At 45.2% G+C, this 57,671-nt stretch carries 48 protein-coding genes and 1 tRNA gene (2 of these 49 cut by a window edge); 37 read left to right on the top strand and 12 right to left on the bottom strand.

Going from position 1 to position 57,671, the window contains the following annotated elements; all coding sequences use genetic code 11:
* The 13 genes from ispG to ICN38_RS05320 form a co-directional block, all read left to right on the top strand.
* A protein-coding gene (gene ispG / locus ICN38_RS05380; RefSeq protein ID WP_216255927.1) for a flavodoxin-dependent (E)-4-hydroxy-3-methylbut-2-enyl-diphosphate synthase crosses the window boundary here: on the top strand, positions 1–607 show its 3' portion. The gene continues 653 nt to the left of window position 1, outside the view; the window shows 607 of its 1,260 coding nt (coding positions 654–1,260); the start codon falls outside the window, past its left edge; it ends in the stop codon at positions 605–607.
* Positions 608–636: 29 nt separating this feature from the next.
* Positions 637–1,965: a histidine--tRNA ligase gene (gene hisS / locus ICN38_RS05375; protein ID WP_216255925.1), complete on the top strand. Its 1,329-nt coding sequence runs from the start codon at positions 637–639 to the stop codon at positions 1,963–1,965.
* Between the two features lie 49 nt (positions 1,966–2,014).
* Entirely contained in the window at positions 2,015–2,674 is a 660-nt protein-coding gene (locus ICN38_RS05370) for a tetratricopeptide repeat protein (RefSeq protein WP_216255923.1), read from the top strand.
* A complete protein-coding gene (gene bamB / locus ICN38_RS05365) occupies positions 2,674–3,828 on the top strand; it encodes an outer membrane protein assembly factor BamB (RefSeq protein WP_216862726.1) in 1,155 nt (384 codons plus the stop codon). Before ICN38_RS05370 ends, bamB begins: the two co-directional genes overlap by 1 nt.
* Complete coding sequence (der, locus tag ICN38_RS05360) at positions 3,825–5,189, top strand: ribosome biogenesis GTPase Der (protein ID WP_216255919.1); 1,365 nt, start codon at positions 3,825–3,827, stop codon at positions 5,187–5,189. The genes bamB and der overlap by 4 nt, the downstream gene beginning before the upstream one ends.
* A 165-nt stretch (positions 5,190–5,354) precedes the next feature.
* Positions 5,355–5,597, top strand: a complete 243-nt coding sequence (gene hfq, locus ICN38_RS05355; RefSeq protein WP_216255918.1) for an RNA chaperone Hfq — start codon at positions 5,355–5,357, stop codon at positions 5,595–5,597.
* Positions 5,590–6,831 carry a GTPase HflX gene (gene hflX / locus ICN38_RS05350; RefSeq protein ID WP_255562743.1) on the top strand — a complete coding sequence of 414 codons (1,242 nt, stop codon included), beginning with the start codon at positions 5,590–5,592 and terminating at the stop codon, positions 6,829–6,831. The genes hfq and hflX overlap by 8 nt, the downstream gene beginning before the upstream one ends.
* Positions 6,821–8,320 (top strand): FtsH protease activity modulator HflK, encoded by a 1,500-nt coding sequence (gene hflK, locus ICN38_RS05345; RefSeq protein WP_216255914.1) that lies wholly within the window; start codon positions 6,821–6,823, stop codon positions 8,318–8,320. Before hflX ends, hflK begins: the two co-directional genes overlap by 11 nt.
* Positions 8,320–9,189, top strand: a complete 870-nt coding sequence (gene hflC, locus ICN38_RS05340) for a protease modulator HflC (protein ID WP_216255912.1) — start codon at positions 8,320–8,322, stop codon at positions 9,187–9,189. Before hflK ends, hflC begins: the two co-directional genes overlap by 1 nt.
* Before the next feature lie 20 nt (positions 9,190–9,209).
* Positions 9,210–10,376 carry an ATP phosphoribosyltransferase regulatory subunit gene (locus ICN38_RS05335; protein ID WP_216255910.1) on the top strand — a complete coding sequence of 389 codons (1,167 nt, stop codon included), beginning with the start codon at positions 9,210–9,212 and terminating at the stop codon, positions 10,374–10,376.
* Between the two features lie 57 nt (positions 10,377–10,433).
* Positions 10,434–11,774 (top strand): adenylosuccinate synthase, encoded by a 1,341-nt coding sequence (locus ICN38_RS05330; protein WP_216255908.1) that lies wholly within the window; start codon positions 10,434–10,436, stop codon positions 11,772–11,774.
* 58 nt (positions 11,775–11,832) lie between these two features.
* Positions 11,833–14,049: a malate synthase G gene (locus tag ICN38_RS05325; RefSeq protein ID WP_216255905.1), complete on the top strand. Its 2,217-nt coding sequence runs from the start codon at positions 11,833–11,835 to the stop codon at positions 14,047–14,049.
* An 88-nt stretch (positions 14,050–14,137) separates the two neighbouring features.
* The gene (locus ICN38_RS05320) at positions 14,138–14,626 is read left to right on the top strand and encodes a hypothetical protein (protein ID WP_216255904.1); all 489 of its coding nucleotides are present in this window, start codon (positions 14,138–14,140) and stop codon (positions 14,624–14,626) included.
* 112 nt (positions 14,627–14,738) lie between these two features.
* Here the strand turns inward: ICN38_RS05320 and ICN38_RS05315 are convergent, their stop codons facing one another.
* Together ICN38_RS05315 and ICN38_RS05310 are read right to left on the bottom strand one after the other, a co-directional pair.
* Positions 14,739–14,894: a hypothetical protein gene (locus ICN38_RS05315; RefSeq protein WP_216255902.1), complete on the bottom strand. Its 156-nt coding sequence runs from the start codon at positions 14,892–14,894 to the stop codon at positions 14,739–14,741.
* Between the two features lie 68 nt (positions 14,895–14,962).
* Positions 14,963–15,448, bottom strand: coding sequence for a hypothetical protein (locus ICN38_RS05310; protein WP_216255901.1), 486 nt, complete (start codon positions 15,446–15,448; stop codon positions 14,963–14,965).
* A gap of 114 nt (positions 15,449–15,562) precedes the next feature.
* Here ICN38_RS05310 and ICN38_RS05305 point away from each other — a divergent pair, with 114 nt between their 5' ends.
* Genes ICN38_RS05305 through ICN38_RS05295 form a run of 3 tightly spaced genes read left to right on the top strand, consistent with a single transcriptional unit; the run spans position 15,563 to position 17,999 of the window.
* Positions 15,563–16,804, top strand: coding sequence for an MFS transporter (locus tag ICN38_RS05305; RefSeq protein ID WP_216255899.1), 1,242 nt, complete (start codon positions 15,563–15,565; stop codon positions 16,802–16,804).
* Complete coding sequence (locus ICN38_RS05300; RefSeq protein WP_216255898.1) at positions 16,801–17,484, top strand: dienelactone hydrolase family protein; 684 nt, start codon at positions 16,801–16,803, stop codon at positions 17,482–17,484. Before ICN38_RS05305 ends, ICN38_RS05300 begins: the two co-directional genes overlap by 4 nt.
* Before the next feature lie 17 nt (positions 17,485–17,501).
* The gene (locus tag ICN38_RS05295; protein ID WP_216255897.1) at positions 17,502–17,999 is read left to right on the top strand and encodes a hypothetical protein; all 498 of its coding nucleotides are present in this window, start codon (positions 17,502–17,504) and stop codon (positions 17,997–17,999) included.
* 30 nt (positions 18,000–18,029) lie between these two features.
* On the opposite strand, the gene ICN38_RS05290 is transcribed toward ICN38_RS05295, so the two are convergent.
* Positions 18,030–18,953, bottom strand: a complete 924-nt coding sequence (locus tag ICN38_RS05290) for a LysR family transcriptional regulator (protein WP_216255896.1) — start codon at positions 18,951–18,953, stop codon at positions 18,030–18,032.
* A 136-nt stretch (positions 18,954–19,089) separates the two neighbouring features.
* On the opposite strand from ICN38_RS05290, the gene gcl reads away from it, so the two are divergent.
* The 3 genes from gcl (at position 19,090) to glxR (ending at position 22,679) form a co-directional block, all read left to right on the top strand.
* Positions 19,090–20,880 (top strand): glyoxylate carboligase, encoded by a 1,791-nt coding sequence (gene gcl, locus ICN38_RS05285; RefSeq protein WP_216255895.1) that lies wholly within the window; start codon positions 19,090–19,092, stop codon positions 20,878–20,880.
* A gap of 62 nt (positions 20,881–20,942) precedes the next feature.
* Complete coding sequence (gene hyi / locus ICN38_RS05280; protein WP_216255894.1) at positions 20,943–21,746, top strand: hydroxypyruvate isomerase; 804 nt, start codon at positions 20,943–20,945, stop codon at positions 21,744–21,746.
* 33 nt (positions 21,747–21,779) lie between these two features.
* Positions 21,780–22,679, top strand: a complete 900-nt coding sequence (gene glxR, locus ICN38_RS05275) for a 2-hydroxy-3-oxopropionate reductase (protein WP_216255893.1) — start codon at positions 21,780–21,782, stop codon at positions 22,677–22,679.
* Positions 22,680–22,719: 40 nt separating this feature from the next.
* On the opposite strand, the gene ICN38_RS05270 is transcribed toward glxR, so the two are convergent.
* A tRNA-Leu gene (locus ICN38_RS05270) sits at positions 22,720–22,806 on the bottom strand.
* 154 nt (positions 22,807–22,960) lie between these two features.
* Here ICN38_RS05270 and rnr point away from each other — a divergent pair.
* From rnr to ICN38_RS05255, 3 genes are read left to right on the top strand one after another with little or no spacing between them, the layout of a single operon-like run.
* On the top strand, positions 22,961–25,345 hold the full coding sequence (gene rnr / locus ICN38_RS05265) for a ribonuclease R (RefSeq protein WP_216255891.1): 2,385 nt from the start codon (positions 22,961–22,963) through the stop codon (positions 25,343–25,345).
* Between the two features lie 22 nt (positions 25,346–25,367).
* Positions 25,368–26,123 carry a 23S rRNA (guanosine(2251)-2'-O)-methyltransferase RlmB gene (gene rlmB / locus ICN38_RS05260; protein ID WP_216255889.1) on the top strand — a complete coding sequence of 252 codons (756 nt, stop codon included), beginning with the start codon at positions 25,368–25,370 and terminating at the stop codon, positions 26,121–26,123.
* Between the two features lie 40 nt (positions 26,124–26,163).
* The gene (locus ICN38_RS05255; RefSeq protein ID WP_216255887.1) at positions 26,164–26,349 is read left to right on the top strand and encodes a DUF2892 domain-containing protein; all 186 of its coding nucleotides are present in this window, start codon (positions 26,164–26,166) and stop codon (positions 26,347–26,349) included.
* Positions 26,350–26,375: 26 nt separating this feature from the next.
* On the opposite strand, the gene tal is transcribed toward ICN38_RS05255, so the two are convergent.
* Positions 26,376–27,326 (bottom strand): transaldolase, encoded by a 951-nt coding sequence (gene tal / locus ICN38_RS05250; protein WP_216255886.1) that lies wholly within the window; start codon positions 27,324–27,326, stop codon positions 26,376–26,378.
* A gap of 91 nt (positions 27,327–27,417) precedes the next feature.
* On the opposite strand from tal, the gene rpiA reads away from it, so the two are divergent.
* Positions 27,418–28,128, top strand: a complete 711-nt coding sequence (rpiA, locus tag ICN38_RS05245; RefSeq protein WP_216255884.1) for a ribose-5-phosphate isomerase RpiA — start codon at positions 27,418–27,420, stop codon at positions 28,126–28,128.
* Between the two features lie 259 nt (positions 28,129–28,387).
* Here rpiA and ICN38_RS05240 read toward each other — a convergent pair whose 3' ends face one another.
* Positions 28,388–28,660, bottom strand: a complete 273-nt coding sequence (locus tag ICN38_RS05240; protein ID WP_216255882.1) for an oxidative damage protection protein — start codon at positions 28,658–28,660, stop codon at positions 28,388–28,390.
* A gap of 15 nt (positions 28,661–28,675) precedes the next feature.
* A complete protein-coding gene (argA, locus tag ICN38_RS05235; RefSeq protein ID WP_216255880.1) occupies positions 28,676–30,040 on the bottom strand; it encodes an amino-acid N-acetyltransferase in 1,365 nt (454 codons plus the stop codon).
* Positions 30,041–30,105: 65 nt separating this feature from the next.
* Here argA and hrpA point away from each other — a divergent pair, with 65 nt between their 5' ends.
* The 12 genes from hrpA to ICN38_RS05175 all read left to right on the top strand — a co-directional run bounded on the left by hrpA (position 30,106) and on the right by ICN38_RS05175 (position 45,581).
* A complete protein-coding gene (gene hrpA / locus ICN38_RS05230; RefSeq protein WP_216255878.1) occupies positions 30,106–34,107 on the top strand; it encodes an ATP-dependent RNA helicase HrpA in 4,002 nt (1,333 codons plus the stop codon).
* A 59-nt stretch (positions 34,108–34,166) separates the two neighbouring features.
* The gene (locus tag ICN38_RS05225) at positions 34,167–35,183 is read left to right on the top strand and encodes a cytochrome D1 domain-containing protein (RefSeq protein WP_216255876.1); all 1,017 of its coding nucleotides are present in this window, start codon (positions 34,167–34,169) and stop codon (positions 35,181–35,183) included.
* A gap of 7 nt (positions 35,184–35,190) precedes the next feature.
* Entirely contained in the window at positions 35,191–35,985 is a 795-nt protein-coding gene (locus tag ICN38_RS05220) for a polysaccharide deacetylase family protein (protein ID WP_216255873.1), read from the top strand.
* Between the two features lie 3 nt (positions 35,986–35,988).
* Positions 35,989–36,960, top strand: a complete 972-nt coding sequence (locus ICN38_RS05215) for a sterol desaturase family protein (RefSeq protein WP_216255871.1) — start codon at positions 35,989–35,991, stop codon at positions 36,958–36,960.
* 34 nt (positions 36,961–36,994) lie between these two features.
* Complete coding sequence (locus tag ICN38_RS05210; protein ID WP_216255869.1) at positions 36,995–37,864, top strand: EI24 domain-containing protein; 870 nt, start codon at positions 36,995–36,997, stop codon at positions 37,862–37,864.
* Positions 37,857–38,717, top strand: coding sequence for a molybdopterin-binding protein (locus tag ICN38_RS05205; RefSeq protein WP_216255867.1), 861 nt, complete (start codon positions 37,857–37,859; stop codon positions 38,715–38,717). Before ICN38_RS05210 ends, ICN38_RS05205 begins: the two co-directional genes overlap by 8 nt.
* A 200-nt stretch (positions 38,718–38,917) precedes the next feature.
* The gene (gene glnA, locus ICN38_RS05200; RefSeq protein WP_216255866.1) at positions 38,918–40,333 is read left to right on the top strand and encodes a type I glutamate--ammonia ligase; all 1,416 of its coding nucleotides are present in this window, start codon (positions 38,918–38,920) and stop codon (positions 40,331–40,333) included.
* Between the two features lie 26 nt (positions 40,334–40,359).
* Entirely contained in the window at positions 40,360–41,481 is a 1,122-nt protein-coding gene (gene glnL, locus ICN38_RS05195; protein WP_370624371.1) for a nitrogen regulation protein NR(II), read from the top strand.
* A complete protein-coding gene (gene ntrC, locus ICN38_RS05190; RefSeq protein ID WP_216255861.1) occupies positions 41,478–42,929 on the top strand; it encodes a nitrogen regulation protein NR(I) in 1,452 nt (483 codons plus the stop codon). The genes glnL and ntrC overlap by 4 nt, the downstream gene beginning before the upstream one ends.
* Complete coding sequence (xth, locus tag ICN38_RS05185) at positions 42,922–43,767, top strand: exodeoxyribonuclease III (protein ID WP_216255860.1); 846 nt, start codon at positions 42,922–42,924, stop codon at positions 43,765–43,767. Before ntrC ends, xth begins: the two co-directional genes overlap by 8 nt.
* A 26-nt stretch (positions 43,768–43,793) precedes the next feature.
* The gene (locus ICN38_RS05180; RefSeq protein ID WP_216255859.1) at positions 43,794–44,258 is read left to right on the top strand and encodes a cupin domain-containing protein; all 465 of its coding nucleotides are present in this window, start codon (positions 43,794–43,796) and stop codon (positions 44,256–44,258) included.
* A 72-nt stretch (positions 44,259–44,330) separates the two neighbouring features.
* Positions 44,331–45,581: a ferritin-like domain-containing protein gene (locus tag ICN38_RS05175; RefSeq protein WP_216255858.1), complete on the top strand. Its 1,251-nt coding sequence runs from the start codon at positions 44,331–44,333 to the stop codon at positions 45,579–45,581.
* An 8-nt stretch (positions 45,582–45,589) separates the two neighbouring features.
* On the opposite strand, the gene ICN38_RS05170 is transcribed toward ICN38_RS05175, so the two are convergent.
* The 5 genes from ICN38_RS05170 to ICN38_RS05150 all read right to left on the bottom strand — a co-directional run bounded on the left by ICN38_RS05170 (position 45,590) and on the right by ICN38_RS05150 (position 53,214).
* Positions 45,590–46,891, bottom strand: a complete 1,302-nt coding sequence (locus ICN38_RS05170) for an APC family permease (protein WP_216255857.1) — start codon at positions 46,889–46,891, stop codon at positions 45,590–45,592.
* 75 nt (positions 46,892–46,966) lie between these two features.
* Positions 46,967–49,093 (bottom strand): M3 family metallopeptidase, encoded by a 2,127-nt coding sequence (locus tag ICN38_RS05165; RefSeq protein ID WP_216255856.1) that lies wholly within the window; start codon positions 49,091–49,093, stop codon positions 46,967–46,969.
* Between the two features lie 53 nt (positions 49,094–49,146).
* Entirely contained in the window at positions 49,147–50,001 is an 855-nt protein-coding gene (gene folD / locus ICN38_RS05160) for a bifunctional methylenetetrahydrofolate dehydrogenase/methenyltetrahydrofolate cyclohydrolase FolD (RefSeq protein WP_216255855.1), read from the bottom strand.
* Between the two features lie 15 nt (positions 50,002–50,016).
* Entirely contained in the window at positions 50,017–50,664 is a 648-nt protein-coding gene (locus tag ICN38_RS05155; protein ID WP_216255854.1) for a response regulator transcription factor, read from the bottom strand.
* 24 nt (positions 50,665–50,688) lie between these two features.
* Positions 50,689–53,214: a PAS domain S-box protein gene (locus tag ICN38_RS05150; protein ID WP_216255851.1), complete on the bottom strand. Its 2,526-nt coding sequence runs from the start codon at positions 53,212–53,214 to the stop codon at positions 50,689–50,691.
* Between the two features lie 203 nt (positions 53,215–53,417).
* Here ICN38_RS05150 and aceE point away from each other — a divergent pair, with 203 nt between their 5' ends.
* Both aceE and aceF read left to right on the top strand, forming a co-directional pair.
* Positions 53,418–56,114, top strand: a complete 2,697-nt coding sequence (gene aceE, locus ICN38_RS05145; protein WP_216255849.1) for a pyruvate dehydrogenase (acetyl-transferring), homodimeric type — start codon at positions 53,418–53,420, stop codon at positions 56,112–56,114.
* A 12-nt stretch (positions 56,115–56,126) separates the two neighbouring features.
* Positions 56,127–57,671, top strand: partial view of a dihydrolipoyllysine-residue acetyltransferase gene (gene aceF, locus ICN38_RS05140; RefSeq protein WP_216255848.1) — the 5' portion only. It continues 48 nt past the right edge of the window; 1,545 of the gene's 1,593 nt are visible here — the first part of the coding sequence; it begins with the start codon at positions 56,127–56,129; the stop codon falls past the right edge of the window.

Raw genomic sequence — 57,671 nt, 5'->3', positions numbered from 1 at the left:
TAGCAATGTGCAAGATCTTGTAGCGGTCTATCGTGATCTCGCGCGCCGTTCTGACTATCCTTTGCATTTGGGTTTAACTGAAGCTGGTATGGGTAGCAAAGGGATTGTGTCCTCTACTGCAGCGATGGGTATTTTGTTGCAAGAAGGTATTGGCGATACGATTCGCGTTTCTTTAACACCAGATCCTGGCGCACCTCGCGAGAATGAAGTCATCGTAGCCCAAGAGATTTTGCAAACAATGGGCTTGCGCAATTTCACGCCCATGGTAATTGCTTGTCCTGGTTGTGGCAGAACCACTAGTACTACCTTCCAAGAGTTGGCTGCCAATATCCAATCGTATCTGCGCCAGCAAATGCCAATTTGGAAGAAAACCCATCCTGGTGTTGAAGAGATGAATGTGGCTGTGATGGGTTGCATCGTCAATGGGCCCGGGGAGAGTAAGCATGCCAATATTGGTATTTCTTTGCCGGGAACTGGCGAGACTCCTGCTGCTCCAGTATTTGTGGATGGCGTTAAAGTAAAAACATTGCGCGGCGATAATATTGCCCAAGAGTTTCAGGTGATTGTGGATGACTACGTCAAACAGAATTACGCTGCCAAGGCTTAATCAAGCTGAACTAGAACAATAATAAAAAAATGACAGACCAAAAGAACCCCGTCAAAGTGCAGAAGACGCAAAAAATCAATGGCGTGCGTGGCATGAATGATTTGCTGCCAGCCGATGCTGCACAGTGGGCGCATCTTGAACATGTATTGCGAGATCTCACGAGGGCGTATGGCTACGAGTTTTTGAGAACGCCGATTGTAGAAGCAACGGCCGTATTTCAGCGTGGTATTGGTGAAGTGACCGATATCGTTGAAAAAGAAATGTATTCCTTTGAGGATCGTTTAAATGGTGAGCAACTCACCTTACGCCCCGAGGGAACTGCGGCACTGGTCCGGTCCGTCATTGAAAATAATTTGTTGTACGAAGGGCCTAGGCGTCTCTGGTACACCGGTCCGATGTTTCGTCATGAGCGTCCACAGCGAGGTCGCTACCGCCAGTTTCATCAGTTTGGGATTGAAGCTTTAGGATTTGCTGGGCCGGATATCGATGCAGAAATTATTCTGATGGGTCAACGTCTTTGGGATGAGTTGGGTTTGAAAGGCGTTCGTTTAGAAATCAACTCATTAGGTCAAGCCAATGAGCGTGCCGAACACCGTGCTGCCTTAGTGACTTATTTTGAAAAGCATCAGAGTCAATTGGACGAAGATTCACAACGTCGCTTACTTTCCAATCCTTTACGCATTTTGGATTCTAAAAATCCAGAGATGCAGACCTTGATTGAGGGCGCCCCTAAGTTATTGGATTTCTTGGGTGAAGAGTCTCTTGCGCATTTCAATGCAGTACAAGCTTTACTGAAAGCAAACAATATTCCTTGCAAGATCAATCCGCGCTTGGTGCGTGGATTGGATTATTACAACCTCACCGTTTTTGAGTGGATTACTGAAGAGTTGGGTGCGCAGGGAACTATTGCTGGCGGTGGTCGTTATGACCCTTTGATTGAGCGCATGGGTGGCAAAGCAGCTCCTGCCTGCGGTTGGGCAATGGGCATGGAGCGCGTACTCGATCTCATGAAGGTTTCTGGCACGATTCCTGAGCCCCAAGCCCAATGCGATATCTTTGTATTGCATCAAGGTGGCGAGACTTTAACTGCAGCAATGATTATTGCTGAGCGACTTCGTAGCGCAGGAATTGATGCGATTCTGTTTTGTCCGCCTGATGGACAATCTGCTAGCTTTAAGTCACAAATGAAGAAGGCTGACAGTAGCGGCGCTGCTTTTGCTGTCATCATTGGGCCTGATGAATTGGCGAAGAATGAGGCTCAGTTGAAGGACTTACGGGGCAGTGGTGAGCAAAAAGCTGTGTCTTTAGATGGGGTTTTAGAAGCAGCAATTGATGCCTTGGTAGGCGCCTCCGAATAGAATAAGCCTAATGATGAACGCAATTAACTATAAATAAGCTTGGATTGACATGCCTTTAGATTTAGAAGAACAAGAACAATTAGACCAGTTCAAAGCATTTTGGCAAAAGTACCGCAACCTGATCATTGGGGTGTTAACGGTAGCTTTGTTTGCTTATGCTGCCTATAGCGGCTATCAATGGTGGCGCAATAGCCAAGCCATTGAAGCATCAAAGCTTTACGAGACCATGGTAGTTGCTATTGGCAAAGGCGATAAAGATCTCACTTTGCGCGCTGCCAATGATTTGCAAAAAGATTTTGCTCGCACTCCTTACGCTGCGATGTCTAGTTTGGTAGCCGCTCGCATTGCGTCGGATGCTGGTGATAGCGCTAAAGCAATCGAATATCTGCGTTGGGCTGCTAAGAATTCCTCTAATGATGCGTACTTAGCATTGGCTAAATTGCGATTGGTATCCCAGTTAATTGAGCTGGGTAGCGAAAAAGATTTGGCTGAAGCTGATCAGATTCTGAAAGATAAACCCGTTCAGGGATTTGATGCTTTATGGCTTGAGCGTCGTGGCGATTGGTATTTAGCGCAAAAGAAAAATACTGAAGCTAAAGCTAGCTATCAAGAGGCATGGAAAAAATTAGACCAAGCAAAAGAGTTTCCTGAGGAGGCGCGCCGCCTCTTGAAAGTGAAATTAGATGCTGTTGGAGGCACTACGCAGTGATGATTACGATGAAGTGTCTTACTAGAAAGTTAGCAAGTATTTTGATCTTGGGCTTTGTCGCTATAGTGCTTGTTGCCTGCTCTGGAAACGCGCGTGTACGCAAGCCTTCTGAGTTAACACCTGTCAACAATCAGTTTGAGATGGTTCCTATGTGGACTGTTGATATTGGCTCTTCAGAAACATTTAATTTTCATCCGGCTATTGCAGGCGATGGTGCCTATACCGCATCACATGGCGGTGATATCACCAAGATTGATTTAGCAACCGGTAAAAAAATGTGGGAAGCATCCGTTCCTGAGCGCCTTGCTATTGGCCCGGGCTCCGATGGTCGAGTGACTGCGGTAGTGGGTATTAAAGGGAATGTTTATGCTTTTGACGATACTGGTAAAGCACTGTGGAATGTCAATATTGGCAGTGAAGTATTAAGTGAACCTGTAGTGGCTGGTGGCATCGTGATTGTAAGGGCCTTAGATAATCGTTTTATTGGTTTGGACGCACAAACGGGTGTTCGTAAATGGAGCTATCAGCGTCCCCAATCGGCATTGTCCTTGCGTGTTGGATATGGCATGTTGCCGATTAATAACGAGGTCGTGGTCACTGGCTTTTCAGGCGGACGTTTTGGCATGATCGCAATCGCCAATGGTGGATTGATTTGGGAGACCCCCGTTTCTTTTCCTAAGGGCTTTTCAGAGATCGAGCGTTTAAATGACGTCACTGCTAAACCGAGTATAGAAGGTGAGGTTGTTTGTGCCGTCTCTTATCAGGGCCGTATTGGGTGCGGTCAGATTCGCACAGGAAATCTTCTGTGGTTTAAAGATTTTTCTAGCTACACTGGCACCGCACAAAGTACTGACATGGTGTTTTCTGCAAATGAGAAATCCAATATCACTGCATTTGCTAGCAAAGATGGTACTCAGATTTGGGAGAACACCAAGCTAACCTACCGCGATGTAGGTGAACCCCTCGCTGTTGGTAAGGTTCTGCTAATGGGTGATGCGGAAGGGTATGTCCATGCATTTTCACAGGCGAGCGGCGAGAATATTGCGCGCTTTCGTCATGACAGTAGTCCAATCACAGCCGCCCCTATATCAGTGGGTGGTCTCATCTTGATTCAGTCTCAGGGTGGAAAACTAGCGGCGTACAGTCCAAAATGAATCCAGTCATCACCATTGTCGGTCGACCTAATGTTGGAAAGTCGACACTCTTTAATCGCCTGACGCGTTCACGCGATGCATTGGTGGCAGACTTTTCAGGCTTAACCAGGGATCGTCACTACGGTAAAGGCCGCATTGGTGAGCGCGCATTTATTTGTGTGGATACTGGTGGATTTGAGCCAGTTGCTAAGGTCGGCATTGTTGCTGAAATGGCTAAGCAAACTAAGCAGGCGGTTGCTGAGTCAGATATCGTGATCTTCTTGGTAGATGGTCGCTTGGGTTTAGCGCCTCAAGACCGAGTGATTGCAGACTTCTTACGCAAAACCGGCCGCCCCATTATTTTGGCGGTTAATAAAACTGAAGGTATGCAGGCTGGCGTAGTCACTGCAGACTTCCATGAATTGGGACTGGGCGAACCTTTTCCGATTTCATCGGCACACGGTGATGGTGTACGTGGTCTGCTAGACGATGCCTTAGATTCTTTAGGCATTGCTGAACCAGAAGAGGAAGTATTAGCCAACGATCCAAATCGCCCGATGAAGATTGCAGTGGTAGGGCGCCCGAACGTTGGTAAATCTACTTTAATTAATAAGTTGATTGGTGAAGAGCGTGTCATTGCATTTGATATGCCAGGTACAACTCGTGATGCCATTGAAGTGCCGTTTGAGCGCAATGGCAAACCGTATATCTTGGTTGATACTGCTGGCTTGCGTCGTCGCGGCAAAGTATTTGAAGCGATTGAAAAATTTTCAGTAGTCAAAACTTTGCAAGCGATTGCCGATTGCAACGTCGTTATTCTGATGCTAGATGCACAACAAGATATTTCTGAGCAAGATGCCCATATTGCTGGATTTATTGTGGAGGCGGGACGTGCCTTGGTAGTGGCTGTTAATAAATGGGATGGTTTAGATTCTTATGTAAAAGAGCGTGCCCGGTTGGAGATCGCGCAAAAATTACGCTTTTTAGACTTTGCTAATGTGCATCCCATTTCCGCCAAGAAGGGTACTGGCCTCAAAGAATTATTTAAAGATGTGGATTCAGCCTATGCTGCAGCAATGGCGAAGCTACCAACCCCACGTTTAACGCGTATCTTGCAAGAGGCCATTGAGCATCAACAACCTAAACGGGTTGGCATGGGACGGCCAAAATTGCGTTATGCACACCAAGGGGGCATGAATCCTCCTATTGTGGTGATTCACGGTACCTCCCTCAGCGGTGTAACGGATAGCTATAAAAGATACTTGGAAGGTCGATTTAGGGACGTTTTCAAGTTGCGCGGCACACCTTTACGGATTCAGATGAATACCGCTAAGAACCCTTATGTTGACGAGGATAAAGGGAAAAAGGGCAAAAAGCGGTAATTTTCAGATAAGCTTTCAGTTCAGGGCTTGAATTTTATCAATTGAACCCAACTTAGAAGTTTGTAGGAATTACTCTTTACAGGAATTGCCAATCATCATTAATACAGTCAGCACATTAAATAAAAAAAGCAAGACTCCCAAAATACAAAATCAATAAGGAGCAGTATGAATAATAAACAAATCCAATTGCTACAAGATCCTTTTTTAAACGCTTTGCGTAAAGAGCACGTACCAGTTTCCATTTATTTGGTAAATGGTATTAAATTGCAAGGCAATATCGAATCATTTGATCAGTATGTTGTGCTATTGCGTAATACTGTTACGCAGATGGTTTACAAACATGCGATCTCTACAATCGTTCCCGCTCGTGCGATTGATTTCCGTATAGAAGAAGGCGCCCCTGTATAACACTGGAGTAGATGCGCCGCGCGCTGTCTTGGTTGGGGTTGATACAGGTCGGGAAGATTTTGCTGACAGCATGGCTGAGCTTAGTCTCTTGGCTGACAGTGCTGGTTCCATACCTACCGCTAGCGTCATTGCCCGTAAGGGAAAAACGGATCCTGCTTTATTTATTGGCTCAGGAAAGGTCAACGAGCTTAAGCGTTTGATGGAAGAAAATGATGCAGAACTTGCCATCTTTAACCATCCCCTTTCGCCCACACAGCAACGCAATTTAGAGCGCCATCTTGGCCGTCATGTAATGGACCGAACAGGTTTGATTTTGGATATCTTTAGTCAAAGAGCACAAAGTCATATTGGTAAAACTCAAGTTGAATTAGCGCAAGTTCGCTATCGAATGTCACGCTTGGTGAGGGCATGGAGCCACTTAGAGCGTCAACGTGGAGGTATTGGTGTACGTGGTGGTCCAGGCGAAACACAAATGGAGCTCGATCGCCGCATGCTGGCTACCAAAGCGAAGCGCCTAGAAAATGAGCTCGAGAAATTACAGCGTCAGCAAAGAACTCAGAGAAGGGCGCGCAATCGTAAGGATGTGTTTTCAGTGTCCTTGGTTGGCTATACCAATGCGGGTAAATCCACCCTATTTAATGCCCTTACCAAGGCGGGTACCTATGCCGCAGACCAGCTTTTTGCCACGCTAGATACCACCTCCAGAAAGGTCCATTTAGAGGGGGTGGGGTCGATTGTGGTCTCCGATACCGTGGGATTTATCCGGGATCTGCCGCATCAACTCGTTGAGGCATTTAGAGCTACTTTGGATGAAACCATCCATGCCGACCTGATTTTGCATGTCATTGATGCCTGTAGTCCAGTTTCTAGAGAGCAAAAAGCGGAAGTCGAGGCTGTTTTGGAGGAAATCGGGGCAGATGAGATCCCCCGCATTGAGGTGATGAATAAAATCGACCTGATGCCGCAAACCTTTACTCGTGGCGCCCAATTGGAGCGTGATGGGGAGGGGGTCCCCAGCCAGATTTTCCTCTCAGCCCAGACCGGCTTGGGCCTTGATTTGTTGAGATCTGCCTTGGCTGAATGCTCTCAAATGACTGATAGAATAAGGGTCGAACACAACCGTGCCAAGAAGCAGATGGCCCCGGATGAATTTTTAGTCCCTTTACCCGAACGACCAGAATCTTCTGAATTTAATCCGATTCCCAACCGAAGCTATCTTCCAAATGACGCGTAAATTTTTAGACCTTTTTTCGGTAAATGATCCAGGTTGGGGCAATAGCCACAATGCCAATGGATCAAAAGATGCCAAAGATGGCCAGGGTAATGATCAAACTCCAAAAGCAGATCCTGGAAATGGCAATCAGCCGGCTGATGCGCAACCCAAAAATTCTCCAGTAAGCCCACCTGCAGCTAAACCAGACGGTCCTCCAGATTTGGATGAGTTATGGCGTGACTTCAATGATAGGATTGCCGGCATTTTTGGCGGCAAGAAAAAGCCTGGCTCTAGTAGCGCACCTAAATCTAAACCTAGTAGCACGGATATTCCTCCGCCTTCGGAGCGCGGTGGCCAAGGTGGTGGTAACGGTGGCACCCCTATGTTTGAATTTAAAAACCCCTTTAGTTCTAAAGCCAGTATTTTGCTCGCAGCAGCGGGTGTGTTCTTTATTTGGATTTGTAGTGGATTTTTTATCATTCAAGAGGGTCAAGCTGGCGTCATCATGACCTTTGGTAAATATGACTACACCGCAAAGCCTGGTATTAACTGGAGAATGCCCTGGCCTATTCAGTCTGATGAAACGGTCAATCTCTCCGCTGTGCGTTCTGTTGAAGTAGGCCGCCCAGTATTGATTAAGGCAACCAATCAAAAAGATTCTTCGATGTTGACTGAAGATGAAAATATCATCGATGTCCGCTTTGCTGTGCAATATCGCCTCAAAGATCCAACGGATTATTTATTTAATAATCGTGATCCTGATACCGCAGTCATTCAGGCTGCAGAAACCGCTGTTCGTGAAATTGTGGCGCGCAGCAAGATGGATACTGTCCTCTATGAAGGGCGTGAAAAGATTGGCATTGATTTAGCAAGCTCCATCCAGAAAATTTTAGATAGCTATAAGACTGGTATTTTTGTCACCAGCGTCACTGTTCAAAATGTACAACCACCAGAACAAGTACAAGCTGCTTTTGATGACGCTGTCAAAGCAGGGCAAGATCAAGAACGTTTAAAAAGTGAAGGTCAGGCGTATGCCAATGACATCATTCCCCGTGCTAAAGGAACTGGTGCGCGTTTGATACAAGAGGCTGAAGGATACAAGGCGCGAGTAGTTGCTACTGCTGAAGGAGATGCCACTCGATTCAAGCAGATTCTAGTTGAGTATGCGAAGGCGCCCCAGGTGACCCGTGACCGTATGTACATTGATAGCATGCGCGAGATGTATAGCAATGTAACGAAAGTCTTGGTGGATACTACGAAGAGCAATAGTTTATTGTATTTGCCCTTAGATAAGATTGTGGCGCAAGTGAGTGCTGAAAGTGCGCAGACTGCCGCTAGTCAAACTGCTCCAAGTAGTTCACCTACACCAACAGGTTCTGTGACAGTAGGTGGGGCGACCGGAGTGAATAATCCCGCTCCAAGCCCTAGCGCTTCTCCAAGTCCTGCACCATCAGTCAATAATGCGGATAAGCGTGATGGTTTACGTAGTCGTGATCGGGAGGCTAGATAATGAATCTTAATCGCCTCATTGCGGCTGCAATCGCTTTCATAGCACTGATATATATACTCTCGTCCAGTATTTTTGTAGTAGATCAACGTAAATTTGCGGTGGTCTTTTCTTTTGGTCAGATTGTGCGTGTCATTGAGAAGCCAGGTCTACAAATTAAGTACCCAGCACCATTTGAAAGTGTTCGCTTCTTTGATCGCAGAATTCTGACGATTGATAATCCAGAAGCAGAGCGTTTTATTACTGCTGAGAAGAAAAATTTGTTGGTGGATTCTTATGTGAAGTGGCGCATCGTTGATCCCCGTAAATTCTTTATTAGCTTTAAGGGAGACGAGCGCTTGGCTCAGGATCGATTAACGCAATTGGTACGATCTGCGCTAAACGAAGAGTTCACTAAGCGCACTGTGCGTGAGTTGATCTCTGATCAGCGTGAGCAAGTGATGCAAGGGATTCGTAAAAAAGTGGCTGATGATGCTTCCGATATTGGTGTAGAAATCGTTGATGTACGTTTGAAGCGCGTAGACCTTTTGGCCGAAATTAGTGATTCTGTATATCGCCGCATGGAAGCAGAGCGTAAGCGAGTTGCGAATGAATTACGTTCGATGGGCGCTGCGGAGTCAGATAAGATTCGCGCTAATGCGGAGCGTCAACGCGATACGATTTTGGCTGAGGCTTATCGCGATGCTCAAAAGATAAAGGGTGCTGGTGATGCTAAAGCAACGGCGCTTTATGCAGAAGCCTTTGGGCGTGACGCACAATTTGCCCAGTTCTATCAAAGCTTAGAAGCCTATCGCAGCTCTTTCAAGGATAAGAAAGATGTCATGGTGGTTGAGCCCAATGGTGAGTTCTTCAAGTTTCTGCACAAAAAATAAGAAAGTAAATTTTTTACATCATGAATCGTTGGTTGCTTCCTGAAGATATTGCCGATGTTTTGCCGGCTGAGGCTCGTAAGGTCGAGACTTTGCGTCGTGCCATCTTGGATCTGTATCAATCCTACGGATATGAATTAGTTGCCCCACCGATTCTGGAGTTTTTAGATTCACTGTTAACCGGGACTGGATCGGATCTTAATTTACAGACCTTTAAATTAGTCGATCAATTATCAGGTCGTACCTTAGGCTTGCGTGCGGATATTACTCCACAAGTTGCTCGTATTGATGCTCACTTACTCAATCGTGCTGGAGTCACCCGTCTTTGTTATGCAGGATCCGTAGCGCATGTACGTACACCGGTGGGTAGTTCTGCGCGTGAAGAGTTACAGCTCGGTGCAGAAATCTATGGCTGTGCTACATGGGAAGCGGATTTTGAAGCCATCTCATTATTATTAAAGACGCTTGAATTGGCTGGTCTGAATAAGGTTTATCTGGACCTATCCCATGCAGGCATCTTGACCGGAATTTTAGATGGTCAGAATCTGGATAAAGAGTCAGTTGAAGCGCTCTATGACTTGTTGCAAAGTAAAGATCGCCCACGCTTAAGTCAGTGGGCTACATGCTTGCCTGTCAAAACAGCACAAGCTCTTCTAGCATTGACGGAATTGAATGGTCCTTGCACTGATGTATTAGCCAAAGCAAAAAAAATACTACCAAAGCATTCTGCCATTGATCAAGCGCTTAGTGATCTTGAGAGATTACTTGCCGCCGCTAGTAACTTATCCAATGGCTTAGAGCTCAGCATTGATTTATCTGATCTACGCGGCTATCAGTATCACAGCGGTGTGATGTTTGCTGCTTATGTAGAGAAGTTGCCACAACCGATTGCACGTGGTGGTCGTTATGATCACGTTGGCCAAGCCTTTGGTCGACCACGCCCAGCAACTGGATTCTCATTGGACCTATTAACCTTAGCGAGTTTGTCACCGCCGTATGTGCGCAAGTTAGCAATTGCAGCGCCTTGGCTTGATGATGATGCTCTTAATACAGTGATTGCTCAGTTGCGTAGTAAAGGTGAAATAGTCATACAAGTACTGGCTGGTACTGCTATAGAGACTGCCGAATATCAATGTGATCGTGAATTAGTAAAGCAGGGCAACTCATGGGAAGTGGCTCCAAAAAAGTAAACCCTACAGCACTCAAAAAACTTAACCTATTTTGTAATTATCTTTTTGGATTTCAATATGTCTTCAAAGCAGCAAGCTCAAGGTCGTAACGTCGTAGTCATTGGTACCCAGTGGGGTGATGAAGGCAAAGGTAAGGTAGTAGATTGGCTAACGGATCATGCGCAAGCAGTAGTGCGCTTTCAGGGTGGGCACAATGCAGGCCATACTCTCATTATTGGTGACAAGAAAACTATCTTGCGCTTGATTCCCTCTGGAATCATGCACAAAGAGGTGATTTGCTATATCGGCAACGGAGTCGTGTTATCTCCCGAAGCCCTTTTTAAAGAAATCGGCGAGCTTGAAGCGGCTGGTTTGGATGTGCAATCCCGCTTGAAGATCTCCGAGGCAACTACCTTGATTCTTCCATATCACGTTGCTATTGATCATGCCCGTGAGAAAAAGCGTGGCGACGCCAAGATTGGCACCACTGGACGGGGTATTGGCCCAGCATATGAAGATAAGGTGGCACGTCGCGCACTACGCGTTCAGGACTTGTTCTACCCAGAAAAATTTGCAGCGCAATTGCGTGAAAATTTGGATTATCACAACTTCATGCTGACTAATTACTACGGAGCTGATCCCGTTGACTATGAAGCAACCTTGGCTGAAGCAATGTCTTATGCGCAGCGTCTAAAGCCAATGGTGGTTGATGTATCTAGTGCGCTGTATGCTGCTGAACAAGCCGGACAAAATTTATTATTTGAAGGTGCTCAAGGTACTTTGTTAGATATTGATCATGGCACCTATCCTTATGTCACTTCTAGTAATTGTGTAGCGGGTAATGCTGCGGCTGGATCTGGGGTCGGTCCTGATTCTTTGCAATATATCTTGGGTATTACTAAGGCCTATTGCACTCGTGTTGGTGCGGGCCCATTTCCAAGTGAGCTATACGATCATGATAATCCTGCTAAACAAGATCCGGCTGGTATACGCTTAGCTGAAGTGGGCAAAGAGTTCGGTTCTGTTACCGGTCGTCCACGTCGTACGGGTTGGCTCGATGCTGCTGCCTTAAAACGCTCTATTCAGATTAATGGCTTGTCTGGATTGTGTATTACTAAGTTAGACGTGCTTGATGGCTTCGAAACGATTCGCTTATGTGTTGGTTACACCTTAGATGGTCAGAAATTAGATGTATTACCTCGTGGTGCTGAGTCTGTTGCTCGTTGTGTACCTATTTATGAAGACTTTCCGGGTTGGAAAGGGACGACTTTTGGCATACGTGAGTGGGATCAGTTGCCTCCTGAGGCTCAGAAATTCTTGCGTCGTATTGAAGAGGTTGCTGGCAAACCCATCGCCATGGTTTCTACTGGCCCAGAGCGCGATGAAACCATCTTGCTCCAGCATCCATTTCAGGATTGATGCGCGTATTTAACTCTCTTTTTTATTAACTACTGCACTCGAAACAAAGGTTTACAACATGACTGCCCGTACCACTTGCAATTCGCTTCAAGTAGCTACTCCTCTTTACCGCTTCATTGAAGACAAAGTACTTCCCGGAACTGGTATTAAGAGCGCTGATTTTTGGAAGGGATTTGATGAGATCGTCAAAGATTTAACTCCAATAAATGAAGCATTGCTAGCAAAACGTGATCGTCTTCAGCTTGATTTAGATAAATGGCATAAAGCCAATCCAGGCCCAATCAAAGATATGCCTGCGTATCGCAAGTATCTAAAAGAAATTGGATATATAGATGAGGTACCTAAGAATATTTCAGCTACCACCCAAAATGTTGATGATGAACTAGCTCTTCAAGCTGGTCCCCAGTTGGTTGTTCCTGTGCTCAACGCTCGCTATGCTTTAAACGCTGCTAATGCTCGTTGGGGTTCTTTGTATGATGCTTTATATGGCACTGATGTTATCTCTGCAGAAGGTGGTGCTGATAAAGAGGCTGCTTACAACCCAATTCGAGGCGCAAAGGTAGTGGCCTATGCCCGTCAGTTTTTAGATGAATCAGCCCCTTTAGCTAAAGCTTTGTACAGCGATGTTGTGGCATATACGGTGGTGGACAATAAACTGTCAGTGAAGTTAAAGGATGGCAGCACTACTGGTTTGATTGATGAGAAACAGTTTGTTGGATACCAAGGCGATGCTGCTGCACCATCATCTGTTTTGCTGCGCAATAACGGTATTCACATTGATATTGAAATTGATAAGTCCAAAACCATAGGCGCTACTGATGCAGCTGGTGTAAATGATGTGGTACTTGAAGCTGCACTCTCAACTATTCTCGACTTAGAAGATTCAGTTGCAGTAGTTGATGGCGATGACAAAGTGCTTGCTTATGAGAACTGGCTAGGAATTTTGAAGGGTACTTTGGTTGAAGAGGTTAAAAAGGGTGATAAGACCTTTACCCGTAGTCTTAATCCAGACCGTCAATACAAGGCTGGTATCGGTGCGGTAAACGCAAAAGATGGCCTAGTGACTTTGCATGGCCGTTCACTCTTGTTTCTCCGTAACGTTGGTCACCTGATGACTAACCCAGCCATCATCACTGGTGAAGGCAAGGAAATCTACGAGGGCATTTTAGATGCTGTAATTACAGTATTAATTGCTTTGTATGATATTAATCGTCCAGCAAGTCAAGCAATTGGCAATACGCGTAAGGGCTCTGTATATATTGTTAAACCAAAAATGCATAGCGCAGAAGAAGTGGCATTTGCTAGTGAGCTCTTTAGTCGCGTTGAAAAATTGCTTGGCCTACCAGAGAACACTGTGAAATTGGGAATCATGGATGAAGAGCGCCGCATGAGTGTCAATATTAAAGCGGCTATTGCTGCAGCCGGTGCTCGCGTTGCTTTTATTAATACTGGATTCTTGGATCGCACTGGTGATGAAATGCATACCGGGATGTATGGTGGTGCGATGGTTCGCAAAGGTAGGATGAAGATCGCTAAATGGTTTGGCGCATATGAGCGCCGTAACGTTTTAGCAGGATTAGATTGCGGTTTACGCGGTCGCGCGCAGATTGGTAAAGGCATGTGGCCCGCCCCAGATCTCATGAAAGAAATGGTAGAGCAAAAAATTGCGCATCCTCAAGCTGGTGCTAATACCGCTTGGGTACCATCACCTACAGCTGCGACATTGCATGCAATGCATTATCACCAAGTCAATGTTGCCAAGATCCAAGAGGAAATGGAAATACAAGACACTGCAGCTGAGTATGAGGCCTTAACGGATGATCTTTTGACTGTGCCAATTGCGCTGTATCCTGATTGGACTAAAGAAGAGATTCGTGAGGCTCTCAATAATAATTGCCAAGGAATTTTGGGATATGTGGTTCGTTGGATTGACCAGGGTGTTGGTTGCTCTAAGGTCCCTGATATTTATAACGTAGGCTTAATGGAAGATCGTGCAACATTGCGTATTTCTAGTCAGCATATTGCCAACTGGTTGCTGCACAAATACGTGACTAAAGCTGAAGTGGAGGAAGCCTTGCAACGCATGGCTGGCATTGTAGATATGCAAAATGCAGGAGATCCCCTTTACAAGCCGATGATGCCTAACTATAAAGATTCCTATGCCTACCAAGCTGCAAGTGATCTGATCTTTAAGGGTCTTGAACAGCCAAATGGGTATACCGAACCATTGCTACATGCTTGGCGCTTAAAGGTAAAGCAGGCACAAGCAAAGTAATCTATCGGCAAGATTAAGATATGAATGGATTTGTCGGAAGGCAAATCCATTTTCTTTTTAAGTACCCTTCAGAAATACTTCATCAGATATGTTTAGCTTCTTAAATCCCTTTCGATCTCATCCTGTATTTCCATTTCAGAGAAATGATGGAGGGAGGGAGTCAGCAGGATTTAAAGGGGGTGCTGGGGATTGCGTGGTTCGGTCTATTGCAATTGCATCTGGTTTGCCCTATTTGCAGGTCTATGAAGACCTCAGAAGCGCAAATGCCAGTTATGCTGATCTACGCAATGACAAGCTTGCCAGACGCCTCAACCAAACGGGATCATCTCCCCGCAACGGCAATCATCGCAATGTCTTTCACAATTACATTCTTGGGCTCGGGTTTGAGTGGGTTCCCACAATGCAGGTTGGGGCAGGATGCCAAGTACATCTGCGGCCTAATGAGCTACCAGCAGGAGTATTAATTGTTAAGGTTTCTAAACACTTAACAGCCGTTATTGATGGAGTACTTCAAGATACTCACGACCCCTCTCGAGGGGGAAAGCGCTGTGTATACGGTTATTACCGTAAGAAGTAGCCCAGAAATGGTGCCAAGGTAGGGCCATGAAAAAAGCCTCTAAGTATTTTTAGAGGCTTTTTTATAAAACAGGCATTAATTGCCAAACAATCAGCAATAAATTGAGGTTTTATTACCAATTTGCGCTATTTTTGTGACTTTTCTGTTCCATTACCTTAGCTTCTGCCCAGGCTGCTGAAAGTAAGGCAAAAAAATCACGAATTGCAAATAAAGGCTTTAAACCAAAGCTTGATGATTGTTGAAACTGAACTGTATTGGACTGTGCCATTTGAACTCTCCTTAAGGGTATACCCTGATGATACACCAATTTCTAGAGAATTGTTGCAAAGCAGCACATTAATGATGCTTCATCTTGTATTTTGCCCTCCAAGCCTGTTGATAGACGTTGGTCATACCGATCATGATCGAGGTAGTCCAGGCTAGTGAAAACAGGCCAGTAAAGGCGATGAAGAATGCCAGACTCTTCCAACCATGGGGAAGGTTGTCTGGAGCAAATCCAACGGTTGTGTAACAGCTTCCAGAAAAAATAATTGCCAATAAGGTGTCATCCACTAGGCCTAGCATCCTTAAAAAGAATGCCCATAACAGCACTTCAAATATGTGAATCAGCGCTATGGAACTAAAGGCAAAATAAAAGTGAAAAAACACCCACCTGTATTGCTTATTCGCGATATTGTTATCGGTTAAACGATCAAATCTCATAGCCACTTTATTAATGGCACTTCCGTGATAAATGAGAACTACTAGCAAGAGAAGGGTGCCTACTAGGATTTCTTTTAATAGTGGATAAAGAAGGGGGTGGTTAGATAGAAATGTATTCATAGGGATAATAGTTTGAGGACAGGAGTCAGTATATGGACCTGACGAAATCCTCTGGCGCATGGATTGATCATAGGGACGATAATGACATACCCCTAAATTCAAGTAAAGCCAGCATTGAGCAATCCTATTTCAAACAATCAGAAGCACGAACGCTTCTTACTACTCGCATTAGCGGGTATTCAGTTCACCCACATTTTGGACTTCATGATCATGATGCCCTTGGGTCCTGAATTTATTAAAGCGCTTGATATCAGTACTCATCAATTTGGCTTATTACTCTCTTCTTATACTTTTGCAGCGGCTATTGCTGGCATCTTCGCCACGTATTATGTGGATCGTTTTGAGCGTCGACAACTTCTCCTAAGTTTGTATGTGTGTTTTATTGTTGCCACTTTGGCTTGCGGTCTTGCGCCGAGCTACGAAACACTTTTTATTGCGAGGGCATTTGCAGGTGCGTTTGGCGGAATCTTAGGTTCCTTAGTGCAAACTATCGTGGCTGATTCGATCCCCTTTGAGCGCAGAGGAAAAGCCTTGGGAACAGTGATGGCTGCATTTTCGGTATCTACCGTTGCAGGTGTTCCTCTCAGTTTGTTTTTAGCGCACCATATTCCTAGCCTGGGATGGAGAGCGCCCTTTATATTTATCGCCTTGATTTCCACTGTCATTTTGTACTTAGGCTATCGCAATATTCCAAAAATCTCTGGGCATTTAGACCATATTCATGAAGGCAGCCGTATGAGTCAAATCGTGAAGATCTTGATTGCACATCAACATATCAAAGCCTTTATTTTTATGGCCTTCATTATGATGACAGGATTCTCGGTCATTCCATATATCGCCTTGTACTTAACCTCGAATGTAGGTATTAATAATGCCTACATCTCCTTGATTTACCTATGTGGTGGAGTAGCTACCTTAATGAGTTCGCGGTTTATCGGCCATATGTCTGACAAGTATGGCAAGGTAAAAGTCTTTCGAGTATTAGCGGTAGTAAGCTTGATTCCTTTATTGGTTACTACGAATCTACTAGTTACTCCTTTATGGATTGTATTAATTAACTCAACAGCATTTTTTATTCTGGTCTCGGGAAGAATGATTCCGGCGATGGCGATGGTCAGCCAGGTGGTAGAAAATAAAATTCGAGGAACCTTTATGAGTCTGATAGGCTCGGTTCAAATGTTGGCATCGGGTATTGCTACGGTACTAGCGGGAATGGTGGTGACGATTGGTTCGGATGGCAGAATGGAGCACTACAACTGGGTTGGCTATGGCGCCGCATCTTGTGGGCTACTCACCATTTGGCTGGTAGGATATGTCCATTCAGATCCTAAGAAAAAATTAAAGGAGCAGCTGTGATTCAATTTACAAGACCTGATGGCAAAACGGTTAATGGCTATTTAGCTGAGCCAACGAATAAACCCAATGCACCTGGTGTGGTAGTTATTCAAGAGTGGTGGGGTATGGATGACCAAATTAAAGCAGTGGCCGATCGTTTTGCTAAAGCTGGTTATCGGGCCTTGGTGCCGGATTTATATCGGGGTGAGTTGGCCCTTGAGGCAAAAGAGGCTGAGCACTTAATGAACGGCTTGGATTTCGGTGATGCTGCTTCTCAAGACATTCGTGGCGCGGTACAGTATCTGAAAGCGACTGGTAGTAGCAAAGTAGGGGTCACTGGATTCTGTATGGGCGGTGCACTGACAGTACTTTCTGCCTGCTTTGTACCGGAGTTGGATGCTACAGTCGTTTGGTATGGCAATCCACCCGCTGAATTTGTAGATGCCAATAATATTACTAAACCGATGATGGGTCACTGGTCCTTGCAGGATGAGTTTTTCTCGCCAGCCGATGTTGATACATTAGAGAAAAAATTAAAGGAAGCGGGCGCTCATCATGAATTTCATCGCTACGATGCGAAGCATGCGTTTGCCAATCCTCAATCTGACTCACGAGGCTTAGCGCCTTTGCAATATCACCATGAGTCTGCTGAGTTGGCTTGGACTCGCTCACTCGAATTTTTCAAGAAACATTTAACTTAATTACCTACGAGTGACTGATGCATCTTTTTGCTGAAAATCTGGCTGTAGAAATCTCCTCCTATTATCGAAATTTAGTACTTGGGCATGGGGTTACTCCCAAAGTCTTTACTCTGGTCAATGGTGAGGGCAGTCAATATCTTTTCTTTGTCGATGATTTGCAGATGGAGAAGGATCAAGAGAATTTATTTTTAGCTTATATCGTGCAAGCCCATGAAGCCGTCTGCTATGCCAGGGGCACTTTAGTGATTGTGGAAAAGAATCAGCAATATATTGAATTTGCAGTAGTCGATCATGATGATGCAGATGCGATCGTCTGTTCAGCAGAGTTGACTAGAGATATCGATGACAAACCCATTGGCTTGACGGAGTTTGAAAAGACTCTAGCTAAAAAAGAGACCATCGTATTTGGCGGTCTTTTCAAGCACATTCAATTGTCAGACGCTAAGACTGAAGACTTTGAAAGTCTTTGGGAAGAAATGAAACCCAAAATTTTGCATCGGATGGTGGGGCTCTAATTCTATAAATCCCCGGTCTGCTGGGATTTTTTAATCCAGTTTTTCTGTTTCAATACCTTTCCACCATTTACCTTTAAATTGACCTTGCAGCCAATCAATACATAGACTCACTTTAGTGGAGACATGTTTTGGTGATGAAAATACCGCATGAATTTCTTGGGAAGGAAGTGTCCAATCTTCCATCACGGGAGTGAGCACCTTATCTTTGACGGATTGGTGAGCGACATACCAAGGAAGCACTGCTAGGCCCATGCCAGCTCTGGCTGCAGCCAAAATCGCTGATAAGTTATTAGAGGTGAATGGACCCTTGACCTCAACGATTTCGCTTTGATTGTTCTGATTGCTTAAATTCCACCGGTGATCGCCCTGTGCGGTGGTGTAAATCAGGGCCTGATGGTGCGCAATATCTTTAGGTTTGTTAGGCGCAGGATGATCTTTGAGGTATTCCGGGCTGGCCACCATGACCCAAGGATTTGAGCCTAAAAAGCGAGAGCCTAGAGAGGAGTCTGGCAAACGGCGCATGCGAATGGCTAGATCTACTCCCTGCTCAATCAGGTTGATGTAGCGGTCATCCATGTTGAGATTAACCTCTAGTTCGGGGTGAAGCAACATGAACTGCAGAACAGAAGGCGTGAGGACACGACGTCCAAAGTCGACCGAAGCACTGATGGTGATCTTGCCGCGTACCTTCGATTGCATGAGGGATGCCAAGTCATCTGCTTCTTCAATTTCTCGTGCAATCCCTTTGCACTTTTCGTAATAGATTTTTCCGATTTCAGTGGGAGTTACCCCTCTTGTGCTGCGGTGCAATAACAAGGTGGCTAAGCGCTTTTCAAGGCTGGCAACAAATTTGGTTGCGGTAGGTTGGGTGATGCCCAAATCCTCTGCAGCCTTGCTAAACGAGCCTGTCTCAACAACCCGTATATAGAGCGAAATACCTTGTACGCGGTCCATAGCCTATCTTTTTAGTGCCAATAGGGACTTTTTACACTATTCCACCACGGAATACTAGATATAGATTTGGTGAGGTTCTCAAGTCGGCCGAATTTGAAGATCATTCGTCTATACCAAATATAGGAGGAGATGAATCATGGCAAAAATGAAAGCCGCAATGGCAGCAGTATTGGTGATGGAAAAAGAAGGTATCACCACTGCATTTGGTGTTCCTGGAGCTGCTATTAATCCACTTTACGCACAATTACGCGAACGTCAGTCAATTACGCATATCCTAGCCCGACATGTTGAAGGCGCTTCACACATGGCTGAAGGTTATACAAGAGCTAAAGCAGGTAACATTGGTGTTTGTATCGGTACTTCCGGCCCAGCCGGTACTGACATGATTACAGGACTGTATTCCGCAAGCGCTGACTCTATTCCCATTCTCTGCATTACTGGACAAGCTCCACGTGCTCGTCTTTACAAAGAAGATTTTCAGGCTGTTGATATTGAGACGATTTCTAAGCCAGTAACAAAGATGTCTGTAACGGTTCGTGAGCCTGGCTTAGTGCCACGGGTTTTCCAACAGGCATTTCATGTGATGCGTTCAGGCCGCCCCGGACCAGTATTAATCGACTTGCCGATTGATGTTCAATTAGCTGAAATTGAATTTGATATCGATACGTATGAGCCATTGCCGGTATACAAACCAGCAGCTAGCCGTAAGCAGATCGAAAAAGCGCTCGAAATGTTGATGTCTGCCAAAAAGCCATTAATTGTTGCTGGCGGCGGCATTATTAACGCTGATGCAGATGCTCTGTTAGTGGAGTTTGCAGAATTGACTGGTATTCCAGTGATCCCAACCCTCATGGGTTGGGGAGCCATTCCGGATGATCATCCATTGATGGCCGGTATGGTTGGCCTTCAAACCTCACACCGCTATGGTAATGCCACTCTCCTAGCTAGTGATCTTGTTTTGGGTATTGGTAACCGCTGGGCTAACCGCCACACTGGATCAATCGATGTGTATTGCAAAGATCGCAAGTTTATTCACGTTGACATTGAGCCAACCCAAATTGGTCGCGTATTTAATCCCGACTACGGCATTGTTTCAGATGCAAAAGCAGCCTTAGAATTATTTGTTGAAGTTGCTAAGGAATGGAAAGCAAAAGGCAAGCTTACTAACTACACTGAATGGGTTGAGCGTTGCCAGGAGCGTAAGAGCTTGATGCTCCGTAAAACCAACTTTGATAATGTGCCCATCAAGCCACAACGCGTCTATCAAGAGATGAATTCCGTATTTGGTCGTGACACTGTATATGTATCGACTATTGGCCTATCGCAAATTGCTGGCGGTCAATTCTTACATGTCTACGGTGCTCGTCAATGGATTAACTGCGGTCAAGCTGGCCCCCTTGGCTGGACAATTCCAGCTGCATTAGGTGCATTGGCCTCCGATACAACCAAGACTGTCGTTGGACTTGCTGGTGACTACGACTTCCAATTCTTGATTGAGGAATTAGCAGTTGGCGCACAATTTAACTTGCCATTAGTGATGGTCTTGGTGAATAACAGTTACCTAGGTTTAATTCGTCAAGCGCAGCGTGGTTTTGAGATGGATTATTGTGTTCAACTGGCTTTTGACAATATCAACGTGGACGATCAAACCCTGAAGGGCTATGGCGTAGATCACGTTCAAGTCGTTGAAGGGCTTGGTTGCAAAGCTATCAGAGTCTCGGATCCAAATAAAATCAATGCTGCATTGATTGAGGCGCAAAAGATGGCCAAAGAGCATCGTGTTCCGGTAGTAGTGGAGATCATTCTAGAAAAGATCACCAATATTGCGATGGGTACTGAAATTAATAATGTGAATGAATTTGAAGATATTGATTGCCGCCATCCCGCTGGAACTGAGGGATTGGTAGCCGCTGGCCTCCTAGAGTAATCACTTCATTGCCTTGAATTTACCCATGTATCGTCCAGTTTGATTGTTATTAAGGAATAGGAATGCCTAAGTTTGTAGCTAACCTCACAATGTTGTTTAATGAAAAACCATTTTTGGAGCGTTTTGCGCTAGCCAAGATTGGAGGTTTCAAAGCAGTTGAGTTTCTATTTCCTTACCCGTATTCGAAGGAAGAAATTAAATCGCAGCTTGATGCCTATGCTCTTAAATTAGTTCTGCATAACCTGCCAGCAGGGGATTGGGATGCGGGCGAGCGTGGCATTGCATGTCTTCCAGATCGCGTAGAGGAGTTCCGTGCTGGTGTTGCTAAGGCAATTGAATACGCAACTTACTTGAATGTCCGTCAGCTCAATTGCTTGGCTGGTAAAGCGCCTGCTGGAGTAGATCCTCAGGTACTGCGCGGTACCTTTGTTAGTAATCTGCAATATGCTGCTGAGCAATTAAAGAAAGCAAATATTAAATTACTGATTGAGCCAATTAATACCTTTGATATACCTGGGTTTTATCTGTCGAAAACCCAACAGGCAATTGACATCATGGATGAGGTAGGTTCGGATAATTTGTATCTGCAATATGACATCTATCATGCACAGCGTATGGAGGGCGAGATTGCCAGTACGATTAAAAAATACTTACCCCGCATTGCGCATATTCAAATAGCGGACAACCCAGGCCGTAATGAGCCGGGTACTGGCGAGATTAACTATGACTATTTGTTTGGTTTGTTAGATCAGATTGGCTACAATGGCTGGATTGGCTGCGAATATAAGCCACTAAAAAATACAGTTGCTGGTCTTGGTTGGATGCAACACTATGAGCATCCATATCAAGAGAGCATCTACATCTAACTTAGTAAAAAATCAAAACATTGAGGATTAAGTATGAGTAACTCACAAAAAATTGGCTTTATTGGCCTTGGTATTATGGGCGCGCCAATGGCAGGGCACTTTATTAATGCAGGCCATGAGTTATTTGTGAATACTAGAGGCAAGATTCCAGAAGAGATTGCTAATTCATCAGCGGTGAAAGTTGCTACACCTGCTGAGGTAGCTCGGAACTCAGATGTTATTTTCATCATGGTTCCTGATACACCAGATGTGGAAAAAGTTTTATTTGGTGAGAATGGCGTTGCATCTGGCTTATCTAAAGGCAAGATCGTCATTGATATGAGCTCGATTTCTCCAATTGCAACCAAGGAATTTGCTCAAAAGATAAACGCATTGGGTTGTGAGTATTTGGATGCACCGGTATCTGGCGGACAAGTGGGTGCAAAAAATGCAACTTTATCCATTATGGTTGGCGGCGCTGAATCCACTTTTGAAAAAATCAAACCTTTGTTTGCCTTGATTGGTAAAAACATTAATTTAGTCGGCGGTAATGGCGATGGTCAAACTGCTAAAGTGGCTAATCAGATCATTGTTGCTCTCAATATTGAGGCGGTTGGCGAAGCACTATTATTTGCCGCTAAAGCGGGAGCTGATCCTGAGAAAGTACGCCAAGCATTAATGGGCGGCTTTGCAAGCTCTAAGATCTTGGAAGTGCATGGTGAGCGTATGGTAAAGCGTACGTTTGATCCAGGATTTCGGATTGAATTACATCAAAAAGATCTCAATTTGGCTCTAAATAGCGCGAAAGCACTGGGAGTTTCTTTGCCTAATACGGCTACAGCACAAGAGTTATTTAATGCTTGTACAGCTCACGGCGGCAAAGCTTGGGATCATTCAGCAATGGTGAGGGCATTAGAGAAGTTGGCTAACTTCGAAATTGGGCAGAAGGCCTAATTTTTCTTGCAACCGGCGCTAAGCGTCGGTAAGTCTTGTTTGGTGCCCAGGAAGGGACTCGAACCCCCACAACCTTACGATCGCCAGCACCTGAAGCTGGTGCGTCTACCAATTTCGCCACCTGGGCATGCCACTATTATAGAGGGATGGGTGTATTTGGACTTTTCCCGCCCAATTTGGCTTTTTCTCTTCAGACTTGATGGTTTGATACAGTAGCCTTATTCATAACAAAAATAGATATCAATAGATATATATAGGGCATGTATTGCCGAAGGAATTAAATGCGTAAAGCAAAAGACTTGGTGCCACGTGAGGCTGATCGTTTAGGAACAGTCCAAGGACACCGAGATGGATTTGGTTTTGTCATTCCCGATGATGGTGGTGAAGATATTTTTCTCTCTGAAAGAGAAATGTCTCGCGTAATGCACGGTGACAGAGTAAATGTCAGAGTATTGGGAACAGATCGGCGTGGACGCCCAGAGGGACAGATTGTTGAAGTTGTCCTCCATGCCAATAAGGTAGTGATCGGCCGACTCTTAAATGAAAATGGCGTATTGATTGTCGCTCCCGAAGATAAGCGTATCGGTCATGACATCTTGATCCCACCCAAAGGACAAGGTAATGCTAAGTTAGGCCAAGTGGTGAGTGTCGAAATTATTGACTATCCCGATAGTTATCGTCAGGCAGTGGGGAGGGTGGTTGAGGTCTTGGGCGAAATTGATGACCCGGGCATGGAAATTGAAATAGCTGTTCGCAAGTATGGTGTTCCTCATGAGTTTTCTGCAGCAGCAATGAAAGAGGCTGCAGCGTTACCAGATAGCGTTCAACAGGAAGATTTAGAAGGTCGAGTAGATTTGCGCGACGTGCCTTTGGTCACCATCGACGGTGCTGATGCACGAGATTTTGATGATGCGGTGTATTGCGAGCCGATCATGTATGGAAAAACCAAGGCTTGGCGCCTCATCGTGGCCATTGCTGATGTCTCGCATTACGTTAAACCAAATCATCCTTTAGATGAAGAGGGTTTGTTGCGCGCTACCTCGGTGTATTTCCCAAGAAGGGTAATACCGATGTTGCCCGAGAAGATCTCCAATGGCCTTTGTTCTCTAAACCCTGGTGTAGATCGTCTCTGTATGGTTTGTGATTCTGTGGTGGATAACAATGGCATTGTCTTGGCCTATCAGTTCTATCCAGCGGTAATGCATTCAGCGCAACGATTCACCTACGACACCGTTTGGGAAATCTTATCCAATAGCAAAGGCCCAGAAGCTGTGCGTTTTGGGCAATTCCGTCCATTACTAACAAATTTATATTCGCTCTATAAAATACTCTTAGCTGCACGAGAGCGACGTGGTGCAATTGAATTTGATACGACTGAAACCCAAATTATCAGTAATGAGCTCGGCAAGATCATGCGTATTGAGCCTCGCATCCGAAATGATGCGCACCGCTTAATTGAGGAGTGCATGTTGACGGCCAACGTTTGCGCTGCTGACTATATTGATAAAAATAAGCACCTAAGCCTTTATCGAGTTCACGGTGAGCCATCAGAAGAGAAATTGGTTACTTTACGTCAAGTCTTAAGGACCTCAGGTCTTTCTTTGGATGGTGGTGAGAAACCAAAGCCACGAGATTTTGCCAAACTGATGCGCGCAATCAAAGATCGGCCTGATGCCAATATGCTCCAGTCAGTGGTATTGCGCTCAATGCAGCAAGCGATGTATCAGCCAGATAATGAAGGTCACTTCGGTTTGGCTTATCCAGCATATTCCCATTTCACTAGCCCGATTCGCCGCTATCCAGACTTATTGACACATCGAGTGATCAAGTCGATTCTTCAGAAAAAGCCTTATGTTCCAGTCTTGCCGCCAAAAGTACCACTCAACCTGACTTTGCCTCGCAAAGGTAAGGGTCGTGAGAATGCGGTGAATGCCAAGAAATCGCAAAGCGATGCTAAGGCAGGTCTAGCTAAAGGCGCAAGATTGCCAAAAGGCGCCAATGCTGCATTACCAATCTGGGGGCAGTTAGGTGTCCACTGCTCTTCTAATGAGCGTCGTGCCGATGAGGCATCACGTGATGTCGAGGCATGGCTCAAGTGTTATTACATGCGTGACCATTTAGGCCAAGAGTATGCCGGCACGGTTACAGGCGTCGCTAACTTCGGATTGTTTATTCAGTTAGAGAATTTATTCGTTGAGGGTATGGTGCACGTTACCGAGTTGGGAGGCGATTATTTCCAATACGACGAAGCGCGCCAAGAATTGCGTGGCGAGCGAACAGGCATTCGCTATCGCTTAGGTGATCGCTTGCACGTCTTGGTAAGCAGGGTAGATCTAGATGCTCGCAAGATTGAATTCAGTCTGGTTAAATCTATGGGCGCTGAAGCTGGTGGCTCAAGTAACCGTCGTCAACTACTCTTAGCGAGCGATACTGGTAGGCCAAATAAGAAAGCCGCTTCCAAGAAGACTAGGCCATCTAGTAAAGTGCCACAAAAACCCAGTGGCATTAATGTTAATGCGGCCAAATCCTCTGGAACCTTGAGTGCTACTCAATCCAAAAGCAAGGCTAGTCGCAAAAACGGTAAAGCCAATAAGCAAGGCAGATCGGTTGGCAAGCCTGCCGGCTCGAAGCCTCCAGTGCGTAGTACCAATGCAAGACGTAAATAGCACGCACATAAGATAGAAGAAGATGAAACAAATATTAGTGGGTTTTCATGCAGTACAAGCGCGCTTGCGAGTAGATCCTGAAAGTCTAAAGTCAGTCTATTTTGATCCTGGTCGTCGCGATAGGCGGATGGGGGATTTTCTCAAACAGGCTGAAGAAGTTTTAGGCGAAAGATTGCATGCCGCAGATGCAGAACGTTTGCATAAATTGGCTGGACATGATCGCCATCAAGGCGTCGTTGCCTTAGCAGAAAAATTGACAATCGCTCGAACGATTACTGAGGTAGTAGAGGATGTTGAAGGTGCAAAAGAAAAGCCCTTGTTCTTGGTTTTAGATGGCATTACTGACCCCCATAACTTTGGCGCCTGTTTACGGGTGGCTGATGGCGCAGGCGTGGATGCAGTAGTGATCCCCAAAGATCGTTCTGCCTCGATTAATGCCACGGTTAGTAAGGTATCTAGTGGTGCATCTGAAGTGATACCAGTCATTACTGTTACCAACTTGGTCCGAAGCATGAAGGAAATGCAAGAAGCGGGTGTTTGGTTGATTGGAACCGATGATGAAGCTGAAAAATCGATCTACGATCTTAATCTGACTGGATCCATTGCTATTGTGATGGGTGCTGAAGGTGAGGGAATGCGCCGTTTAACCCGTGAAACCTGTGATGAGTTAGTACGAATCCCAATGCAAGGCGTTGTTGAAAGTTTGAACGTTTCCGTTGCAAGTGGCGTATGCTTGTATGAAGCATTAAGACAGCGCTTATTAAAGACTGAAAAGTAAAAAGCCAATCGGCTAATCAATTCTTTAAGAGGGGATGATTATGAAATGTAATATTGGTCACACAGATCGCGTACTCCGCATGACTGTTGGCCTTACCCTAATGGGTTTAGCTGGTTTTGGTATTGTTGGGGCATGGGGTTGGATTGGCATTATTCCCCTGGCAACCGGCATGCTTGGCAATTGCCCAGCTTATGACCTCATAGGCATGAATACCGCTAAGAAGTAGTGTATTACTAGAAGCCCTAAAACACTTTACTGCGCAAGTAAGGCTTCTAGTTTTTCAGTATCAACACAGAAATTACGAATTCCCTCAGCCAGTTTTTCTGTGGCCATCGCATCATTATTCAATTGCAAGCGAAAGTGAGATTCATCTAATTTCAGTGCGTTAATGTTTTCTGCATTAGCAGCATCTAATTTTTTTTCAACTACCACTTTACTATTTTGCAATTCCGCCAATAGCTCTGGGCTAATCGTCAGTAAGTCACACCCCGCTAACTCCAATATTTGACTGGTATTGCGAAAGCTGGCGCCCATGATTTCTGTGGCAATACCAAAGTGCTTGTAGTAATGAAAAATTCTTTTGACAGAAGTGACCCCTGGATCATTGGCCCCACCATGACTAGCATCATTCCAGTTGCTAGCCAACTTTGCTTTATGCCAATCCGTAATGCGTCCAACAAAGGGGGAGATTAGTTGAGCGTTTGCTGCGCCACAGGCAGCAGCTTGTACTAATGAAAAGAGGAGGGTCATATTGCAATGTATGCCTTCGGCCTCTAATTCTTTCGCCGCCGCTATACCTTCCCAGGTACCCGCCAACTTAATCAAGATGCGTCTACGCTCAATTCCATGAGATTCATATAGTGCAATCAGGTGTTTTGCCTTAGCTACCATTGCATTGGTATCAAAGGATAGGCGAGCATCTACCTCGGTGGAAACTCGACCGGGAACAATCTTGAGAATTTCTAATCCAAAAGCGACCAAAATGTAATCCACTAGATCGCCTGGTTTCATACCAGGATGAGCTGCTTTCACAGAGTTCACCAAAGATTGATAATTGCTTTGCTGAGCGGCCTTTAGAATTAGAGAGGGGTTAGTGGTAGCGTCCTGAGGGGCAAACTCTTTCATGCGCTCAAAATCGCCGGTATCGGCAACCACAGTAGTGAGATTTTTAAGCTGATTTAAGGCGGAAGTGGCGCTATTCATCGTGATATCAAGGATCTAAAAGGATTGCTTGTGATTATCATATGATAGATGGATTAAATACTCCATTCCAGTAAAGGCATTGAGCAAAGCGATGAATCAGGATCAACTAAAGCAGATGGTGGGTGAGGCAGCAAGAGACGAGGTCTTAAAGCTAGTAGCGGGTCAGATCCTGGGGGTTGGTACTGGATCGACTGCGAATTGCTTTATTGATGCTCTAGCGCCCCATAAAGATCATTTTGCGGGGACAGTCTCAAGTTCGAATGCGACTACTGAGCGTCTCCTCAAACATGGCTTTCAGGTTTTAGATCCTAATGACGTGGTGAGTCTTCCTGCCTACGTAGATGGCGCAGATGAAATCAATCCTGCGGGACACATGATTAAGGGTGGTGGTGGGGCCTTAACTCGCGAGAAAATTATTGCCTCGATGGCTAAACAATTTATCTGCATTTGCGATTCTTCAAAACAAGTTTCAGTTCTTGGAAACTTTGCCTTGCCTGTGGAAATCATTCCCTTGGCGAGGGGGGCGATTACTAGAGAGCTCGATAAGCTTGGTGGTAAGGTTACTTTGCGATTGGCAAAAAGTACTCGGGCCGATCTGGGTCAAACCCAAAGTGAGCCATTCGTTACAGATAACGGCGGGTGGATTTTAGATGTGGCAGGTTTACAAATAGCTGATCCCATCAAAATGGAGTCAATGATTAATCAGATTGCTGGGGTGATCACCGTAGGTTTATTTGCTAAAGAAAAGGCCAACATACTCTTGGTGAGTAATGCTGCTGGTGTAGAGCGGATTGTATTTTAGGGTGTAAAAAAACCCGACGGGGTATGCCCATCGGGTTTGATTGCCATGCTTGACATGGCGTAGACAAACGGAAGAGTATTGGTTCCGTTGTCCTTAAACGCATAGATGCGTTTATCTCAAGTGGCTTTCGCCAATGTGGTTGACACAAAGTCTGTCGCCCCACAACTTCATCCTATGCCTCTAGCTATAGAGTGTCAACAACAAATCAAAATATATTTTTAATAAAAATTTAAGCTAATACATTATTGTGATGCAGCAATCATTCTGCCGGGGGAACATAGCCTTGTGCCATGTCTGCGCCACCTTCAAAGAAGTATTTTTCAACTTGCTTTAAAAGGTATTGACGGGCGCGTGGGTCAGCCATATTGAGACGGTTTTCATTAATCAGCATAGTTTGATGTTTCAACCATGCAGTCCAAGCTTCCTTGGATACTTGATTCCAAATCTTTTTGCCAAGCTCTCCTGGAAGGGGTGCGAAATCCATTCCCTCGGCCTCTTTGTTGAGTTTGATGCATTGAACCATGCGTGCCATCTGTAATACCTTTCTTTATAAATCTTTAGTTAAAACCATGGACTTACGATCCCAGTTATAAATTTGTTTACGCTCTTCAGGCAAATCATCCACTGATGCGCGTTTAAAACCACGCTTCAAAAACCAATGCTCAGTGCGGGTTGTTAGAACAAATAATTTTTTGATACCTTCTTGCTTAGCGCGCATTTCAATCCGCTTAAGAAGGCGCTCGCCATCACCTGAACCTTGTACATCTTGATCCACTGCAAGACAGGCTAATTCACCAACGCCATCTGGGAAGGGGAAGAGAGCAGCGCACCCGAAAAGTACGCGATCATGTTCAATGACTGAAAAGCGCTGAATATCCCGCTCAATCACGTCTTGTCCACGAGCTGCCAGGATACCTTCTTCTTCTAATGGCATGGTGAGTTGCAAAATACCACCCACGTCATCTTGATTGGCTTCCCGCAAATTCTCAATATCAGAGGAGGCCAACATCATGCCGATACCATCATGCGTAAAGAGCTCCTCCAGCAATGCGCCATCTTGATTGCAGGGGAGGAAGTGAACGCGGCTTACGCCAGCACGAATTGCCCTGCCAGAGATGTTCAAAAGGCTTTTCATGCCAATAGCCAACTCTTTGTTATCGACCATGTAGTCTTGAAGTTGCGGCAATGAGAGTTCTGTGATGAGATCGCCTTCGCTATCGAGTAAGCCTTCATACGGACTTAAGAAAATCAACTTGTCTGCTTTGAGAGCCGCAGCTGTGGAGGCTGCTACATCTTCATAGGCTAAATTAAATGCTTGTCCAGTTGGCGAGAACCCCAAAGGTGAAAGTAAGACGATCTTATTGCTATCCAAAGATAATTTGATGGAGGTGGAGTCCACTTTGCGCACTAAACCAGTATGGATGTAATCAACACCTTCTACTACCCCGACAGGCATCGCTGTAATGAAATTACCTGAGATAACAGAAATACGAGATCCAGCCATCGGTGTATTTGGTAAGCCACGACTAAAAGCCGCCTCAATATCTAAACGTAATTCACCTGCTGCCTCTTTAACGCACTCGAGTGCTGCAGCATCAGTAATACGGTAGGCATTCATTGCGCTCTTACCAAACTTGCTTTTAATCTTGCGCAACATCAATTGTTCTTCAATCTGCGGGCGAATGCCATGGACCAATACAATGCGCATGCCCATGGCATGCAACATCGCGATATCCTCAATGAGATTTTCAAGACCAATTTCTTGTACTAGCTCTCCAGCAAAAGCAATGACAAAGGTCTTTTCTCGAAAGCTATGAATGTAGGGGGCAACGTCACGCAACCATCCTACGAAGGGGAAATTGGGGGTAGATTCTTCGGCACTTGAGGCCTGATTTGGTGCATTTGTCGGCATAGTGAGAAAATTATAGGGTGCAAGAGCCTATAAACCAACAAAAACCCAAAGCAAGCCTAAACCCTGTGCCTGCTTCCAACACCTCACCTAAGCTCGAAATCCGCTTTCCGGAGGAATTGCCGGTCTCTAGTCAGCGCCGAATTATTCAAGAAGCTTTGCAATCTCACCAGGTAGTGATCGTCTGTGGCGAGACGGGCTCAGGTAAGACGACTCAATTGCCAAAGATTTGTCTTGAATTAGGCCGGGGAACGATCAATGGCGGTAAGTTGATTGGTCATACCCAGCCACGCCGAATTGCTGCCACTGCTACAGCAAAGCGAATCGCTCAAGAGCTAGGCTCCCCAGTAGGGCAAGACGTAGGTTATCAAGTGCGTTTTGCTGATAAGTCAAGCTCCACCGCCTCGATTAAGTTAATGACGGATGGAATTTTGCTGGCGGAGACGCAGCGAGATCCACAGCTGCGAGCTTATGACACGCTCATCATTGATGAGGCTCATGAGCGCAGTCTCAATATTGATTTCTTATTAGGGTATCTCAGGCAACTATTGCCAAAGAGGCCAGACCTAAAACTCATCATTACCTCGGCAACCATTGATGCACAACGTTTTGCGGATCACTTTGCAATCGATGGCAAATTAGCCCCAGTGATCGAGGTGAGTGGACGTCTCTTTCCTGTGGAGCAGCGATATTCCCCACTGGAACCTGATGCAAAGTCAGATGGTAAAAAAGAATCCAAGCAAGCCAAGGAGATTCCAGATGCTGTCGCTGAGGAAATTGCCAAGGTATGGCGTGAAGGGACAAATGGGGCGGGAGATGTTTTAGTATTTTTGCCAGGTGAGCGTGAAATTCGGGATTGTGCAGAAACACTTCGTAAAGATCATGTATTGCAGCAACGTTTTCATCCAGAGGTGCTTACCTTATTTGCTCGCCAATCGGTCGCAGAACAAGAAAGAGTATTTAGTCCTGGGAATGGTCGCCGTATTATTTTGACAACCAACGTAGCCGAAACCTCATTAACGGTTCCTGGTATTCGTTACGTGATTGATAGTGGTCTAGCCCGAGTCAAGCGCTACTCTTATCGCAACAAAGTAGAGCAACTGCAAATCGAGCCTATTTCACAAGCAGCAGCCAACCAAAGAGCAGGGCGATGTGGACGGGTTTCTGACGGCATATGTATACGCTTGTATAGCGAGCTGGATTATCAGGCTCGCCCCAAGTTCACAGACCCTGAAATCTTACGGAGTTCTTTAGCCGCAGTCTTGTTACGCATGAGCGCACTCCGTTTACCCCGTATTCAGCAATTTCCTTTTATCGACAAACCATTAGGACGAGCGATTACCGATGGCGTTCAGCTCCTAGACGAGTTAGGCGCCATTGAGTTTGATGAAAATCTTCCTGAAGATCTTCAAGACATTACTCACAGTTTTAAATTAACTGCTATGGGTAGGCAATTAGCAGACTTACCACTGGATCCCCGCATTGGTAGGATGCTCTTAGCTGCCAAAGAACAAAATGCCCTAAAGGAAGTAACGATCATTGCATCAGCATTAGCCACGCAAGATCCACGAGAAAGACCTTTGGATCAGGCGGCGGCTGCAGACCAAGCGCATTTGCAGTTTGCAGATGAGCGCTCCGAATTTCTCAGTTTTGTAAAACTCTGGAATTGGTATCAAGATGCTTTGCAACACAAGCATAGTAATCGTCAATTGGAGACTCTCTGCCGCAGTAAATTTTTATCTCCCCGTCGACTGCGAGAGTGGCGTGATGTGCATGGCCAATTACATACCATGCTAGGAGAAAAGGGTTGGAAAGAAAATGGCCTTCCCGCTACTTATGAGCAAGTACATCTCTCTTTATTAACAGGCCTTCTGGGATATGTTGTCAAAAAAGAAGAGGATGAAAAGTCTCAAGAACGCGGGAGTAAGACTGGGGGGTATATGGGAGCTCGTGGTATTCGCCCCTTCATTTGGCCTGGCTCAACCATTGGCAAAAAGGCAGGGGCTTGGATCTTGGCAGGAGAGTTACAAGAAACCACCCGTATGTATGCTCGAACGATTGCCAAAATTGAACCGCAGTGGGTCGAACGCGTTGCAGCGCATCGCCTCATTAAATCCTTAAGCGATCCATTTTGGGATAACCGCCAGGGTGAAGTTATGGCCTTTGAGCGTGGCACTTTATATGGCTTACCGATCTATCATGGACGGCGAGTACGATACGAGCCGCATAATCCAGAAGAAGCCCGCGAATTATTTATTAGCCAGGCTTTGGTACAGGAAGAAATGTTTGGTCGAATGGATACCCCCTCGCTCGTGCGAGAAACCGAGGCAGATGCCAAGAAAAAATATCCCAATCTCTTTCATTTCTTCTGGCACAACCGACGCTTAATTAAAGAGATTGAAGCCCTTGAGCATCGCTCACGTCGCCCGGACGTCTTAGTTGATGATGACTTACTTTTTGCTTTTTATGAGTCTCGAATTCCAAAAACGGTTTGTAGTCGAGAGGGGCTTGCTAGTTGGTTTAAAAAAGATGCTGACCTAGATTCCCAGCTCCGCTTGGCTAAAGCGGATCTGATGCGCCATGAAGCGGCTGGTATTACGGTTGATCGTTATCCAAAAAAGATGATCGTGGGTGGAGCTGAGCTCAGCTTGACGTATCACTTTGAGCCAGGCAGCCCAAAAGATGGTATTACCTTGGTTGTACCCTTAACTCAGCTAAACCAAGTGGATGGTCGGCGATGTGAGTGGTTGGTGCCAGGGATGTGCGAGGAAAAAGTTTTATTGCTCTTAAAATCTCTCCCGCAAAAGTTGAGACGTCACTGCGTTCCACTACCCGAGTACGCAAAGTCATTTCTAGAGCGTCAATTAGATGAAAAGCAATTTGGCGTGGGTGATTTTTTAGATAGTTTGATCAGCGATATTCGACAGGAGCGTGGATTAGAGATTAAACGTGCAGACTTTAGGCCAGAATCTTTACCCTTACATTGCTCCATGAACTTTCGCTTGATTGATGAGCATCAAAGACAGCTTGAGGTAGAACGTAATTTAGCGCGCTTGCGTTCCGAATATGGAGAGACGGCACGCAGTGCTTTTCAGGCAATTGCCCAGGAAGCCGCTCAAGTGGAACTAGGTGTTGACCCAGTAGTGACAAGCAGTCAGTCTAAGGAAGCGACATCTTCTACAGACAATGCTAGAAAGGTAGAGCAGGGAGGATATCGCTCTTGGGAGTTTGGCGAACTTCCAGAAACCCTTGAGATTCAAAAAGGCAATCAAACCCTTTTTGGTTATCCAGCACTAGTGGATCAGGGCGACTATGTTGATTTAGAAGTTTTTGATGATGTACTGGAAGCCAGAAAGCATCACCGTCAAGGATTGCGACGCCTTTTTGTATTGTCAAATAAAGATACGCTCAAGGCATTACAAAAACAATTGCCAGGTTTACGTGAATTGGGTCTCTTATTTATTAATGTCGGATCAGTAGATAGTTTAGTTGAGCAGATTCTAAATTTAGCTGTAGAGCGCGCCTTTATGTCTGGTGAACTCCCCATGAATTCAGGGCAATTTTCAGAGCGATTACTATCTGGCAAACCCAGGCTTGCATTAATTGCACAAGAGCTTGCCAAGCATGCCTTAGCGGCTTTGCAAACCAATGCCGACTTGCAAAAGAAACTTGCTCAGGCAAAGGCAGCTTCTCCAAGCGCCTATGCAGATATTCAAGGGCAGATACAGGCCTTGATCTTTCCTAAATTCGTTTCAGAAATTCCCTATGAGCAACTGGTACATATTCCCAGGTACCTGAAGGCGATTACCCTCAGAATTGATAAGTTGCGCTCAAATCCCGGGAGGGACGCGCAATGTCAAAAAGACTGGGAGTCTGTTGCAAAGCCATGGCAAAAGTTACTACAAGGCAATCGAGGGTCATCTTCCTATGCTTTGGCTGAGGATCAGGGACTGCAGGATTTTCGCTGGCAGCTTGAAGAGCTCAGGGTTGCCTTGTATGCGCAGGAACTCAAAACGCCAAGCCCAATGTCCTTAAAGCGCCTAGAAAAAGTTTTAGCTAGCTTGCGCTAGATCAAATCCTCTCCGTTTCTGAGGGCATTGACTAGGATCTGATTGCTTACAATGTAGAAATGCATATATTTATCAAGATTTTTGGATTTCCTACCCTTGCGATATCCACATTACTTTCAGTTCTATTGCCGAGTTCTCTCGTCATTGCACAGACGCCTGTTCCAGTTGAGCCGAAATTAGCCGTCATTCTCAATTCAGGTGATGCTTCCGTTAGTTTGATTGATATGCCTACACGCAAAGTAGTGAAGACAGTAGCGGTGGGTAAAGAGCCACATCACTTGATGATGACGCCAGATCAAAAAACCTTACTCATTGCAAATGCGGCAGGTAATGATGTTGTCTTAATGAATCCCATTAGCGGTGAACTCACTGGAAAGATTCCGAACATCATTGATCCCTATCAAATCGGTTACTCACCAAATCATAAATGGTTTATTGCTAATGGCAACCGTCTAGACCGTGTCGATATTTACTCTGCAGATGGCGCGAGTCTGAAATTAGCAAAGACAATTAAGTTAGCAAAGACCCCAAGTCACATCGCTTTTACTGCAGATAGCAAAATTGCTTTTATTACCTTGCAGGACTCAAGTGAATTAGCAGCAATTGATCTCGATACGCAAACGCTGTTATGGAAAATGCCGACCGCTAAAGTGCCAGCCGGTTTATGGATTACGCCTGGGGATCAATATCTCTTGGTTGGCATCACAGGTGAAGACCATGTTCAGGTGATCGATTGGAAAAATCGTAAGGAAGTCAAGCGCATCTTTACAGGTAAGGGCGCCCATAATTTCCGCCCACTTGGGGATAAGAAGCATGTGTTTGTTAGTAATCGGATTGCCTCAACAATTAGTCTGATCAATATGCAGACCCTAGAGAAGGTAGGTGATATTACCGGGCTACCCGCAGGACCGGATGATATGGAAATTACACCCGATGGTAAAACGATGTGGGTTACTTTTCGATTCTCAAAAAAGGTTGGTGTGATTGATATTCCTTCTATGAAGTTGATGACGGTTATTCCAGTTGGTAAATCACCTCATGGCGTATTCTTTTACCCTAGAGCATCCTGGGAATAAAGTTTGAATGGCTAAACCTATTCATAACACTTCTCGTCTCCTACAGATCACAGCCGCATTATTACTTGGCTGTTTTTCATTTACCAGCAGTGCACAGGCGCCAAGTTGTCATAAAACGGTTTACCTCACTTTTGATACTGGCAATATGTCGGTTGCAGAAAAAGTTGCGGAGATTCTGAAGCGACAAGATGTGAAAGCCACTTTCTTTCTCTCGAATGAAAAAACGTTTCGTGGAGATTTTGCTTTAGATGATTCTTGGAAAGCCTACTGGCAAGAGAGGCTCCGCGAGGGACATCGCTTTGGAAGCCATACTTTTGACCATGTGTACTTTGTCAAAGATGGACCCAAGGGCGAGGTATTTGAAAAACCCCAATTTGGACCAAAAGCGGGGATGACAGTGCTCTATAACGAAGCTGCAATCTGTAAAGAGATACGGCGCGTAGATCAGCGCTTTATTGAACTCACTGGTCAGCCGATTGAAAAAATCTGGCGTGCACCTGGGGGTAAAACATCGCCTACCTTAATTCGAATGGGCAATATGTGTGGTTATCAGCATATGGCTTGGGCTGGGGAGGGTTTTTTGGGTGATGAGCTTGACTCTGATAAGCACCCTAATGACAAGTTGCTCTCTAAGGCTAGTCGGGGCATTGCTGATGGTGATATCACCATGGCCCACCTGGGGATTTGGTCCAGAAAAGATCCATGGGCACCCGCTGTATTGGAGCAATTAATAGTGAATTTGAAGAATCGGGGCTTTTGTTTTGGTGTGCTACCCAAGATTTCAGTAAATCAGTCAAAATAAAGCATGGATTTTTCTATCATCACATCCCCAATTTCTAACGCTTATGGCAGCGTTCAAGAATTCCTCTTCACTAATGTTCTGGGTCCCATCCTGTATCAACTCAATTTAGTGTCGCTAGCTGAAGATGTCTACGATGGTATGGATTGGTTTTTATTCGGTTGTATTCAGATCATCTTAATTGTGCTGGTATTGAGAACTTGGGAGCGCTGGGCTCCTGCTGAAGCACAAGAACAATTTTCTAAGTCAAGTAGGGCGGATGTTTTTTATACCTTATTTCATCGCTTAGGAATCTTTCATGGTTTGATCTTCATTGCCTTATCGGGATTTTTCTTTCAAATCGATTCGCTCCTCCATGACTTTCGCTTTGATCGTTTGAATGTAGAGTCCTGGTGGCCAGGAATCACCTCTATTCCTGTCATTAGCTTCGTGATTTATTTAGTACTCTTAGATTTTGTTGAGTATCTTTACCATCGTGCCTCGCATACATTTAACTGGTGGTGGCAATTGCATGCCTTGCATCACAGTCAAACTGTCATGACGGCTTGGTCAGATAACCGCAACCACGTTCTCGATGACATCATGCGCGCTTCAATACTATCTTTCTTTGCCTTACTTTTTGGTGTCCCTCCTGGCCAATTCATAGCCTTGATTGCCTTAAGTCAATTTACTCAAAGCTGGCAACATGCCAATATCAAAGTCAGTCTTGGTGCGGCAAAGTATTTTCTGATTTCTCCCATGTATCACCGGATGCATCATGCAGTAGGCTACGGTCACGAAGCAAAAGGGAAGCCTGGGGTATTAGGAGGCTGCAATTTTGGTATTTTGTTTCCTTGGTGGGATATGGTATTTAGGACAGTGATTTTTCCAGACAAGATATATCCTACTGGCGTGCGAAACTTAACCGTATCGAAAAATATTTTTGCCCAGCAATGGCAAGGTTTAGTTCATGCGTTCAGAGCAGTGATAGCAAAATAAGTAAACATGCATTGATGCATGGATGAGAGGTTTTATGGTTGGATTACAGCAGGTATTTAAGTCTTTTGGTTTAGCTTTCATTGGTAGCATGCATCCACGTATGCTGTGGCTTAGCTTGCGCCCATTCCTCATTGTTTCAGTCTTATGGGGTTGTTTAATCTGGCTGACTTGGACTCCTGCGCTTGAGGCCTTAAGTATTTTTCTAACTACTTCCATCTTTACGAGTTGGATTCAGGATGGTTTGATTTGGGCTGGTTTTGAAAATGCCCGGGCATGGATAGCCCCTTTGTTTTTTGTGATGCTGATCATCCCCTTGATCACGATTAGCTTGCTGGTCTTTATTGCTTTTTCTACGGTGCCTGCGATTGTCAATAATGTGGCAAAGCAAGCCCCCTACCGAGATCTGGCATGTAAGCAGGGTGGTGGTTTCTTTGGAAGCCTCTTTTACACACTATGGTCTGCCCTGATTTGTCTGGCCTTAGTGATGTTGACATTACCGGTATGGTGGATTCCTCCTTTAGTAGCAGTCTTACCACCACTTCTTTGGGGTTGGCTCACGATGCGTTTAATGTCATACGATGTGCTTGCTAAACATGCAAGCCCTGAAGAGCGCGATCTCTTGCTAGAAAAATATCGCTGGTCTTTGCTTACGATGGGTATTGCCTCTGGCATGCTCGGAGCGGTACCCACTTTCTTCTGGGCAACCTCTGCATTGGCATTAATCTTATTTCCAATCGTGAGTTTTGTCGCACTCTGGATTTATTCCCTCATCTTTGTTTTTGCAGCACTTTGGTTTAGCCATTTTTTATTGGATGCTCTAAAGGAATTAAGGCAAGAAGAGTTGAATAAATCGTTAACAGTTGAAACGCGAGTAGTGGATATGGAGCTTCCGTACCATGGTTGATGGATTAAAAAAAGTGGTAATCGATGAAGCTGCTCCAGCAATGCGGCGTTTTGGCTTGATCGTCATTGGTGATGAGATCTTGTCGGGACGTCGGCAGGATAAGCATATGAGTAAGCTCATTGAGCTATTAAATGAACGTGGTTTAAGCTTGTCTTGGGCAAAATATGTTGCCGATGATCCGGAACAAATTACCGCAACGCTGAAAGAGAGTTTTGTAAGCGGGGATGTCGTTTTTAGTACGGGCGGTATTGGAGCAACGCCTGATGACCACACTCGCCAGTGTGCTGCATTGGCATTGGGTACTAAAACAGAATTACATCCCAGTGCGCAAGAATTGATTGCTGGTCGTATTCAATCAACCGCTGAGGGTGATCCGGTGAAGGCTGACTTAAGTACACCAGAGAATCAACATCGCTTCAAGATGGGTGAGTTTCCGATCGGAAGTGAAATTATTCCTAATCCTTACAATCAAATCCCGGGCTTTCGGATTCAAGAACATCACTTTTTGCCAGGCTTTCCGGTCATGGCAGCACCGATGATGGCTTGGTGCTTGGATACGCATTACCAAAATCTCTTTCATCAAGAAAACTGGGCAGAACAAAGTTTTATTGTTCCCAAGGGGATTGAATCGGCGCTAACCCCATTAATGGAGCGTATAGAGGCTAGTTTCCCTGGGGTGAAGGTCTTTAGTCTTCCTTCTGTTGGGGATCCCTCTAAGGGCGGTGTTTACGCACAGCGCCATATTGAATTGGGGATTAAGGGCAATGCCAATTTATTAGAAAGCGCCTGGATTGCCTTACGCACTGGGACTCAAGCGCTTGGCTATGAAATCCACGATATTACCCAAGTCTAAATTGCACTTAATTGGTGCAATTATAGGATTTATTCGCTATAAAGCGGGTATTTGAGCACTTAAACAGTGCAATAATAACTGTTCCCACTTGTTTGCTTCAGTAAATTACATACATCCATTAGGCATGTTTGGTGCCTGGAATAAACAAGGGTGTATGCCTTAAGTTTGAATTCCCAGTTTAGTTAATAGAGGAGATTTGCATGACGAAGACCGTCGCTGATGTGATGAAGTTAGTAAAAGAGAAAGAATGTACTTTCGTTGATTTCCGTTTTGTGGATACAAAGGGTAAAGAGCAACACACAACAGTGCCCATCTCTGCTTTTAATGAAGACAAATTTGAGAGTGGCCATGCTTTTGACGGCTCCTCTATCGCTGGTTGGAAGGGTATTGAAGCTTCTGACATGTTGTTGATGCCTGATCCTACAGCTTGCTATATTGACCCATTCTATGAAGAGCCAACTTTGGTGATCACCTGTGACGTAATCGAGCCATCTGATGGCAAAGGCTATGACCGTGACCCACGCTCTATTGCTAAACGTGCGGAAGCATACTTGAAAAGCTCTGGCTTAGGCGATGCTGCTTACTTTGGTCCAGAGCCAGAGTTCTTTATTTTCGACGGCGTTCGTTGGGGTACAGATATGCAGGGTTGCTTCGTGAAGATTGATTCCGAAGAGGCTCCATGGTCTTCAGGCGCAGATATCGAAGGCGGTAACACTGGTCACCGTCCAGGTAAAAAAGGTGGTTACTTCCCAGTTGCGCCAGTAGATACATTCCAAGACATGCGTTCTGAAATGTGTTTGATTCTTGAGTCCTTGGGCATTCCAGTAGAAGTGCATCACCATGAAGTTGCCGGCCAAGGCCAAAACGAATTGGGTACCAAGTTCAGCACATTGACCCAACGCGCTGACTGGACTATCTGGCAAAAATATGTTGTTCAAAACGTCGCTCACGCATACGGTAAGACAGCAACCTTTATGCCGAAGCCAGTAGTTGGCGATAACGGTTCTGGTATGCACGTTCACCAATCTGTTTGGAAGAACGGTGAGAACTTGTTTGCTGGTAATGGTTATGCTGGTTTGTCAGAGTTTGCGCTCTACTATATTGGCGGCATCATCAAGCACGCTAAAGCATTGAATGCTATTACGAATCCAGGTACAAACTCCTACAAGCGTTTAGTGCCAGGCTTTGAGGCTCCAGTGAAGTTGGCTTACTCAGCGCGTAACCGTTCTGCATCTATCCGTATTCCGCACGTTTCCAGTCCTAAGGGTCGTCGTATCGAGACTCGTTTCCCAGATCCATTGGCTAACCCATACTTGGCATTCTCTGCCTTGTTGATGGCTGGTTTGGATGGCGTTCAGAACAAGATTCATCCAGGTGAAGCAGCGGATAAGAACTTGTATGACTTGCCACCAGAAGAAGATGCAATGATCCCAACCGTATGCGCAAGCTTAGAAGAAGCCTTGGACGCATTGGCGAAAGATCATGAGTTCTTGACTCGTGGCGGAGTATTTACCGAGTCTATGATTGATGCATATATCAATTTGAAGATGGAAGATGTCACACGTTTCCGTATGACAACCCATCCTATCGAATTTGATATGTACTACTCCCTGTAAGCGAAGGAGAGAACTTGAGCGCAGGTCTGTTGCGCAATTCGTTTAAGGGAGCAGCTACGGCTGCTCCTTTTTTTCCGACATTGCTTGATCAGATGCCCAATGCCATCGTGGTGTTTGAGGCTGAGAGCCAACAATTGGTGTATGTGAATCCCTCTGCTGAGTCAGCTTTGGATCTTTCACGTAAATCACTTGAGGGTCAGTCTGTGCATGATTTGTTTGGTGATAACGAAGCCTTAAGCACCATGATTGATGAGATCAAGCTTGGGCATGCAGCTGCACAACGGCAAGAAATGATTTTGCACTCCTTGCCGGGAAGCATTCATCAAGACTCTATCCCTGCTCACGTTGTAGTAGCTCCTTTAGAGGATCCCGCCCTCATCATGATGGAGTGGTTTCCAATCGATCAGCAGTTGCGAAGCGAGCGTGATGAACGCGTGACTCAGCAGGTAGAAGCGAATAAACAGTTAATGCGCAACTTAGCGCATGAAATTAAGAATCCTCTCGGAGGAATTCGTGGCGCAGCACAACTCTTGGAGTTTGAGCTTCCCGATAAGGGCTTGCGCGAGTACACCCAAGTCATTATTAAAGAGTCTGATCGTTTGCAAACCTTGGTGGACCGCTTACTAGCACCACATCGCAAGGCACATCTGATGGAATCTTTTAATGTGCATGAGGCCTTAGAGCGCGTGCGCAGTCTAGTCTTAGCCGAGTTTCCCAAAGGACTCAGGATTATTCGCAACTATGACACCAGCTTGCCAGATATTTTGGGAGATCGAGAGCAACTCATTCAGGCTGTATTGAATATTGTGCATAACGCGGCACAAGCGCTCTCTGAGGAGATTCGCTTAGGTGTTGCTCAGATTGAACTCAAAACTCGTATTGCCAGGTCGGTCACGATTGCCCGGCATCGCTATAAGCTAGCAATGGATTTACATGTGATTGATAACGGTCCCGGAATACCGAAAGAAATTATCGAGCGTATATTTTTTCCACTGGTTTCTGGTCGAGAGGGTGGTAGTGGTTTAGGGCTCACCTTAGCGCAAACTTTTGTTCAGCAGCACCAGGGTTTTATTGCATGCAATAGCCGCCCTGGATGTACCGATTTTCATATTCAAATTCCATACCGTAGGCAGGAGAAAATATCATGAAACCAATTTGGATCGTTGACGATGACCAATCTATTCGTTGGGTTTTAGAAAAAGCTTTGGCGCGAGAAAATATTCCGCATAAGAGCTTTTCTAATCCGAATGATGTCCTTAATGCCTTAGAGAAAGAGACTCCTCAAGTCTTGATCTCCGATATTCGCATGCCGCGGGGTAATGGTTTGGATCTTCTGCAACATGTGAAGGCAAGCCATCCTAATTTGCCAGTCATCATCATGACTGCCTATTCGGATTTGGATTCTGCGGTTTCGTCTTTTCAAGGGGGGGCGTTTGAATATCTGACTAAACCGTTTGATGTCGATAAGGCGATTGAATTGATTCGTCGCGCTGTTGAGCAAGGAATTCGAAACGATTCAGGCTCCAAAGAATCAGCAGGCTGGAGGCAGGATGCCAGTGAGATTATTGGTCAAGCGCCTGCTATGCAAGAAATTTTCCGTGCAATTGGGCGTTTATCACAGTCTCATGCAACCGTTCTGATTACGGGTGAGTCTGGAACTGGTAAAGAGTTAGTGGCACATGCTTTACATAAACACAGTCCACGCGCTAAGGGACCTTTTGTTTCTTTGAGTACTTCAGCAGTTCCAAAAGACTTATTGGAGTCTGAACTCTTTGGTCATGAGCGCGGCGCTTTCCCTGGTGCCTTGACTTTGCGTCGTGGTCGTTTCGAGCAAGCTGATGGTGGCACATTATTTCTTGGTGAGATTGGTGATCTCCCATTTGATTTACAAACCAGGCTACTACGCGTTCTATCTGACGGACATTTTTATCGGATTGGCGGCCAAGATCCTATCAAGGCAAATGTGCGCATCATCGCCTCAACACATCAAAACTTAGAAGCACGAGTAGCTTCAGGTTTATTCCGCGAGGACTTGTTACATCGTTTGAATGTTATTCGTCTCCGGATGCCATCTCTGCGGGAGCGTAGTGAAGATATCCCAGTGTTAGCGCGGCACTTTATGCTTAGTTGCGCAAAGTCTTTGAATGTAGATCCTAAAAAGCTCTCCGATGAGGTCCTTAAAGAGATGGGTATGATGCCGTTTCCAGGTAATGTTCGTCAATTAGAGAACTTGTGTCATTGGCTTACTGTCATGACACCTGCCAATGTGATTGGCGTGAGTGATTTGCCCGCCGATATTGTTGCGCAGGCCAGCGAGTCACCAGTGGTATTGCGTGGTGAGTCCTCCCCAGTGAACCCCATTGCCGCCAAATCTGCGCCTAGCGATTGGGAGGGCGGTTTAGGACGTTTAGCAGTGAAGATGATTCAAGATGGCGATAAAGAGGTTTACGATGCGCTTTGTGCTCGTTTTGAAAAAGCAGTTCTACAAGCAGCGCTTGAAGTAACTCGTGGCCGTCGTGTAGAGGCTGCCCAACGTTTAGGGATTGGACGAAATACGATTACACGTAAGCTGCAGGAGCTAGGTATAGATGACTGATTCAGTCCGAATTGCGGCGTGGAATGTGAACTCCCTGAAGGTTCGTCTTCCACAGGTACTTCGTTGGCTGCAGGATCAAGAGCGCGCTAAGAAGCCTATTGATGCACTCTGTTTACAAGAGCTCAAGCTAACGGATGACAAATATCCTCATAAGGAGCTGGAGGAGGCTGGTTATTTGAGCTTAGCTGCTGGTCAAAAAACCTATAACGGTGTTGCTATCATTGTGCGTAAGGCTGCATTGGCGCCAATTGCAAGCGACTTAGAAACTACTTTTCTAAAGCCAATTCGAAATATTCCCGGCAATGCAGATGAGCAGCAGCGAATCTTAGCAGCAACGGTTTGTTTTGGCGGAATGCAACCAATGCGTTTGGTTTCTGCATACTTTCCTAATGGTCAATCACCCGATAGCGATAAATTTATCTATAAGCTAGCTTGGCTCAAGGCCCTACAAATCTGGTTGGGTTGCGAGTTAGATCAACATCCTCAACTGGCACTGCTGGGAGATTTTAATATTGCTCCGGACGATACAGATGTCCATGATCCCAAAGCTTGGGAGGGGCAAAACCTCGTTTCGCCACCAGAAAGAAACGCTTTTCAAGAATTATTAGGACTTGGACTGCAGGATTCTTTTAGGATGTTTGAGCAAGCACCTAAAACATTTAGCTGGTGGGATTATCGTATGATGGGCTTTAGAAGAAATGCCGGAATGCGTATAGATCACATTTTGCTTAGTAAGTCATTGCAAGAAAAATGCAGTTCAAGTATTGTTGATAAAGAACCACGAACATGGGAGCAACCCTCGGATCACGCTCCTGTAATCGCTACTATTCAGAAGTAATTCAATATTAAATTAAAAGTGAAACGATGATGAAATTAAGCAAACAAGTAGTTACATGCATTCTAACTTTCATCTCTGTTAATGCTTTAGCACTTACGCATCTGGACGGCAAGATGCCTTACGAAGATATTGAGGCGTCTCCGATAACTATCGTTGGGGCACCCAAAACAACCTTGGGACAAGATTTCAAATACCCGGCAGGTCAGCCACTCATTGAGGCTTTCAATATTGAAATCCCAGTAGGTAAGAAAACTAACCTTCATAAGCATTTAGTGCCGCTCTATATTTACGTGGTATCTGGAGATTTAGAGGTTGACTACGGCAGCAAGGGCAGCAAAATCTATAAACCTGGTACATCTTATATAGAAGCAATTGACTGGTGTCATATCGGCAAGGTTTCTGGCAAAGCACCTGTCAAAGTAATTGGTGTTTACCTGGGAGAGAAAACTCCCGACCAAATTAAACCCGTTGCCTGTACCAGTCCAAATTAACATTTCCAATGTTAGATAGGCAGTCGTCAAAGTATTTCAAGCTTGGTGTTAATGAAACCTTGCTTAAGCTAAATGAAAACTAAGCAACATCCGATAAAAGACCGCGAAGAGCTATTATTTTTGCTAACCGAAGCTGCGGAGTTAGAGCACACTGCAATGTGCTCATATTTGTATGCCGCTATGAGCCTGAAGCAATCTATTGAAGAAGGTGTTACCGAGCTAGAGCTTGCGAAGATTGAAGGGTGGCGTAAGCAAATCAGAGTAGTAGCTATCCAAGAGATGCGCCATTTAAATTTAGTTAATAATTTACTCTCCGCATTTGGATCTGCTCCGCATTTCTTCAGAGCAAATTTTCCAGTGCCGGCAGGTAGATTTCCAGCAAACCTAGAATTTACACTCACATCCTTTAGCGAATCGACCATTCAACATTTTTTAATGATTGAGAGGCCACTAGGAGTTAGCGTTTTAGATGGTACTGCTTTTCGTCACTTGCAACACTACCATCGAGAAATTCATGAAGAATTCCTTTCTCCTTCAGCTTGTGACTATCCAACGGTTGGTCATCTTTATCACAAAATTGCAAACGGCATTGATACCTTATCTGAAAAATTGGGGCATGATGCTCTTTTTATTGGCCATGCAGATGCACAAGTAGGCGGCAGTTTATTTTCCTTGCCTGGTTTATTTTCTGTCACAGACATTGCTTCTGCACATCGGGCAATTGAAAGCATTGTATTTGAGGGCGAAGGGGCGCCGGGACATTCAGAAGATTCTCATTTTTTCCGGTTTGAAACGATTGCACAGGAACTTAATGAACTCAAAACAGCAAGACCTGATTTTGAGCCCGCAAGATTAACGGCAGTTAATCCAGTCCTGCAGAACTCCTATGGGAAGAGTGGACAAGAAACAAACATTACTCATCCATTAGCTATGCGAGTAGTTGATTTGGGAAATTGTCTCTACACGCTGATGTTGCGGACCTTCACGCAAGTATTTTCCCCCAACCCTTTTCAGCAAAACATCAGAACAGAAATGGCGAAAGCTGCTACGAAGATGATGCATATCCTAATGTCTCTAGCAGATGCTGCTACTCATTTACCCATTAAGAAAGAGGGGGGCGATTTGAGGGCGTGTATTGGATTTGAAATCGTTGGCTCAATTACTCAGTTATCTCATCATAGCGCTTGCGAAGTCATTAGCGAAAGAGCATTTGAACTGGTATCAGCGATTCGTCTGCTAGAAAAGGAAATTGCTTTACCTGGTGTAGCCGATAGTCTCGAGTCAGTTGCTCAAAATTTGAAGATACTAAGACCTAGCGAATAAATAGCACTTTATTCTTTTACTGTTTTTGTAAAGCGGTAACCTAGCTGTAAGCCAAAGGTGGCTAGTAAGCCAATAATGAGTGCAATGTTTCCTGCAGGATTTGTCTTCAACCCATCAATAAATAGAAAAATAAATAGGGATACATTAATTGCTATTCCACACCATAGAATCCAAGCGGGAGCTCTCGTTTGATGGCGAATTCGCAAATGCCCAAAAGTAATGACAGCAAAGAGAATTAAAAAAGCCATACTGGCCATCTTGCCAACGATCTCCAGTGGAAAAGCCAACACTAGGGCGATTACAATTAATGCAGAAATGAGTAGAGGTCTTGTCTGACCATTCCCAATTACTTTTTCTATCCATTGAGCTTTAGGATGCGCATTTACTACAACGCCGAGTACCTTGGATGCGGTAAAAATAGTGGCATTTACTGCTGCTGCAGAAGCTAGTAAAGCAGCCAATCCAATCACAATAAATCCTGCTTCACCAGCGATAAGTTTAGCGCTGATACCCAGCATATTGCCTGGATCAGTTTGAATTACGCTAATGGGAGTAAGTTCTATTGCAATCCAACTCACTAAAACATACAGACATACGATCAAAGGAGTAGCAATTAACATTGCTCGAGGGATTGTTGTCTTGGGATTCGTCATGGAGCCTGCTGCACTGCTCACTACTGCAAAACCTTGGTAATTAACGTATAACATCCCAGTTGCAATTGCGATGCCTTCAAACGATCCGCCCGCAAAAGTTACATTAGAAAAATTAATATGGCTTAAGCCAATGCCACTAAATCCAAGAAGCGCCAGAAATACAAGACCAATTGCTATGGAACCTGCAATGCCTACTATGCGAGCGCCAAGCAGATTTAATAATGAAAAAATGATTACTAGTGCAGCCCCGATAAACTTAAGCTCTAAAGGGGAGAAGAAATTTCCAGTTAATACGGCGATAAATTCTGTAAATCCTGAGGCATATAGAGCGGTAGAAATTAAAAATCCAAGATAGAAGAATAAATTCATCCAGCCAGCAATAAAGCCATCTCCAAAGACTGTAACGATATATCCAGCGGGACCACCTTTTGCAGGAAAAGTGGCACTGATTTTTGCGCAAGAATATACGGTAAAAAATACTGCGATTCCTGCCAATAAAAAAGGGAAGGGAAAATGAGTGCCTGCTGTTAGAAAAGCAAATCCCAAAACCGTGAATAGACCAGAGCCCATCATGCCACTTAAGCTCATCGTAGTTGCAGAGAGTAAGCCAATATTTTCTGAAGTCTGCGAACTAGATACGGGAGTGGTATTCATCATTCCTTAAATTTGTATGCTTGGTATCCAAAGCACAAAACAATATTCATGCGACCCATTTGGCTGCTGATAGATTGCTTAAGCAAGGCCACCATGACGTAGTAAGGCATCGATACTAGGTTCACGACCGCGGAAGGCTTTGAAAGATTCTGCTGCTGGGCGACTGCCCCCTACCTCCAAGATTTCTTCACGATACCGAATACCAGTCTTAGCGTCTAGTATGCTACCAGTCAGCTTTGCTGCTTCCTCAAAAGCGGAATAGGCATCCGCTGATAAAACTTCAGCCCATTTGTAGCTGTAATAACCAGCAGCATAGCCACCAGCAAAGATATGGCTGAAGGTATTGATCCAGCGTGAAATCTCAGGTTGGGGAATGATGTTGTATTCAGCGGCCATACTTCTGGAGACGTCCAGTACAGCATGACCTTTAGCATGACTAGCGTTGAAGCTAGAATGTAAGCGCCAATCGGTTAATGACATCACAATTTGACGCAAGGTTGCTAATCCATTTTGAAAGTTTTTTGCAGCAAGCATTTTTTCAAATAGTTCGCGTGGCAATGGTTTGCCTGTTTCTATATGGGCAGTCATGTTTTCCAATACTTCCCATTCCCAACAAAAGTTTTCCATAAACTGGCTTGGTAATTCCACGGCATCCCATTCGACTCCGTTAATGCCTGATACGCCAAGGGCACCTACTTGAGTCAAGAGGTGATGTAAGCCATGACCACTTTCATGAAAGAGGGTGATGACATCATCATGAGTAATAGTGGGTTGACGTAATACGCCATCGACTTTTACCGGAGGAGCAAAGTTACAGACCAAATACGCAACAGGTACTTGAATCTCTCCATTAGATAGCTCTCGGCGACCTCGTGCATCATCCATCCAAGCCCCGCCTCGTTTGCCAGGACGTGCATAGGGGTCCAAATAAAAATAAGCTCTGATTAATCCAGAATGGTCTTTAACAGAAAAAGATTGCACATCATTGTGCCAAGTGGGCAAGTCTGCAGCTTCAATCTTGACGCCAAATAAAGTCTGGATCACCCGAAATAATCCCTCAAGAACTTTAGGTAAAGGGAAGTACTGCTTGAGCTCATTTTCAGAAAAAGAATAACGTTGTTGCTTTAGATGTTCGGATGCATAGGGAATATCCCAAGGCTGTAAGCCATCAGTAAGTTGTAATTCTGATTTAGCAAATTCTTGGAGTTCGATCCAGTCCTTTTGTGCGAATGGTTTTGATTTGGCAGCAAAGGTGCTCAAGAAAGCATCAACTTCATTAACGCTCCCAGCCATTTTTGCAGCCAAACTTAAGTCTGCATAATTGGCGAATCCGAGCATGTGAGCCTCTTCGTCTCGCAAACGGAGTTGCTCAATCATGTTTTGGGTGTTATCCCATTCCAACTTACCATTGCCGTATTGAGGTGCGAGCTCAGAAGCACGGGTGACATAAGCCTCGTACATCAAGCGACGTAGCGCCCGATTTTCTGCGTACTGCATTACGGGATAGTAGGAAGGGAAATGCAGTGTAAAGGCCCAACCTTGAAGACCCTTTTGTTCTGCTAGATCAACCGCAGCAGCAATGGTGTCTTCTGGGAGTCCGGCCAAATCTTGAATGTCAGCGACAACATGCACGAACCCATCCGTTGCATCAAGTACATGATCTGAAAAAGATTTACCTAGGACGGCTTGCTCATCTTGAATTTGAGCAAAGCGCGGTTTATCGGCATCACTAAGTTCTGCACCGCCCAAGCGGAAATCTCTCAGGGAGTTTTCAATCACCTTCTTTTGGGCTGATGTGAGTTTTTCAAATGCAGGGCTACTACGAAGCGCTTTAAACTTTTGATAGAGCGCTAGGTTTTGTCCTAAGCTAGAAAAGAACGCGGTCACTTTAGGAAGCATTTCTCCATAGGCAGTCCGTAATTGCGGAGTATCTGCAACACTATTGAGATGAGAAATGACCCCCCATGAGCGACCAAGGGATTCAGTAGCATCTTCAAGTGGCTCAACCAATGCATCCCAGGTAGAAGCAGTATCAGCATGGGTGGCAAGATCTACAGCGTTTTGAGCGTGTGCCAATAAAAACTCAATGGCGGGGGCTATGTGGGCTGGCTTCACTTCAGGATAAGCGGCAATTCCCCGCCCAAATGACAGGAGGGGATTATGTTGAAGTTGGGCTGGAACGGGGAAGGATGTTAAGTTAGTCATCCCTCTAGCTTAATGGACGACACTTCTTTTTGCCAAAATTGCTAAAAAATACCTTAAGGTTTGGCGGCCTTTTCAGCAGCCTCTAAAGTATTCATCAGTAGCATGGTGATTGTCATGGGGCCAACACCTCCAGGAACTGGAGTAATCCAGCCAGCGACATACTTTGCAGCATCGAAATCAACGTCACCGCAAAGCTTGCCATCAGGCAAGCGATTAATACCTACGTCGATCACCACGGCACCATTTTTTACCATATCACCAGAGATCATTTTAGGTTTGCCAGTAGCGACTACCAAAATATCAGCATCTTTTGTATGATGCGCTAAATCTCGAGTTTTGCTATTGCAAATGGTTACGGTAGCTCCAGCCTGGAGCAACAACATAGCCATGGGCTTACCGACAATATTAGAGGCGCCGACGATGACTGCTCGTGCGCCACGGATAGGGTAGTCAATGCTTTCTAAAATCTTCATGCAGCCGTAAGGTGTGCAAGGTTTAAAAGAAGGCTGACCAACCATGAGTGCGCCAGCGTTAGCCACGTGAAAGCCATCGACATCTTTTTCTGGTGCAATGGCTTCTAATACACGTTCAGCAGCGATATGCTCAGGCAACGGGAGTTGAACCAAGATGCCATGGATTACTGGATCGGCATTGAGGATCGCTATACGAGCCAATAATTCTTCTTCACCCAGTTCGACAGAGTAGCGCTCTAAAACCGAATGAAAGCCAACGTCTTCGCAAGCTTTGACTTTATTGCGAACATACACTTGGCTAGCGGGATTATCGCCAACTACGATGACTGCCAATCCAGGCCTTACACCTTTAGCAGTAACAATGGCGGCGCGAGCAGCAATTTCAGTACGAATTTTTTTTGAAAGCAGGTTTCCGTCTAGTAATTGGGCTGGCATATAACAAAAAAGGGCTTAATTGGGTTGAGGATCAGATAGGGCCAGGCGAAGTAAGTCTGCCACGGTATTGACGTTCAGTTTTTCCATGATATTGGCGCGATGGGCTTCAACTGTTTTAATAGAGATGCCAAGATCGTCTGCAATTTGCTTGTTTAAGCGACCAGCAACAATGCGTTCTAGAACTTGTCGTTCACGTCCAGTTAGCTTACTCAGTAAGCTTTGGGTTATTTTGCGTTGGCTAGCCTGAAAATAATCAATACGCGCTTTACTGAGCATGCGATCTACTAGTGCACATAAATCATTTTCTTTAAAAGGTTTTTCAATGAAATCTACTGCACCACGTTTCATGGTTGACACTGCCATGGAAACATCGCCATGACCAGTAATAAAGGCAACCGGCATTGGGAGATTCTCGCTAATTAAGCGCTCTTGTAATTCGAGCCCAGACATTCCTGGCATACGTACATCTAAAATGGCGCATGAGATGGTGGATTTATCTGTGCTTTGAAGAGACTGTAAAAAGCGCTCAGCACTGGCGTGGCAGCGAACTACATAACCATTGCTTTCGAGAAGCCATGTTAGAGAGTCGCGAACTGCCTCGTCGTCATCTACGACATACACGACTTCTGCTTGATTTGGTTTATTAGCGGCACTTAAGTTCATATTGGGTCTCGCGGTTTGATGCTGTTAATACTGCTCTTGGATCTCGTCCCGAGAATCCGGAGATTCTAGGGGTAGAAGTATTGTAAAGGTGCAGCCAACCATCTTGGTTTGTGCGCCATCCATGATGTTAGTAGCCCATAGGCGCCCATGATGAGATTCCACAATAGAGCGGCAAATATTGAGGCCCATGCCCATTCCATCTGATTTAGTGCTGAAAAATGGCTCAAACATGCGCTGGGTAACCGAATCGGCTATACCAGCCCCGTTATCTGTCACCCGAATTCGGAGCATGGCTGGGAAGATGCTCGTATCTAGGTCGGCACTAATATTGACTGGAGGGGCTGTCCAGCGGGAAGAGAGAGGGTAGGCCTCCCTTACACTATCGAGCCCATTTTTGAGCAGATTCACAAGTACCTGCAGGATTAAGACGGGGTCTAAATTAAGCTCCGGCAGATTATCTGCGATTGATGAAGTGATGCTGAGGCGATGGCGGTTTGCTTCAATTTCAACTAAGCCCACTGCGTCATTGATGATGTCTTTAATGGCGATAGACTTTCTTTGCGGCTCACTACGTTTTACAAATCCGCGGATGCGTTGAATAATGGTTCCAGCACGAAGTGCTTGTACGGAAGCCTTTTCTAGTGCCGGCATGATTTCTTTATTTAGGGCCGGATCCAAATGCCCATCAAGACGTTTTGCTACGCCCATACAGTAGTTTGAAATGGCAGATAAAGGTTGATTAAGTTCGTGCGCAAGTGAGGAAGCCATTTCGCCCATCGTGGTAAGTCGGCTCGTAAATTGCATCCGCTCTTCTTGTTGACGAGCTAAATCTTCTGCTTCTTTGCGTTGGGTAATGTCAGTTGCAATCAGCAGTTGCGCTAGGTGTCCATCGACCCAAGGAATAAAGCGTGAACGCACTTCATACCAGCGATTACTGCCATCACTCAATTGAACTTCCTCTGATTCAGATTCTTGATATAGGAAAGAAGTTGGAATCCCTGGAGGCGAATCTTGTAAATCCTCAGCGATATTACGCAAGGTTTTATTGCTATCTTCATTGCCAATTAACTGAAAGTGGCCTTTGGAGTCATTACCAAAATTTTCCCGATAAAAGCGATTAGCAAATAATAATTCATCGGTCTCAAGAGCGACTACAGAAACCGCAGCATCTAATCCTTCAAGCACTGTGGTGAAGCGCTCTTGAGATGCAGCTAATTCTTCCCGAATTTTATTCGGCTCAGATATATCAATCAGAGAGGTAACCCAACCCGTTTGCTTACCTTTTTCATTAATTAGAGGCGCGATGAAGGTTCTTGTTTGGATGAGTGTTCCGTCTTTACGTAAGATTGCGCCCTGTATTCCTGTCTTGAGGCCATCCATCCTGAGGGCTCGATTCATCTTTTCTATCAGCTCCTCCCATCTATTTTCGGGCCAGAAGGGGAATGGAGGGGATAGTCCAATCAGTTCATTAGCGGTCCATCCTGTCATTTCGCAGAAGGCACGATTTACATAGGTGATGCGTTTTTCCATGTCGTGCGCACGAATTCCGACGGGGGTAGAATTTTCCATGGCACTACGAAAACTAGTTTCAGTCCGCAAGTTAGCTTCAGCCTCTTGCCGCACTTGCATTTGTTTTAAGACGGACCACAAGCTCCAAATCACAAAAACACACAAACCAATGACGACGCCAATCAGCATGCGGAATGTCAGATTGGTTGGTGGTGGATAGGTATCTATTCGCAAGGTTAAGTTAGGGCTCAGCACGCCCATATCTAAACTGGTTTGATTGCTAAATGCCCTTTTGGGTGTATCTCGATCGGATGAGATTGCTAAAAGCTTTTCGTTGTCGGTTAATAAGGTGAATCGATATTGGCTTTTGAGATTACCGGGGATGACATCTAAAATTCCTTGGGTGGTGTAGAGGGCAGCCAAATAGCCCACAATCTCTCCGCCAGCAATATTCGGAACTACTTGCCAAAAAACAATTTTTCTCTCTCGTAGCAAAGGCTCTTCGCCAGATATATTGAGTGAGATAAATTGACTAAAGCTAGGTCTAATAGTGACACGACTTAGTTCAAGAGTGCTCTTGAGACTCTCATTGATTGCGGGGGCAATTTCTGCTTCATTAATCCAATCTGTTTTTGTGGTGGTCGGTGGCAGCATCCATTGGCGTTGCCTTTCCGCGCTGAGCCAAATAATTCTGATAATTTCATGATTGTTAAGAACGAGCTCACCTGCTTGTTCATAGGCAAGTTGTTTAAGCTTTTCTTGGTCATACGAGGCCGCGATTTCGCGATTGATTGCGATTAAGGCATCCGTGTTATTCGCAAATCGAAGTTCAATCCGTTGCTTAGCAAATGCAAGTTCACGAAATAAGGCCGATTCTTGCTGGCTTTTTTCCTGTAACTGTAAGGTTCCCAAAATCACGCCCATCACTGCTGTAAAGAGCACGATTGCCAAGAGGGGGGTGTAAACCAGTCTGAAGCCCCGGATTTTTCGGAGCCATTTAATGGGGCTGAGTTGCCAGATAGAGAATGCTGAAAATTTCATGAATGTAGGTCCATTTTGCCTCATTGGAGTCTTATTTCATGCTTTTACAGCCCTTCACTTGATTTTATTTGCGTTGCAATAAAAAACCACATTATGAGAAATACTATCATTATGTGGAAAATTGCTTGTTTACACCCATATACCTTTCTAGAATATTGTCTATAGAGTCAGTAATGAAGAGAAAAATCTAACGGAGGCAGTTTATGGCAGCGGTACCAGAGAAAATCTTAGGTCAGATTAATGCGCAAGATGCGGACCCAGGTGAGACGCAAGAGTGGTTACAGGCACTTGATGGTGTTATTCGTAACGAAGGCCCAGAGAGAGCTGCCTACTTAATAGATCAACAAATTTCTCATGCACGCGTCAATGGAGTGGTGCAACCATTCCATGCAGAGACTCCGTATATCAATACGATTCCAGTTGAAAACCAAGCGCGCTTGCCGGGCGATCAAAATGTTGAACACCGCATTCGTTCATACACGCGCTGGAATGCCATGGCGATGGTTTTACGTGCCAATAAGGACACCAATGTTGGTGGACATATTTCTTCATTTCAATCTGCCGCAACTTTATATGACATTGGTTTCAATCACTTCTGGCATGCACCTTCGCCTGAGCATGGTGGAGACCTGATTTTTGTTCAGGGCCATTCAGCTCCAGGTGTTTACGCACGTGCATACATGCTCGGCCGCCTATCAGATGAACAATTAGATAACTTCCGTCAAGAAGTAGGTGGCAAAGGCATCTCTAGTTATCCGCATCCTTGGTTGATGCCAGATTTTTGGCAATTCCCAACAGTGTCAATGGGTCTTGGACCCATTATGGCAATCTATCAGGCGCGCTTTATGTGCTACCTGCGTGACCGTGGCTTTATTAAAGATGAAGGCCGTAAAGTCTGGGCATTCTTGGGTGACGGAGAGACTGATGAGCCTGAATCACTGGGTGCCATCGGCATGGCTGGCCGCGAAAAATTAGACAACCTTATTTTTGTTGTGAATTGCAATTTGCAACGCTTAGATGGCCCTGTCCGTGGTAACGGAAAAATTATTCAAGAGCTTGAAAGTGAGTTCCGTGGTTCAGGCTGGAATGTCATTAAGGTAGTTTGGGGTGGTCAATGGGATGCCTTATTTGCTCGCGACAAAAAAGGCATCTTGATGCAGCGCCTTGGTGAGATCGTAGACGGTCAATACCAAACTATGAAGTCTAAGCACGGTGCATATGTTCGTGAGATTGTATTTAATACGCCAGAACTCAAGGCCTTAGTGAGTGACTGGAGTGATGAAGAGATTTGGCAGTTAAACCGTGGTGGTCACGACCCGCATAAGGTGTATGCAGCATTTCATGCGGCCGTGAATCACCAAGGTCAACCTACCGTAATCCTTGCGCATACTATTAAAGGTTATGGCATGGGTGGCTCGGGTGAGGCTATGAATATTGCCCACCAGGCAAAGAAGATGAACGACGACGATGTCCGTCGTTTCCGTGATCGTTTTGAAATCCCCGTCAAAGATGAACAACTTGACGATATGCCTTTGGTGAAATTTGCTGAAGGTAGTCCCGAACTTGAATACATGAAGGCACGTCGTCAAGAGTTAGGTGGCTACTTACCACAACGTCGCACTAAAGCAGAAAGTTTGCCCGTCCCAGCATTGGATGTATTTACACCATTGCTTGAGGCTACCTCTGAAGGTCGTGAAATTTCTACAACGATGGCTTTTGTTCGCATATTAAATACGGTAGTGCGTGACAAAATCCTTGGTAAGCGTGTAGTGCCGATTGTTCCTGATGAATCACGTACCTTTGGCATGGAGGGTATGTTCCGTCAGCTAGGTATTTGGCATCAACTTGGTCAACTCTATACGCCAGAAGACCATGATCAACTGATGTTCTACAAAGAAGACAAGAATGGTCAGATTTTGCAAGAGGGTATCAATGAGGCTGGCGGCATGTGTGATTGGATTGCGGCCGCGACTTCGTACTCCACGCATGGTGTGCCAATGCTGCCTTTCTATATCTTTTATTCGATGTTTGGTTTTCAACGAATTGGCGACTTAGCATGGGCTGCGGGTGATATGCGTAGCCGTGGTTTCTTGCTTGGTGGTACTGCAGGTAGAACAACCCTAAACGGTGAAGGTTTGCAGCATGAAGATGGTCATAGCCATTTATGGAGTAGTGCCGTACCAAACTGCATTAGTTACGATCCAACCTTCTCATTCGAATTAGCAGTCGTGATTCAAGATGGTATGCGCCGCATGCTGGAAGTTCAGGAAGATGTTTACTACTACATTACTTTAATGAATGAAAACTATTCTCACCCTGCAATGCCTAAGGGTGCAGAGCAAGACATTATTAAAGGGATGTATAAATTCAAATCGGTGGGTGATAGCAATGCCAAGTTGCGTGTTCAGTTACTCGGTTCTGGCACAATCTTTCGCGAAGTCATTGAAGCTGCTGAGATTTTGCACAAAGACTGGGGTGTATCTTCAGATTTATGGGGCTGCCCAAGTTTTACCGAATTGGGACGCAATTGGGCCACCGTACACCGTAGCAATCTCTTGAACCCAACAGCTACGCCTCAGCTTTCTCATGTAGAGCAGTGCCTGAAAGATAGCTCTGGACCAATCATCGCTGCTACAGACTATGTTCGCTTATTCGCTGAGCAAATTCGTCCAGCAATTCAGCATATGGGTCGCCGTTATGAAGTCTTGGGTACCGATGGCTTTGGCCGCTCTGATACCCGTGAAAAATTACGTGACTTCTTTGAGGTGGATCGTCGTTGGGTTGTACTAACAGCCTTGAGGTCTTTAGTGGACGCTGGACAGATGGATCGTCAGAAGCTTGCTGAAGCAATCAAAAAGTACGACATTGATGCCACTAAACCAAACCCAATGACGGTTTGATAAGAGAATAATATGAGTCAAATAATTGAAATCAAAGTACCAGACATTGGTGACTACAAAGATGTACCAGTCATTGAGGTTCTAGTAAAGCCAGGCGACAAAGTCGAGAAAGAACAATCGATTGTTGTGCTTGAATCCGATAAAGCCACTATGGATGTTCCTTCCTCACACTCTGGTGTGGTGAAAGAAGTCAAAGTCAAGATTGGGGATAACCTATCTGAGGGATCCGTGGTTATCACCTTGGAAGAGGGCGCAGGGAATGCTGTGGCTGCTGCTCCAGCTTCAGCCCCCACTCAAGTTGCTTCTGCTCCCACGAGTTCTAGCGGTGCGCTTATTGAAATCAAAGTACCAGATATTGGTGACTATAAAGATGTACCAGTCATTGAGGTTCTAGTAAAGCCAGGCGACACAGTTGAGAAAGAACAATCGATTGTTGTGCTTGAGTCCGATAAAGCTACCATGGATGTTCCTTCTTCTCACTCCGGTGTAGTGAAAGAAGTCAAAGTCAAGATTGGCGATAACCTATCTGAGGGATCCGTGGTTGTTATCTTAGAGGCTAGTTCTGGTGGAGCCGCGACAATCACTCCTGTTGTGGCGCCAGTAGCAACTCAGACGGTTGTGGTCGAGCCTCCTATCAAGCGGGCACCTGCACCACCACCGATGACTAATTCTCCTCCAGTGGTGGATGCTGCCTTAAGTCATGCAAGTCCATCAGTGCGCAAATTTGCTCGAGAACTTGGAGTGACCATTGCTCATGTTAAGGGCTCTGGTCAAAAAGGCCGTATTACACAAGAAGACGTACAAGCATTTGTGAAGGCTGCCATGAGTAGTGGCGGTCCAACAGCAGTATCGAGTGGTGGCAGTCTAGGCGGTCTGAATCTGATTCCGTGGCCGAAAGTAGATTTCACAAAGTTTGGTGAAATTGAGCGTCAAACACTCAATCGCATTAAGAAACTCACTGCAGCTAATTTAGGTCGTAATTGGGTAATGATCCCAGCAGTGACATATCACGAAGATGCGGATATCACAGATCTAGAAGCTTTCCGCGTGTTGACCAATAAAGAAAATGAGAAGAAGGGTGTCAAGATCACGATGCTTGCTTTCTTGATGAAGGCTGCTGTTGCAGCCTTAAAAAAATATCCCGAGTTCAATAGCTCTTTGGACGGTGATGATCTCATCTTGAAAAAATACTTCAATATTGCTTTTGCTGCAGATACTCCAACAGGATTAGTTGTGCCAGTCATTAAGGATGCAGACAAGAAAGGTATTTTTGAAATCGCTCAGGAAACCTCTGAGCTAGCTGCCCTAGCTCGCGATGGGAAACTTAAACCTGATCAGATGCAGGGTGCCAGCTTTACGATTTCTTCATTAGGTGGAATTGGCGGAACCTATTTCTCACCGATTGTGAATGCCCCTGAGGTAGCAATTTTGGGAGTAAGTAAAGCAGCTATGAAACCTGTGTGGGATGGTAAGCAATTTGTACCCCGTTTAATGTGTCCATTATCTTTGTCTGCTGATCATCGAGTAATTGATGGCGCTTTAGCAACCCGTTTTAAT

Source organism: Polynucleobacter sp. AP-Melu-500A-A1 (assembly GCF_018882125.1).
Lineage (GTDB): Bacteria > Pseudomonadota > Gammaproteobacteria > Burkholderiales > Burkholderiaceae > Polynucleobacter.
Note: the sequence above shows the minus strand (reverse complement) of the source record. Positions and strands in the feature narration are given on the sequence as shown.

Bases quoted from the DNA above. Each gene is read 5' to 3' on its own strand.
- hisS (WP_216255925.1), top strand. From the start codon at position 637: ATGACAGACCAAAAGAACCCCGTCAAAGTGCAGAAGACGCAAAAAATC.
- ICN38_RS05370 (WP_216255923.1), top strand. From the start codon at position 2,015: ATGCCTTTAGATTTAGAAGAACAAGAACAATTAGACCAGTTCAAAGCA.
- bamB (WP_216862726.1), top strand. From the start codon at position 2,674: ATGATTACGATGAAGTGTCTTACTAGAAAGTTAGCAAGTATTTTGATC.
- der (WP_216255919.1), top strand. From the start codon at position 3,825: ATGAATCCAGTCATCACCATTGTCGGTCGACCTAATGTTGGAAAGTCG.
- hfq (WP_216255918.1), top strand. From the start codon at position 5,355: ATGAATAATAAACAAATCCAATTGCTACAAGATCCTTTTTTAAACGCT.
- hflK (WP_216255914.1), top strand. From the start codon at position 6,821: ATGACGCGTAAATTTTTAGACCTTTTTTCGGTAAATGATCCAGGTTGG.
- hflC (WP_216255912.1), top strand. From the start codon at position 8,320: ATGAATCTTAATCGCCTCATTGCGGCTGCAATCGCTTTCATAGCACTG.
- ICN38_RS05335 (WP_216255910.1), top strand. From the start codon at position 9,210: ATGAATCGTTGGTTGCTTCCTGAAGATATTGCCGATGTTTTGCCGGCT.
- ICN38_RS05330 (WP_216255908.1), top strand. From the start codon at position 10,434: ATGTCTTCAAAGCAGCAAGCTCAAGGTCGTAACGTCGTAGTCATTGGT.
- ICN38_RS05325 (WP_216255905.1), top strand. From the start codon at position 11,833: ATGACTGCCCGTACCACTTGCAATTCGCTTCAAGTAGCTACTCCTCTT.
- ICN38_RS05320 (WP_216255904.1), top strand. From the start codon at position 14,138: ATGTTTAGCTTCTTAAATCCCTTTCGATCTCATCCTGTATTTCCATTT.
- ICN38_RS05315 (WP_216255902.1), bottom strand. From the start codon at position 14,894: ATGGCACAGTCCAATACAGTTCAGTTTCAACAATCATCAAGCTTTGGT.
- ICN38_RS05310 (WP_216255901.1), bottom strand. From the start codon at position 15,448: ATGAATACATTTCTATCTAACCACCCCCTTCTTTATCCACTATTAAAA.
- ICN38_RS05295 (WP_216255897.1), top strand. From the start codon at position 17,502: ATGCATCTTTTTGCTGAAAATCTGGCTGTAGAAATCTCCTCCTATTAT.
- ICN38_RS05290 (WP_216255896.1), bottom strand. From the start codon at position 18,953: ATGGACCGCGTACAAGGTATTTCGCTCTATATACGGGTTGTTGAGACA.
- gcl (WP_216255895.1), top strand. From the start codon at position 19,090: ATGGCAAAAATGAAAGCCGCAATGGCAGCAGTATTGGTGATGGAAAAA.
- hyi (WP_216255894.1), top strand. From the start codon at position 20,943: ATGCCTAAGTTTGTAGCTAACCTCACAATGTTGTTTAATGAAAAACCA.
- glxR (WP_216255893.1), top strand. From the start codon at position 21,780: ATGAGTAACTCACAAAAAATTGGCTTTATTGGCCTTGGTATTATGGGC.
- rnr (WP_216255891.1), top strand. From the start codon at position 22,961: ATGCGTAAAGCAAAAGACTTGGTGCCACGTGAGGCTGATCGTTTAGGA.
- rlmB (WP_216255889.1), top strand. From the start codon at position 25,368: ATGAAACAAATATTAGTGGGTTTTCATGCAGTACAAGCGCGCTTGCGA.
- ICN38_RS05255 (WP_216255887.1), top strand. From the start codon at position 26,164: ATGAAATGTAATATTGGTCACACAGATCGCGTACTCCGCATGACTGTT.
- tal (WP_216255886.1), bottom strand. From the start codon at position 27,326: ATGAATAGCGCCACTTCCGCCTTAAATCAGCTTAAAAATCTCACTACT.
- rpiA (WP_216255884.1), top strand. From the start codon at position 27,418: ATGAATCAGGATCAACTAAAGCAGATGGTGGGTGAGGCAGCAAGAGAC.
- ICN38_RS05240 (WP_216255882.1), bottom strand. From the start codon at position 28,660: ATGGCACGCATGGTTCAATGCATCAAACTCAACAAAGAGGCCGAGGGA.
- argA (WP_216255880.1), bottom strand. From the start codon at position 30,040: ATGCCGACAAATGCACCAAATCAGGCCTCAAGTGCCGAAGAATCTACC.
- ICN38_RS05225 (WP_216255876.1), top strand. From the start codon at position 34,167: ATGCATATATTTATCAAGATTTTTGGATTTCCTACCCTTGCGATATCC.
- ICN38_RS05220 (WP_216255873.1), top strand. From the start codon at position 35,191: ATGGCTAAACCTATTCATAACACTTCTCGTCTCCTACAGATCACAGCC.
- ICN38_RS05215 (WP_216255871.1), top strand. From the start codon at position 35,989: ATGGATTTTTCTATCATCACATCCCCAATTTCTAACGCTTATGGCAGC.
- ICN38_RS05210 (WP_216255869.1), top strand. From the start codon at position 36,995: ATGGTTGGATTACAGCAGGTATTTAAGTCTTTTGGTTTAGCTTTCATT.
- ICN38_RS05205 (WP_216255867.1), top strand. From the start codon at position 37,857: ATGGTTGATGGATTAAAAAAAGTGGTAATCGATGAAGCTGCTCCAGCA.
- glnA (WP_216255866.1), top strand. From the start codon at position 38,918: ATGACGAAGACCGTCGCTGATGTGATGAAGTTAGTAAAAGAGAAAGAA.
- ntrC (WP_216255861.1), top strand. From the start codon at position 41,478: ATGAAACCAATTTGGATCGTTGACGATGACCAATCTATTCGTTGGGTT.
- xth (WP_216255860.1), top strand. From the start codon at position 42,922: ATGACTGATTCAGTCCGAATTGCGGCGTGGAATGTGAACTCCCTGAAG.
- ICN38_RS05180 (WP_216255859.1), top strand. From the start codon at position 43,794: ATGATGAAATTAAGCAAACAAGTAGTTACATGCATTCTAACTTTCATC.
- ICN38_RS05175 (WP_216255858.1), top strand. From the start codon at position 44,331: ATGAAAACTAAGCAACATCCGATAAAAGACCGCGAAGAGCTATTATTT.
- ICN38_RS05170 (WP_216255857.1), bottom strand. From the start codon at position 46,891: ATGATGAATACCACTCCCGTATCTAGTTCGCAGACTTCAGAAAATATT.
- ICN38_RS05165 (WP_216255856.1), bottom strand. From the start codon at position 49,093: ATGACTAACTTAACATCCTTCCCCGTTCCAGCCCAACTTCAACATAAT.
- folD (WP_216255855.1), bottom strand. From the start codon at position 50,001: ATGCCAGCCCAATTACTAGACGGAAACCTGCTTTCAAAAAAAATTCGT.
- ICN38_RS05155 (WP_216255854.1), bottom strand. From the start codon at position 50,664: ATGAACTTAAGTGCCGCTAATAAACCAAATCAAGCAGAAGTCGTGTAT.
- ICN38_RS05150 (WP_216255851.1), bottom strand. From the start codon at position 53,214: ATGAAATTTTCAGCATTCTCTATCTGGCAACTCAGCCCCATTAAATGG.
- aceE (WP_216255849.1), top strand. From the start codon at position 53,418: ATGGCAGCGGTACCAGAGAAAATCTTAGGTCAGATTAATGCGCAAGAT.